Source organism: Nitratireductor pacificus pht-3B (assembly GCF_000300335.1).
In the GTDB taxonomy this organism is placed as follows: domain Bacteria; phylum Pseudomonadota; class Alphaproteobacteria; order Rhizobiales; family Rhizobiaceae; genus Nitratireductor; species Nitratireductor pacificus.
Genome location: NZ_AMRM01000014.1, coordinates 1 through 56,841, shown reverse-complemented (window position 1 = coordinate 56,841; position 56,841 = coordinate 1). Strand labels below are relative to the sequence as shown.

General features: G+C 64.3%; 53 protein-coding genes and 1 tRNA gene (1 of these 54 only partly in view). 13 read left to right on the top strand and 41 right to left on the bottom strand.

From position 1 onward, the window contains the following. On the bottom strand, window positions 1-142 hold the 5' portion of the coding sequence (locus NA2_RS13275; RefSeq protein ID WP_008597481.1) for a heavy-metal-associated domain-containing protein. It extends 53 nt beyond the left edge of the window; only the first 142 of its 195 coding nucleotides appear in the window; its start codon is at window positions 140-142; the stop codon falls past the left edge of the window. 163 nt (window positions 143-305) lie between these two features. On the opposite strand from NA2_RS13275, the gene NA2_RS13270 reads away from it, so the two are divergent. From NA2_RS13270 to NA2_RS13260, 3 genes are all read left to right on the top strand, one after another. Next, complete coding sequence (locus NA2_RS13270; RefSeq protein WP_040677873.1) at window positions 306-2,813, top strand: heavy metal translocating P-type ATPase; 2,508 nt, start codon at window positions 306-308, stop codon at window positions 2,811-2,813. A gap of 60 nt (window positions 2,814-2,873) precedes the next feature. Beyond that, window positions 2,874-3,329 carry a Cu(I)-responsive transcriptional regulator gene (gene cueR / locus NA2_RS13265; RefSeq protein WP_040677870.1) on the top strand — a complete coding sequence of 152 codons (456 nt, stop codon included), beginning with the start codon at window positions 2,874-2,876 and terminating at the stop codon, window positions 3,327-3,329. 144 nt (window positions 3,330-3,473) lie between these two features. Then, complete coding sequence (locus NA2_RS13260) at window positions 3,474-3,941, top strand: VOC family protein (protein ID WP_008597478.1); 468 nt, start codon at window positions 3,474-3,476, stop codon at window positions 3,939-3,941. Window positions 3,942-4,162: 221 nt separating this feature from the next. Here the strand turns inward: NA2_RS13260 and NA2_RS13255 are convergent, their stop codons facing one another. The 8 genes from NA2_RS13255 to NA2_RS13220 form a co-directional block, all read right to left on the bottom strand. Continuing rightward, window positions 4,163-4,633, bottom strand: coding sequence for a YbaK/EbsC family protein (locus NA2_RS13255; RefSeq protein ID WP_008597477.1), 471 nt, complete (start codon window positions 4,631-4,633; stop codon window positions 4,163-4,165). Between the two features lie 74 nt (window positions 4,634-4,707). Next, on the bottom strand, window positions 4,708-5,517 hold the full coding sequence (locus tag NA2_RS13250) for an MBL fold metallo-hydrolase (RefSeq protein ID WP_040677822.1): 810 nt from the start codon (window positions 5,515-5,517) through the stop codon (window positions 4,708-4,710). After that, the gene (locus NA2_RS13245; protein ID WP_008597475.1) at window positions 5,514-6,302 is read right to left on the bottom strand and encodes a TatD family hydrolase; all 789 of its coding nucleotides are present in this window, start codon (window positions 6,300-6,302) and stop codon (window positions 5,514-5,516) included. The genes NA2_RS13250 and NA2_RS13245 overlap by 4 nt, the downstream gene beginning before the upstream one ends. Window positions 6,303-6,307: 5 nt before the next feature. After that, the gene (gene metG / locus NA2_RS13240; RefSeq protein WP_008597474.1) at window positions 6,308-7,867 is read right to left on the bottom strand and encodes a methionine--tRNA ligase; all 1,560 of its coding nucleotides are present in this window, start codon (window positions 7,865-7,867) and stop codon (window positions 6,308-6,310) included. A 90-nt stretch (window positions 7,868-7,957) separates the two neighbouring features. Next, window positions 7,958-9,028, bottom strand: a complete 1,071-nt coding sequence (locus tag NA2_RS13235; protein ID WP_008597473.1) for a DNA polymerase III subunit delta' — start codon at window positions 9,026-9,028, stop codon at window positions 7,958-7,960. Next, on the bottom strand, window positions 9,028-9,699 hold the full coding sequence (tmk, locus tag NA2_RS13230; RefSeq protein ID WP_008597472.1) for a dTMP kinase: 672 nt from the start codon (window positions 9,697-9,699) through the stop codon (window positions 9,028-9,030). Before tmk ends, NA2_RS13235 begins: the two co-directional genes overlap by 1 nt. Window positions 9,700-9,827: 128 nt before the next feature. Next, window positions 9,828-11,006: a D-alanyl-D-alanine carboxypeptidase family protein gene (locus tag NA2_RS13225; protein WP_008597471.1), complete on the bottom strand. Its 1,179-nt coding sequence runs from the start codon at window positions 11,004-11,006 to the stop codon at window positions 9,828-9,830. Window positions 11,007-11,120: 114 nt separating this feature from the next. Next, the gene (locus NA2_RS13220) at window positions 11,121-12,362 is read right to left on the bottom strand and encodes a septal ring lytic transglycosylase RlpA family protein (protein ID WP_051011644.1); all 1,242 of its coding nucleotides are present in this window, start codon (window positions 12,360-12,362) and stop codon (window positions 11,121-11,123) included. A gap of 285 nt (window positions 12,363-12,647) precedes the next feature. On the opposite strand from NA2_RS13220, the gene NA2_RS13215 reads away from it, so the two are divergent. Next, window positions 12,648-12,737 (top strand) — tRNA-Ser (locus NA2_RS13215). A gap of 277 nt (window positions 12,738-13,014) precedes the next feature. Continuing rightward, a complete protein-coding gene (locus NA2_RS13210) occupies window positions 13,015-13,416 on the top strand; it encodes a hypothetical protein (protein ID WP_008597469.1) in 402 nt (133 codons plus the stop codon). Window positions 13,417-13,876: 460 nt separating this feature from the next. Here NA2_RS13210 and NA2_RS13205 read toward each other — a convergent pair whose 3' ends face one another. From NA2_RS13205 to NA2_RS13095, 23 genes are all read right to left on the bottom strand, one after another. Next, window positions 13,877-14,881, bottom strand: a complete 1,005-nt coding sequence (locus tag NA2_RS13205; RefSeq protein WP_008597468.1) for an NAD(P)H-quinone oxidoreductase — start codon at window positions 14,879-14,881, stop codon at window positions 13,877-13,879. A 93-nt stretch (window positions 14,882-14,974) separates the two neighbouring features. After that, the gene (locus tag NA2_RS13200; protein ID WP_008597467.1) at window positions 14,975-17,296 is read right to left on the bottom strand and encodes a molybdopterin-dependent oxidoreductase; all 2,322 of its coding nucleotides are present in this window, start codon (window positions 17,294-17,296) and stop codon (window positions 14,975-14,977) included. A 4-nt stretch (window positions 17,297-17,300) separates the two neighbouring features. Beyond that, window positions 17,301-18,824, bottom strand: coding sequence for a tripartite tricarboxylate transporter permease (locus NA2_RS13195; protein ID WP_008597466.1), 1,524 nt, complete (start codon window positions 18,822-18,824; stop codon window positions 17,301-17,303). Between the two features lie 4 nt (window positions 18,825-18,828). Then, a complete protein-coding gene (locus NA2_RS13190) occupies window positions 18,829-19,287 on the bottom strand; it encodes a tripartite tricarboxylate transporter TctB family protein (protein ID WP_008597465.1) in 459 nt (152 codons plus the stop codon). Between the two features lie 96 nt (window positions 19,288-19,383). Beyond that, complete coding sequence (locus NA2_RS13185) at window positions 19,384-20,166, bottom strand: maleate cis-trans isomerase family protein (RefSeq protein ID WP_040677813.1); 783 nt, start codon at window positions 20,164-20,166, stop codon at window positions 19,384-19,386. Between the two features lie 168 nt (window positions 20,167-20,334). After that, complete coding sequence (locus tag NA2_RS13180) at window positions 20,335-21,270, bottom strand: Bug family tripartite tricarboxylate transporter substrate binding protein (protein WP_244423648.1); 936 nt, start codon at window positions 21,268-21,270, stop codon at window positions 20,335-20,337. A 112-nt stretch (window positions 21,271-21,382) separates the two neighbouring features. Next, a complete protein-coding gene (locus NA2_RS13175) occupies window positions 21,383-22,420 on the bottom strand; it encodes a M14 family metallopeptidase (protein ID WP_008597462.1) in 1,038 nt (345 codons plus the stop codon). A 16-nt stretch (window positions 22,421-22,436) separates the two neighbouring features. Further along, window positions 22,437-23,594 carry a cystathionine beta-lyase gene (gene metC / locus NA2_RS13170; protein WP_008597461.1) on the bottom strand — a complete coding sequence of 386 codons (1,158 nt, stop codon included), beginning with the start codon at window positions 23,592-23,594 and terminating at the stop codon, window positions 22,437-22,439. 4 nt (window positions 23,595-23,598) lie between these two features. After that, entirely contained in the window at window positions 23,599-25,230 is a 1,632-nt protein-coding gene (locus NA2_RS13165; RefSeq protein WP_051011643.1) for a rhodanese-like domain-containing protein, read from the bottom strand. A 21-nt stretch (window positions 25,231-25,251) separates the two neighbouring features. Then, window positions 25,252-25,824, bottom strand: coding sequence for a cysteine dioxygenase family protein (locus NA2_RS13160; RefSeq protein ID WP_008597459.1), 573 nt, complete (start codon window positions 25,822-25,824; stop codon window positions 25,252-25,254). A 162-nt stretch (window positions 25,825-25,986) separates the two neighbouring features. Then, window positions 25,987-26,805 (bottom strand): LysR substrate-binding domain-containing protein, encoded by an 819-nt coding sequence (locus tag NA2_RS13155; protein ID WP_244423646.1) that lies wholly within the window; start codon window positions 26,803-26,805, stop codon window positions 25,987-25,989. A gap of 237 nt (window positions 26,806-27,042) precedes the next feature. Next, window positions 27,043-27,789 (bottom strand): siderophore-interacting protein, encoded by a 747-nt coding sequence (locus tag NA2_RS13150; protein ID WP_008597457.1) that lies wholly within the window; start codon window positions 27,787-27,789, stop codon window positions 27,043-27,045. A gap of 21 nt (window positions 27,790-27,810) precedes the next feature. Further along, on the bottom strand, window positions 27,811-28,473 hold the full coding sequence (locus NA2_RS13145) for an O-methyltransferase (protein ID WP_008597456.1): 663 nt from the start codon (window positions 28,471-28,473) through the stop codon (window positions 27,811-27,813). A gap of 16 nt (window positions 28,474-28,489) precedes the next feature. After that, a complete protein-coding gene (locus NA2_RS13140; protein WP_008597455.1) occupies window positions 28,490-29,242 on the bottom strand; it encodes a heme ABC transporter ATP-binding protein in 753 nt (250 codons plus the stop codon). Continuing rightward, window positions 29,239-30,306, bottom strand: a complete 1,068-nt coding sequence (locus NA2_RS13135) for a FecCD family ABC transporter permease (protein ID WP_008597454.1) — start codon at window positions 30,304-30,306, stop codon at window positions 29,239-29,241. Before NA2_RS13135 ends, NA2_RS13140 begins: the two co-directional genes overlap by 4 nt. Continuing rightward, window positions 30,303-31,208, bottom strand: coding sequence for an ABC transporter substrate-binding protein (locus NA2_RS13130; RefSeq protein ID WP_008597453.1), 906 nt, complete (start codon window positions 31,206-31,208; stop codon window positions 30,303-30,305). Before NA2_RS13130 ends, NA2_RS13135 begins: the two co-directional genes overlap by 4 nt. Before the next feature lie 95 nt (window positions 31,209-31,303). Continuing rightward, window positions 31,304-33,550: a TonB-dependent receptor gene (locus NA2_RS13125; RefSeq protein ID WP_008597452.1), complete on the bottom strand. Its 2,247-nt coding sequence runs from the start codon at window positions 33,548-33,550 to the stop codon at window positions 31,304-31,306. Between the two features lie 152 nt (window positions 33,551-33,702). Then, entirely contained in the window at window positions 33,703-34,695 is a 993-nt protein-coding gene (locus tag NA2_RS13120) for a FecR family protein (RefSeq protein WP_008597451.1), read from the bottom strand. Window positions 34,696-34,798: 103 nt separating this feature from the next. Then, window positions 34,799-35,314 carry an RNA polymerase sigma factor gene (locus NA2_RS13115; protein WP_008597450.1) on the bottom strand — a complete coding sequence of 172 codons (516 nt, stop codon included), beginning with the start codon at window positions 35,312-35,314 and terminating at the stop codon, window positions 34,799-34,801. Between the two features lie 316 nt (window positions 35,315-35,630). Continuing rightward, window positions 35,631-36,512, bottom strand: a complete 882-nt coding sequence (locus NA2_RS13110) for an energy transducer TonB (protein WP_008597449.1) — start codon at window positions 36,510-36,512, stop codon at window positions 35,631-35,633. Beyond that, window positions 36,509-37,015, bottom strand: coding sequence for a TonB system transport protein ExbD (gene exbD, locus NA2_RS13105; protein ID WP_008597448.1), 507 nt, complete (start codon window positions 37,013-37,015; stop codon window positions 36,509-36,511). Before exbD ends, NA2_RS13110 begins: the two co-directional genes overlap by 4 nt. A 5-nt stretch (window positions 37,016-37,020) precedes the next feature. Further along, complete coding sequence (exbB, locus tag NA2_RS13100; protein ID WP_008597447.1) at window positions 37,021-37,965, bottom strand: tonB-system energizer ExbB; 945 nt, start codon at window positions 37,963-37,965, stop codon at window positions 37,021-37,023. A 710-nt stretch (window positions 37,966-38,675) separates the two neighbouring features. Continuing rightward, window positions 38,676-40,046, bottom strand: a complete 1,371-nt coding sequence (locus tag NA2_RS13095) for an aminotransferase (RefSeq protein WP_040677807.1) — start codon at window positions 40,044-40,046, stop codon at window positions 38,676-38,678. Between the two features lie 162 nt (window positions 40,047-40,208). Between NA2_RS13095 and NA2_RS13090 the strand changes: the two genes are divergently transcribed. Continuing rightward, entirely contained in the window at window positions 40,209-40,955 is a 747-nt protein-coding gene (locus NA2_RS13090) for an HpcH/HpaI aldolase family protein (RefSeq protein WP_008597445.1), read from the top strand. Here NA2_RS13090 and NA2_RS13085 read toward each other — a convergent pair. The 8 genes from NA2_RS13085 to NA2_RS13050 are packed head-to-tail and all read right to left on the bottom strand — an operon-like array spanning window position 40,924 to window position 49,744. Continuing rightward, entirely contained in the window at window positions 40,924-41,841 is a 918-nt protein-coding gene (locus tag NA2_RS13085; protein WP_008597444.1) for a GntR family transcriptional regulator, read from the bottom strand. The genes NA2_RS13090 and NA2_RS13085 overlap by 32 nt on opposite strands. A gap of 20 nt (window positions 41,842-41,861) precedes the next feature. Next, window positions 41,862-42,680, bottom strand: coding sequence for a carbon-nitrogen hydrolase family protein (locus NA2_RS13080; protein WP_008597443.1), 819 nt, complete (start codon window positions 42,678-42,680; stop codon window positions 41,862-41,864). Between the two features lie 6 nt (window positions 42,681-42,686). Then, window positions 42,687-44,438, bottom strand: coding sequence for a dipeptide ABC transporter ATP-binding protein (locus NA2_RS13075; RefSeq protein ID WP_040677849.1), 1,752 nt, complete (start codon window positions 44,436-44,438; stop codon window positions 42,687-42,689). Window positions 44,439-44,449: 11 nt separating this feature from the next. Continuing rightward, window positions 44,450-45,283: an ABC transporter permease gene (locus NA2_RS13070; RefSeq protein WP_008597441.1), complete on the bottom strand. Its 834-nt coding sequence runs from the start codon at window positions 45,281-45,283 to the stop codon at window positions 44,450-44,452. Beyond that, window positions 45,280-46,221: an ABC transporter permease gene (locus tag NA2_RS13065; protein WP_008597440.1), complete on the bottom strand. Its 942-nt coding sequence runs from the start codon at window positions 46,219-46,221 to the stop codon at window positions 45,280-45,282. The genes NA2_RS13070 and NA2_RS13065 overlap by 4 nt, the downstream gene beginning before the upstream one ends. 33 nt (window positions 46,222-46,254) lie before the next feature. Next, window positions 46,255-47,805 (bottom strand): ABC transporter substrate-binding protein, encoded by a 1,551-nt coding sequence (locus NA2_RS13060; RefSeq protein WP_008597439.1) that lies wholly within the window; start codon window positions 47,803-47,805, stop codon window positions 46,255-46,257. A gap of 32 nt (window positions 47,806-47,837) precedes the next feature. After that, on the bottom strand, window positions 47,838-48,938 hold the full coding sequence (locus tag NA2_RS13055; protein ID WP_008597438.1) for a C45 family autoproteolytic acyltransferase/hydrolase: 1,101 nt from the start codon (window positions 48,936-48,938) through the stop codon (window positions 47,838-47,840). Further along, window positions 48,935-49,744, bottom strand: coding sequence for an alpha/beta hydrolase family protein (locus tag NA2_RS13050; RefSeq protein WP_040677803.1), 810 nt, complete (start codon window positions 49,742-49,744; stop codon window positions 48,935-48,937). Before NA2_RS13050 ends, NA2_RS13055 begins: the two co-directional genes overlap by 4 nt. Window positions 49,745-49,899: 155 nt before the next feature. Here NA2_RS13050 and NA2_RS22395 point away from each other — a divergent pair, with 155 nt between their 5' ends. After that, window positions 49,900-50,025, top strand: a complete 126-nt coding sequence (locus tag NA2_RS22395) for a hypothetical protein (protein WP_274531971.1) — start codon at window positions 49,900-49,902, stop codon at window positions 50,023-50,025. A 206-nt stretch (window positions 50,026-50,231) separates the two neighbouring features. Here NA2_RS22395 and NA2_RS13045 read toward each other — a convergent pair whose 3' ends face one another. Then, on the bottom strand, window positions 50,232-51,428 hold the full coding sequence (locus tag NA2_RS13045; protein ID WP_008597436.1) for an ROK family transcriptional regulator: 1,197 nt from the start codon (window positions 51,426-51,428) through the stop codon (window positions 50,232-50,234). Between the two features lie 206 nt (window positions 51,429-51,634). Here NA2_RS13045 and NA2_RS13040 point away from each other — a divergent pair, with 206 nt between their 5' ends. The 6 genes from NA2_RS13040 to NA2_RS13015 all read left to right on the top strand — a co-directional run. Further along, window positions 51,635-52,837: an extracellular solute-binding protein gene (locus tag NA2_RS13040; RefSeq protein ID WP_420798704.1), complete on the top strand. Its 1,203-nt coding sequence runs from the start codon at window positions 51,635-51,637 to the stop codon at window positions 52,835-52,837. Between the two features lie 82 nt (window positions 52,838-52,919). Further along, window positions 52,920-53,804, top strand: a complete 885-nt coding sequence (locus tag NA2_RS13035) for a carbohydrate ABC transporter permease (protein ID WP_008597434.1) — start codon at window positions 52,920-52,922, stop codon at window positions 53,802-53,804. Next, window positions 53,804-54,649 (top strand): carbohydrate ABC transporter permease, encoded by an 846-nt coding sequence (locus NA2_RS13030; RefSeq protein ID WP_008597433.1) that lies wholly within the window; start codon window positions 53,804-53,806, stop codon window positions 54,647-54,649. The genes NA2_RS13035 and NA2_RS13030 overlap by 1 nt, the downstream gene beginning before the upstream one ends. Window positions 54,650-54,702: 53 nt before the next feature. After that, window positions 54,703-55,674: an SIS domain-containing protein gene (locus NA2_RS13025; RefSeq protein ID WP_051011639.1), complete on the top strand. Its 972-nt coding sequence runs from the start codon at window positions 54,703-54,705 to the stop codon at window positions 55,672-55,674. Continuing rightward, the gene (locus NA2_RS13020) at window positions 55,674-56,600 is read left to right on the top strand and encodes a carbohydrate kinase family protein (RefSeq protein WP_008597431.1); all 927 of its coding nucleotides are present in this window, start codon (window positions 55,674-55,676) and stop codon (window positions 56,598-56,600) included. The genes NA2_RS13025 and NA2_RS13020 overlap by 1 nt, the downstream gene beginning before the upstream one ends. After that, a partial coding sequence (locus NA2_RS13015) for an ATP-binding cassette domain-containing protein (RefSeq protein ID WP_008597429.1) occupies window positions 56,597-56,841 on the top strand: 245 nt, incomplete at its 3' end. The genes NA2_RS13020 and NA2_RS13015, both read left to right, overlap by 4 nt.

The window sequence follows — 56,841 nt, the reverse complement described above, 5'->3', positions numbered from 1 at the left end:
CCGCGGACGCCTCGGTCTCGACCTTGACGATCCGGGCGGCCGGATCGGCCTCGACCTTCGCATTGGGGTCGACGGACTGGATCGCCTTGGTGACGGAGCGCGCGCAGCCGCCGCAGGTCATATTCTCGATCTTGAGCTCCATGGTGTTTCTCCTTGCTGTGAGTCTCATCCGGTGCAAGATGGAGCTTCCAGCGATGGGAAGGTCAAGCGATGAAAAAAGCAGAAAAATTGCGCTTGACCTTCCCATCGCTGGAAGCTCCATCTCTGGTCCGAACATGAATTCCGGACTGATGAAGGAGGTGGCGATGAATGCCCCTGTTCGAAACACCGACACGACGAGGCAGGCGCTCTCACTGCCTATCGAGGGCATGACCTGCGCGTCCTGCGTGGGTCGCGTCGAAAGAGCCTTGAAGGCGGTGCCCGGCGTCGCCGACGCGGTGGTCAATCTGGCGACCGAGAAGGCCAGCATCACCTTCAGCGCGCCGGTCGATCCCGCCGCGCTGGTCAGGGAAGTGGAGGCTGTCGGCTATGAGGTTCCGGCCAGCTTCTCCGCTCCGCAGACGGCGACGCTCGAGGTGGCGATCGAGGGCATGACCTGCGCGTCCTGCGTCGGCCGTGTCGAAAAGGCCCTGAAGGCGGTGCCCGGCGTCACGGGCGCGGCGGTCAATCTCGCAACGGAAAAGGCAACCGTCCACGGAACCGTGGAGCCAGCCGCCGTGGTGGCGGCGATCGAGAACGCCGGCTACGACGCCCGGGTCCTCGCGGCCGCAAGCACCGGCGCCGAGACCGAAGCCGACGACCGTGCGCAGAAGAAGGAAGCGGAGCGGCGTGAGCTGACTCGCGACTTCATCATCGCTGCCGTGCTCACCGCTCCCGTCTTCCTGCTAGAGATGGGATCGCACCTCATTCCGGGCGTCCACGCGCTGATCGACAGCACCATCGGCATGACCAACAGCTGGTATCTCCAGTTCGCGCTGACGACGCTGGTGCTGTTCGTTCCGGGGATCCGCTTCTACGACAAGGGGCTCCCGGCGCTGTGGCGGCTTGCGCCCGACATGAACTCGCTTGTCGCCGTCGGATCGCTGGCAGCCTATGGCTACTCGCTGGTGGCGACCTTCGCGCCCGGATTCCTGCCTGCCGGGACGGTCAACGTCTATTTCGAGGCGGCAGCCGTCATCGTGACGCTGATCCTGCTCGGCCGGCTGCTCGAGGCCCGCGCCAAGGGTCGCACCTCCGAAGCGATCAAGCGCCTGGTCGGCCTGCAGGCCAAGACAGCGCGCGTGCGCCGCGACGGCGGGACGATCGACCTGCCGATCGGCTCGGTCGCCTCCGGCGATGTCGTCGAGGTTCGCCCTGGCGAGCGAATCCCCGTGGACGGCGAGGTGATCGAGGGCGACAGCTATGTCGACGAGTCGATGATCACCGGCGAACCGATCCCGGTTTCCAAGTCGCCGGGCAGCCCGGTGGTCGGCGGCACCGTCAACCAGAAGGGCGCCTTCGCCATCCGCGCGACGGCCGTCGGCGGCGACACGGTGCTTTCGCAGATCATCCGCATGGTCGAGGAAGCGCAGGGTTCGAAGCTGCCGATCCAGGCACTGGTCGACAAGGTTACGATGTGGTTCGTGCCGGCTGTCTTCGCCGTGGCGGCGCTGACCTTCGCAGCCTGGTTCTATTTCGGTCCGTCGCCGGCGCTCACTTTCGCGCTGGTCAACGCCGTCGCCGTCCTGATCATCGCCTGCCCATGCGCCATGGGGCTGGCGACGCCGACCTCGATCATGGTCGGCACCGGCCGCGGGGCGGAACTGGGCGTGCTCTTCCGCAAGGGTGAAGCACTGCAATTGCTGAAGGATGCAAAGGTCGTCGCCGTCGACAAGACCGGCACGCTGACCGAAGGCCGGCCGGCGCTGACCGATCTGGAACTGGCCCCGGGTTTCGACCGCGAGACGGTTTTGGGCCTCGTCGCGGCGGTCGAGGCGAAGTCGGAACACCCGATCGCCCGCGCGATCGTCGATGCGGCGGCAGGCGAGGGCATCGCACTGGCCTCCGTGTCGGACTTCGAATCCGTGACGGGCTTTGGGGTGAAGGCCAGCGCGGACGGCAAGCGCGTCGAGATCGGCGCCGACCGCTACATGGCCGCGCTCGGTCTGGACGTCACCGGTTTCGCCAGCGTTGCCGAACGCCTCGCAAACGAAGGCAAGTCCCCGCTCTATGCGGCGATCGACGGAAAGCTGGCGGCCATCATCGCGGTGGCGGACCCCATCAAGGAGACGACCCCGCTGGCGATCAGGGCGATGCATGATCTAGGGCTGAAGGTCGCGATGATCACCGGCGACAATGCCGGCACCGCCAGGGCCATTGCAGCACAGCTGGGCATCGACAGCGTCGTGGCGGAAGTGCTGCCGGACGGGAAGGTGGACGCCGTCCGCCGCCTCAGGGCGGAGCATGGCAAGGTGGCGTTCGTCGGCGACGGCATCAACGATGCTCCCGCGCTCGCGGAAGCGGACGTCGGCCTCGCCATCGGCACGGGAACGGACATCGCCATCGAGGCGGCGGACGTGGTGCTGATGTCCGGCAGCCTGCAGGGCGTGCCGAATGCGATCGCCCTGTCCAAGGCGACGATCGGCAACATCCGGCAGAACCTGTTCTGGGCCTTCGCCTACAATACGGCGCTGATCCCGGTTGCCGCCGGCATGCTCTATCCGGCCTATGGCATCCTCCTGTCGCCCGTCTTCGCGGCCGGCGCCATGGCGCTCTCCAGCGTCTTCGTGCTCGGCAACGCGCTGCGGCTCAAGACCTTCAGGGTGTCGAACTGACAACGCCCGGCAGCCGCCCTATATAGGGCCGGTTGCCGGAGCTTTTTCGGGAGTGTGATGATGAACATCGGACGCGCATCGAGCGCATCGGGCGTTTCGTCCAAGATGATCCGTTACTATGAGCAGAACGGGTTGATCCCCAGGGCGGATCGTACGGAGTCCGGCTATCGCGACTATTCCGACACCGATGTCCATATGCTTCGCTTCATCCGCCGCGCGCGCGACCTCGGCTTCTCGGTGGCCGAGATCGGCAATCTGCTGGGGCTCTGGCGCGACGATGCCCGGCAGAGTTCGGAGGTCAAGCGTCTGGCGGAAGGGCATGTCCGGGAATTGGAGAGAAAGATCGCCGGTCTCCAGGACATGGTTCAGACGCTGACCGTGCTGATCCGGTCCTGCCGGGGCGATCACCGCCCGCACTGCCCGATCCTGCACCAGCTCGAGACCGGCCAGGACAATGAGGATCGCTCGGTCAAACCCCGCGCCGGCGCTGTCGAGAGTGCATCGAGGAGGACTTAGAAACCGCTTGGCGAGGGGCAGGGGTGGCATTTGCAGATCTCCATGCCAAACTCTTTCGGCGTTTCATCGCAGCGCGATAAAGATTTCAAATGAAAGCCGCATCGCGGCATTTCACAGGTGTATATCATTGCTGGATGAAGCGGCATGAACGACCCTTTTAGACGCTCCACGCTCGGCGCCGGTGTTTTTTATCGTGACCCGGTCGCGGCGCTGGACTGGCTCGAGCACGCTTTCGGATTCGAGCGCCACATTGAGGTGCGGGATCGCGACGGCGTGCTTGTCCACTCCGAAATGCGCATGGAGGACGCCTATATCGTCGTGGATTCGGAGTGGGCGTCCTATATTGCGAGCCCGGCATCAGTCGGCGCGAAGAACACGCAGGTCCTCTATATCAAGCTGCGCTACGGCCTCGATCAGCATTGCGACACAGCGCGGCGGGCGGGTGCCGAAATCCTGCAGGAGCCTGAGGATCAGGTCTATGGTGACCGCATCTATCGCGCGCGTGATCCGGAAGGGCACGTCTGGACGTTCATTCAGCCTGTTCGCTCGGTCTCCCGGGACGAAGCCGAGAGTCTGACTGGATGGAGCATCGAAGGCTGGCATCAGGAGTAGGCGCTCAGCCGTGCGAGGCACACGCGGAGAGATGAAGGCACACGGGCGCTGGCATATCGGAAAGTTGCATAAGATAGATTATGGAACAATACGGTGCGACGCGCACTGCCAGAAACTGCGTTTGCGGTCCTGACGCTGCATCTGGCATCATGCCCCGCGTCCCGCGCGTCTGTCGGTGATGCATCTTGCGCCCAACGGACTCCGACGCCTGCGCATGCACCTCAGGCCGTCAGGTCGGCTTCCGACACGCCGGCCGCGCGGAACAGAGCGCCCGGTTCGGCGGCGAACACGGCGTCATGCGCGCCCGCCGCCGCCCAGACCACGTCGAAACCAAGCAGCGTCCTGTCGCCGAACCTGCGTACGCCGTCCGGCTGGCCGAGCGGCGAAACGCCGCCGATGGCAAAACCCGTTTCGTCGCGGATGCGGCGCGGATCGGCGCGCTTCAGTGCTTCGCCGGCGATCCCGGCAGCCTTGTCGAGGTCGAGCTGATGCGCGCCCGACACCAGAAACAGATAAAGGCTTGCGCTGTCTTCGCCCTGGAAGATCAGCGACTTGACGATCTGCGCGACGCTGCAGCCGCACTGGCTGGCGGCTTCCTCGGCGGTGCGGGTCGATTCACCCATGCGTCTGATGTCGATCGCAAGGCCGGCCCGGTCGGCGGCGGATTGGACGCGGCTGATGCTCTTGCTCATGGATTCCTCTTGTTTTTCAGTCGGATATCGAGCTGTTTGGACATTTCTCATGATGTCAGCATAACATGCTGATTTTAAATGGAAACTTCCAATATCATGCCGTCATAGGCCGGTTCGACATGGTCCGGAGTTTCGCGCAGCACGGTCGCGTAGTCGAGCGGGATATGCATGTGGGTCAGCACGGCGCGGCGCGGCGCAAGCCGGGCGATCCAGCCGAGCGCCTGGTCCAGCGAGAAATGGCTGGGATGCGTCTGATATTGCAGGGCGTCGATCACCAGAATCTCGGCATCGGCGATCAGCGGGGCCGTCTCGCCGGGAAAATCGCTGACATCGGGGCAATAGGCGATGCCGCCGATGCGGAAGCCGAGCGACAGGATGTCGCCGTGGATCTGCGGCAGCGGCGTGAAGGTCAGCGGACCGCCCTCTCCCGTGATCGTGAAATCATCCTCGTGGCCGATGGCATGCGCCTTGAGGATCGGCGGATAGCTGCTGCCGGGCGGCGTTTCGAAACAGTAGCCGAAGGCGTCGCGCAGGCGCGCGAGCGTCGGTTGGTCCGCATAGATGTCCATCAGGCGGCGCTGGTTCAGGACGAAGCCGCGCAGATCGTCGATGCCGTGGATGTGGTCGGCGTGCGGATGGGTGTAGACCACGGCGTCGAGCCTGGTGACGCGGGCATCGATCATCTGTTCGCGGAAATCCGGCCCCGTGTCGATCGCGACACGGGTGACGCCGCCATCCGCCGCGATGCGCTCGATCATGGCGGCACAGCGCCGCCGCCGGTTCCTCGGGTTCTCCGGATCACAGGCGCCCCACTCACCGGTGATGCGCGGCGTACCCGGCGACGAGCCGCAGCCGAGGATCGTCAGACGCAGGCGGTCGCTCACGGAAAGAGGCTCCGCGGCACCTTGGAGAACAGGCGGAAGAAATTGTCGGTAGTGGTTGCGGCAAGCGCCGCCGGATCGAGGCCGACCGTCTCGGCGAGCACCTGGGCGGTATGGGCGACGAAGGCCGGTTCGTTGCGCTTGCCGCGCTTCGGCACCGGCGCCAGATAGGGCGCATCCGTTTCGACCAGCAGGCGGTCATGCGGCACGGTCGCCGCGATGTCGCGCAGTTCCTGCGAATTCCTGAAGGTCAGGATGCCCGAGAAGGACACGTAGCCGCCCAGCCGCACGCCGGCGACAGCCAGTGCCGCGCCGGATGAGAAGCAGTGCAGGATAAAGGGGAAAGCCCCCTTCCCCGTCTCCTCCTCGAGGATGGCGATCATGTCGTCGTCGGCGGCGCGCGCGTGGATCACCAGCGGCAGGCCGCTCTGGCGCGCCGCCGCGATATGGGTACGCAGCCCCTCGGCCTGCGCGGCGCGGGGCGCCTTGTCGTAGTGATAGTCGAGACCTGCCTCGCCGATGGCGACGACCTTCGGGTGCTCGGCAAGCCTGATGAGGTCCTCGGCCGTGACGTCGAGCTCCTCGTCGGCATTGTGCGGATGGGTGCCGACCGAGCAGAACACGTTTTCATGGGCGTCCGCGATGGCCCGCACCCGCTCGAACTGGCGGACCCGCGTCGAGATCGTCACCATCAGCCCGACGCCGGCCGCGCGGGCGCGTTCCAGGATGGCGGGGCGCTCGTCGTCGAAGTCGGCGAAATCGAGATGGCAGTGGCTGTCGACCAGCATCCGGCTCAGGCCCCCTCGCCTTCCTTCTTTTCCTCGACATAGCGCGGAAACACCGGTTGCGGCGCCGGAAGCTCCTGTCCGGAAACGAGGGCGGCCGCATCCGCAACTTCCTGGAAGCTGCGCTTATCAACGGGGACTGCGAGCAGGTCGAGCAGCTTGGCGGCCGATCCCGGAATGAAGGGCTGGCAGAGGATCGCGACACGGCGGACGACTTCCGCCGTGGTGTAGAGCACGGTCTCCATGCGCGCGGGGTCCGTCTTCTTCAGCGACCAGGGCTCCTGGCCGGCGAAGTAACGGTTCGCCTCGGCGACGACGGCAAAGATGGCGGCGAGCGCGGTGTGGATCGCCTGGTTGCCCATGGCCTTGCGCGCTGCGCCGAGCGCCGCATCGGCGGCGGCCAGAATGGCGAGATCCACGTCTTCCAGCGTCCCCTTCTCGGGCACCTTGCCGCCGCAGTTCTTGGCGATCATCGACAGCGAGCGCTGCGCGAGATTGCCGAGATCGTTGGCGAGGTCCGCGTTCGACCGGTTGACGATGGCGTCGTGGCTGTAGCTGCCATCCTGTCCGAAGGGCACTTCGCGCAGGAAGAAATAGCGCACCTGGTCGAGCCCATAATGCTCGATGAGCGCGAAGGGATCGACGACGTTGCCGACGGATTTCGACATCTTCTCGCCGCGGTTGAACAGGAAGCCGTGCGCATAGACCCGCTTCGGCAGCGGAATCCCGGCCGACATCAGGAAGGCCGGCCAGTAGACGGCGTGGAAGCGGACGATGTCCTTGCCGATGACGTGCACGTCGGCCGGCCAGCAGGACCAACTCGCGGCATCGGTGTCGGGATAGCCGGCGGCGGTGATGTAGTTGGTGAGCGCGTCGACCCAGACATACATGACGTGCTTCTCGTCGCCCGGCACCGGGATGCCCCAGTTGAAGGTGGAGCGCGAGATCGACAGGTCGCGCAGGCCCGAGCGGACGAAGCTCATCACCTCGTTGCGGCGCTCGACCGGACCGATGAAATCGGGATTGGCCTCGTAATGCGCCAGAAGGCGCTCCTGATAGGCCGAGAGGCGGAAGAAATAGGTTTCCTCCTCGTTCCACTCGACCGGCGAGCCGAGCGGCTCGCGGCGCACGCCGTCCTCGCCGATCGTGGTCTCGCTCTCGTCGAAATAGGCCTCCTGGCGCACCGAGTACCAGCCGGAATAGCGGTCGAGATAGATGTCGCCATTGTCGGCCATCTTCTGCCAGATGGCCTGGCTGGCGCGCCTGTGACGCTCCTCGGTGGTGCGGATGAACTGGTCGTTGGAGCCGCCGACGGCTTCGACCATGCTGCGGAACACGGCGGCATTACGGTCGGCGAGCGCCAGCGGCGCGACGCCCTCCTTGTCGGCCGTCTGCTGCATCTTCAGCCCGTGCTCGTCGGTGCCGGTGAGAAAGAACACATCCTTGTTGTCCAGGCGCTGGAACCGCGCCATCGCGTCGGTGGCGATCACGGTGTAGGCATGGCCGATATGCGGCTTGCCGTTGGGATAGAAGATCGGTGTGGTGATGTAGAACTTTTCGCGGGCCATGCGGGGGAGTTTCCAGGCTTAGTGATGCTCGGTCGGACTGTTCGGACCGTCGTTGGACGAAATTCAACAGCGCAATACCGCATCGCGCCCTCACATGCCAGTGCGGCGTGGGTCTCCGGTCCGGAAAGCGGCGTGCAGCCTGGCGGCCAGCCCGGCCACGTGCTGCTTGCGGTCGAGATTGTAGGTTTCGGCGTCGCGGATCGCCGCGTTGGTCTCTTCCCACAGATCGGCCGCGCCGGCGGCGGCTTCTGCATCGCCGGCGGCGGCAAAGGCCGAAGCGCGCTCCGCGATCATGTCCAGCACGGCGCGGTTGAAGATGGCGAACTGTACGTCGCGTTCACGGCCGCTGACCGCGTCGCCCAGGCGCAGCGCCTCGGTACTGTCGAACGCGCCGCGCGCCTCGACCAGGCGTTGCAGGACGCTCGTGATCTCCGCGCCGCCGAACTGGGAAAGCAGGATGGCATTGCGGACGCTGCCGCCTGCATGCGCGGCAACGGCCTGACCGTCGCCGCCATCGGCTGCGCCGAGTGCGCCGAGCAGGCCGCCAAGCGCGTCGTCGCCGAGCGGCTGTAGTCGGATGACCTGGCAGCGCGAGCGAATGGTCGGCAGGAGACGGCCCGGCGAATGGGCGATGAGGATGAAGACCGTGCGCGGTGGCGGCTCTTCCAGGCTCTTCAGCAGGGCGTTGGCGGCGCTGACATTCATGTCGTCGGCGGGATCGACGATCACCACGCGATAGCCGCCATCGTGCGGCGTCAGCGAGAGGAAGCGCTGGATCCGGCGGATTTCGTCGACCGTGATGACGGTCTTGAATTTCTTGTCACGCTCGACATAGGGCCGGGTCAGGTGCAGCAGCGAGGGGTGTACGTCCTGGGCGATCAGGCGGAACGCCTGCCCCGCCGCATCGGGCGCCGTCAGGTGTCCGGGCGCGTTGGACGGGTCGGGATGCGTGAAAAGATGATGCGCCAGGTGAAAGGCCAGCGTCGCCTTGCCGATGCCGGGCGGCCCGGCAAACAGCAGTCCGTGATGGAGCTTGCCTGCCCGGTAGGCCCCGGCGAGCATGGTTGCAGCCTCGGAATGCCCGACGAGAAGCGGATTCTCGGCCGGCTCGGGAATGTCCGGCAGCGTGTCGAAGCGTTCCGGCGCGATCCGCTCGAACATCAGGCGTTGCTCCGTCGGCCGGCGGCGGCCGTTTCGCCGGCGATGGCGCCGCGCGCCGCCTTCAGCACGCTCGTCGCCACCCTGTCGGGCTCGAGCGATGCATCCACCACCACACAGCGACCCGGCTCTGCCTTGGCGATCTCGAGAAAGGCTTTTCGCCGGCGGCGATGGATGGCCAGCGTCTCCTTCTCGAAACGGTCGGGCGCTTCCTCGGCGCTGCGCCGCGCGCCGGCGCGCCGCAGCCCCTCCTCAGGATCGATGTCCAGGATGACCGTCAGATCCGGCAGCATGCCGTTGATGGCGACGCGTTCAAGATTGCGCATGAAGGCGGGATCGAGATCGCCGGTGACGCCCTGATAGACGCGCGAGGAATCGAGGAACCGGTCGCACAGCACATCGGCACCGCGCTCGATCGCCGGCCGGATCACCTGCTCGACATGGTCGGAGCGGGCGGCGGCGAACAGGATCGCCTCCATCGACTGGCCGAAGGGTTCGGCAGCGCCCGACAGGAGCACGTGGCGCACGGCCTCGGCGCCGGGCGATCCGCCGGGCTCGCGGGTCACGATCACCTCGCGTCCATCGGCGCGCAGGCTTTCCGCCAGCCGGCCGATCTGCGTCGACTTGCCAGCCCCCTCGCCCCCCTCGAATGTGATGAAGAAACCGCGCGGCAAGGTAAGCTCCCCGTTCGTCGGCGGCCGTCCATGCGCGCCGGCAGCCCTCGCCTCCTACTTAGGCCGTCGGGGAACAAAGGTCCACGCCGCGCCCCGGCTTCTCAACACGCGATTGCCCGCCGGATGCATCAGGAACGATACTTGCGCAGCCAGCCGACCAGCAATTCGCCGACCGCGTCCATCGCCCTGTCCGACAGCGTGCCGACGGCAACGTCCTCGGCGGCGTAGAGGGGTGTTTCCTGGCTGAGCGTGTCGCCGATCCAGACTTTTAGCGTGCCGATCCGCGTTCCCGCCGCGACGGGCGCCGGGACCGGTCCCTGGTAGACGATACGGGCGACCAGTCGGTCGGCCTCGGTGATCGGCTTGAAGATCGCGATCGGGCCTTCCGCCCGCAGGGCCAGATCCGGTTGCTCGCCGCCGAACACGGAAACGCGGCCGATGGTCTCGCCGGCGGCAAAGATCTCCGTCCGCTCGAAGGCGCGGATGCCCCAGTCGAGCATCTTGCGGGCTTCCTCGGCGCGCTCGCTTTCGCTCGACAGCCCACTCATCGCGACGAACAGACGCCGGTCGCCGCGATGCACGGCGCCGACGATCGCGTAGCCCGTCTCCTCGGTGAAGCCGGTCTTCATGCCCTCAGCGCCGATGTCCATGCGCAACAGCGGATTGCGGTTGCGCTGCAGGATCTTGTTCCAGGTGAAGGCTTCCTGGGCGTAGTATTTGTAGAATTCCGGATACTCGCGCCAGATATGCGCGCTGAGCCGGACGAGGTCGCGCATCGTCACATGCTGACCCTCCGCCGGCAGGCCGGTCGCGTTGACGAAAACCGAATCCGTCAGGCCGATAGTGCGGGCGCGTTCGGTCATCAGCCGGGCAAAGTTTTCCTCGGAACCAGCCATGCCCTCGGCGATGATGATGCAGCCGTCATTCGCCGACTGCACGATGACCGCTTGGATCAGCGCTTCCAGCGGCACGGAGGACTTGATCTCGGCGAACATGGTCGACGTGCCTGATATGGCTCCGCCGGTGCGCCAGGCATGCTCGCTGACATAGAAGGCGTCGTTGAGGGTCAGCCGGCCACTCTTGATCGCATTGAAGACGACCTCCATCGTCATCAGCTTGGCGAGCGAGGCCGGTGGGATCCGCGCGTCGGCTTCCTTGGAGAACAGAACGGTGCCGGTTTCGGCATCGATCATGAAGGCCTGTTTGGCGCGCGTCTCGAAGAGCTGCGCCGATGCCGACTGCGCGCCGAACAGCAGCACGACAAGCGCCGCGGCAAGCAACCCGTTGAAATTCCACCTGTACACCATACGCCCCGGGGTCCTATCCACCCGCCGATGGTACAGGTTTCGGCGCGCGGCGATCAACAGTTCCGCACGAAATAAAGCGACAAAGTTTAACGGTCCGCGGCTTTTGACTGTGCGCTACTGCCGCACCACGAAGGCATCCTGTGCGCCCGCCGCCCATGCTGTTTCCAGCATGCGGTCCAGATCCATCCGGCCGTCGGGCATGACGCTGACGGTGAAATAGGTCTGGCCGCCGGGCTCCACGGCGCTCTGCAGGGCAACCCTGCCGACACCTTTCAGGCGCTCGGCCTGCGCTTCGGCTTCGGTGCGCGAGGTCCAGCTTCCGGCGTTCAGATAGGCCTGCCCGGCCTCCTCTCCCGCCATAGCGCGGCCGTTCCACCATTCCGCCACGGCGTTCGCCGTCAGTTCCGGCTGCAACACGGCGTCGAACGGCGTCGAAGCGTTCCAGATGCGCCGGTCCGCATAGGACAGAAGTGCCACATCGGTCGCGTCGCTCTCTGCCGGCGAGACGGTCCGTGGGCGATCCGGAACGATGGGGCCGAGCGCGGGAAGCACCGCCTGCTCCCCACCGGCAGCGACCGGCAGGGGCGCGGGCGGCGCCAGGCCCGGCTGGCTGGCGAAGGCATCGGCCGCCCTGACGCCGGGAAGCGTGGCGGTCGGGGTCGTGCCGTTTATGGCGATCATGACACCGGTCGGAAGGCCGTCGGACGGGTCCGGAGCAGCGCCGCCCGGGCGATAGGACGCCAGGAGATACTGGTCGTCCTGGCCCTCGAGCGGCGCGCGGCCCACATATTCCACCTGCACCTCGGCGATGCCCGAATGGGTGTAGTCGAGCATTTCCGCAGCGCGTTTCGACAGGTCGATGACGCGGTTGTGCGCAAAGGGTCCGCGATCGTTGACGCGGACGAGGACCGAACTGCCGTTCTTCATGTTGGTGACGCGCGCATAGCTGGGCAGAGGCATCGTCGGATGCGCGGCGGTCAGATGCGTCATGTCATAGACTTCGCCGTTTGCCGTCAGCCGCCCGTGGAAGGCATCGCCGTACCAGGATGCCATGCCGACCTTCTTGTAGTCGGGATCTTCGGCGGGATGATACCAGCGCCCCTTGATCTGATAAGGCTTGCCGACCTGATAGCGCCCGCCGCCGCGCGGCAGGTTGGAACGGACGGAGGTGACGCGCGGACTGGCTTTGACGCCGTATTCCGATTCGGCGAAATATTCCTTGGTGGGTTTCTTGCTGACTGCGACTTTCGGCGTCGTGGATGAACAGGCCGAGACGAGAGCCGCGCAGGCGGCGGCCATGACCGTCACCGATAAGCGGCGCGCGCCGGCGGGGCTCGAAGATATCCGCAGGCTCATGCGCCCGAATCCAGTCGAGACGTCGAACAATCATTCATCGGCGCAGGAAATCCCCATCCAGGCGAAAAATATCCGGTAACCCGGTCTTCAGATGCAAATACGACGGGACGCCCTCCGCATCCCGGTCGCATACTGGTACATAATCTCTTATTACCGTGTAAATCATTTGTGGCGGGAAGTAGGCGGGCGCGCCACAAAATGCGCAAGATCCCGCGCCCCAGCCCGCGTCCTTCCCCGCGTTTTGCCTTGAAAAGGCGCAGGGCTTGAAGCATACAGCCGTCAGCCGGAGGGATGGCCGAGCGGTTTAAGGCACCGGTCTTGAAAACCGGCGTGGGCGCGAGTCCACCGTGGGTTCGAATCCCACTCCCTCCGCCATTGGTCAGTTCACGGCAGTTTCACTTCGTTCAACGCCTCCGCGGGGCCGCCTGTCGGTCAGTCGCGCAGTCGCGCTCTTGCCGTATACTTCGAACTTCGTCCCGAACTCGACGCCATTTGCCACCAGTCGATACGGTCCGGCGTTCCTGTGAATTCACACCAGAAGCAGCCTCCGATCCTGCCAATCAGAGCAGCCAGACCGGGGGCCACCGCAAATTCTGGGTAGATCGACCGCCGTTGCGGCGCTAGCTTCCGAACATCGGGAGCACTGAAACGCATGGACATGATCAGACCGTACTACAGCCGCCTTTTCCCCGCAGCGATCATAACGGCAGGTTTTGCCGCGTTCGCTCATGCGGCGCTGGTGGCGGTGGCCGCCCGCTCCATCGGGCTGGAACTGGTTGCGATCGCCAGCCTGACTTTCGCGGTGGCGATTGTCGTCGCTCTGGCGGGAGGGGCAGTGCTGCTCGCGGTTGTCGGGGCGTTGAAACTGAAGCCCCTGCCCTCGCTGTTTCTTTTCTTTGTCGCCGTGCAATGCGTTGCGATCTGGCTGGAAATGTTCCTCTTCGATTTCGAGAGCGGCTGGGCGGACATATCATGGCAATACGGGCTGATCTCGGTGCCAGCCTCGCTGATAGCCTGGCATCAATCGGTTTTTCACGTCCAGAAGCGGGGGTGAAACCCCACGCGCGTCGCGGGTCCGTCCGTATTCTCGCAAAGATGAAATAGAGGGCGCCGGTCACATCAACGACGGCATTGCGCACCACCCGAAGCAGGGGCGCCGACACGCCGAACATAGCTATCGTGACAGGAAGGGCGATCCGCGCGAGAGACGTGTCGCCGCTCAGGGAACCGAATGTTCGACGACAATGAGACGAATGAAGAGGATCGCTTTCACCCCGCCTGAGCAACGATCCCCTCCAGCGAAAGAGAGTTCCTGAGGATCTGCTGTACGCTGGCGATGTCAGCTGATCCGCGACCGGACGCCTTGCCGTTGCTGTCAGGGTGCTCGGGCGTTGCAGGGCCCGGTTTCAGCGCAGAGCATTCGGAAAGGTAGCCGAGACATCATCTCCCCTCACACCCTTTGACGGTCGGGATGATCAGTCGTTTCCGGATGCCTCTCCGTCTTGCTTCGGCGGTCAGATACGCAACACTATCTTGCCGGCGTGTCGACCGGACTCCAGGGCCGCATGGGCATCGGCGACCGAAGCCATGGGAAACTCTGCCCCAATCACCGGTTTGAAACTCCCCTGGGAGATCAGCGGCCAAACACGCTCCTTGATGATGCTGCGCAGTCGTCCCTTTTCCTTCGGTGTGCGGTGGCGGAGTGTTGTGCCGGTAATCACCGCGCGCTTGAGCATAATCTGACGGATGTTGAACACAGCCTCCGGAGCTTCGTCGCCGGCGATGAAGCAGATGCGCCCGTGCAGGGCAAGGCTCTCGAGGTTGCGCTGGGAATAGCTTCCACCGACCATGTCGAGAACCACATCAACGCCGTGTCCGGCTGTAAACTCCAGAACCCTTTCCACAAAATCGTCCTGACGATAGTTGATCGCCAGAACGGCACCGATATCCTTGCACAGTGCCACCTTCTCGGCCGTTCCTGCGGTGGCGAGGGGTTTTGCTCCGAACGCGGCCGCAAGCTGGATGGCCGTCGTCCCGATTCCGCTTGCACCTCCGTGGATCAACACGGTCTCACCAGGCTGAAGTCCCGCCTGCTCGAACAAGGCTGCCCATGTGGTAAAAACTGTCTCGGGCAAGCCGGCTGCTTCGACGAAACTCAGACTTTCGGGGATGGGCAGGCACTGCACGGCAGGAGCGACCACATATTCGGCGTAGCCGCCACCTATGAGAAGCGCGCAGACCCTGTCACCGACATCGAACTCATCAACCTCCGCCCCTGTCGCCAGAACAGTTCCGGCAACTTCCAGACCGGGCACCGTAGGTGCGTCCGATGGCATCGGATAGTCGCCGGCCCGCTGCTTGAGATCGGCGCGATTGACACCGGCAGCCTCCACCTTGATGAGGACATCTCCGCGCTGAGCGGAAGGCACCGGTCTCGAGACCAGGGTAAGTGCCTCCGGTCCGCCCGGTACCGGAACATCAATAACGCGCATCTTGCCCTGATGTGTCATGCGAACCATCGTCCTTGTCTCGTTTCTCCAGGCGCGATCTTCTCGCGCCCGCACGTTCATTTCCCCAATGAACAATCCGACAGCACCGGTCGGGGGCAGATTTCACCGTTCGTGAAATGGGGCGGAGTGTGGCCAGACCTGCGGGGCTGCGCCCTGCAGTTTCTCCAGCGACACGAGGCACAATTGGCCTGCGCAACCTTGGCTCAAGGCGGAGGCTCCGGCATCTGACGTCACCGCGTTGGGATTGCCGTTGACACAGGTGAGCCCTGTTCCCGGCAGTTCCTCCGGGGCATACCAGGCACCGGTCGAGAGCTGCACCACGCCAGGCAAGACCGCGTCAGAGGGACGTGCCGCTGCCAGAACCGAGCCGCGTTCGTTGTGGAGCCGGATCACATCTCCCTCACAAATTCCGAGCCGCGCGGCATCGTCCCCGTTGAGCCTCGCAACCTCGCGTCCTTTCATCTTTGCAGCCATGCTGGTGCTTCCGAAATCGAGCTGGCTGTGGAGGCGGGTGGCCGGCTGGTTGGAGACGAGTTGAAACGGATGGCGTTCGGCCATCGGCGCACCCAGCCATTCGGCCGGTGCGAGCCATGCCGCATGCCCTGGCAGGCCAGCGCCCGCAACGGTTTCCGAAAACAGCTCAATCTTGCCGCTTGGCGTATCGAGCGGGGCACCCGACGGGTCCCGATGAAAGCGCACCATCGTGCCGGGGGCGTCGCGCACAGGCAGTTCAATCCGCCCGTTTTGCATGAAGTCCTCGAAGGACGGGGCATCGTGTCCGAGCTTTTCGAGAGCTGCGCGCGTCGGCTCATACATGGCTTTCAACCAGCCGTCCGTGTCGCGACCCTCTGTGAAGATCTCGCTGCACCCGAGCCTGCCGGCCAGATCCGCGAAGATTGAGTAATCATCGCGCACTTCGCCGAAAGGTTCCGCAAACCTCTGCATCGCAAAGAGATACGGGTCGTTGCCGCCCGCGCCGATATCGCTCCGTTCGGCCGTGATGGTTGCGGGAAACACAATGTCGGCGTGGCGCGCCGATGCGGTAAAGACGCTGTCGTGCAGGATGATCGTCTCCGGCCGGGAGAATGCCTCCTTCAAACGCGAGAGATCCTGGTGGTGATGAAAGGGATTGCCGCCCGCCCAGTAGACGAGCCGGATATTGGCATAGCGGCGCACTTCGCCCTTGTAGGTGTAGGGCTCGCCCGGTTTCAACAGAAGATCCGAGATGCCGGCCACGGGAATGAAATCGTCAACCCGGTTATGCCCCTGTGGCATGGTGGGCAACGGCACGGCCAGCGCTTCCTTGCCGATATTGCCAATGGAGCCCAGTCCGTAGCAGAAACCCGCACCGGGCAAACCGCCCTGCCCCAGCATGCAGGCAAGCGTCAGCGCCATCCAGACGGGCTGTTCGCCGTTCTCCGCGCGCTGCAACGAATACGTGACGTTGATCAGCGTCCGGCTCTTCGCGGCCCGCTCGGCCAGAGCGGCGATCTCGGAGGACGGGACGCCGCAGATGCTCTCGGCCCATTCTGGCGTTTTAGCGACACCATCCGATTTGCCCGTCAGATAGGCCTCGAACGCGGGATAACCCGTCGTGTAGCGCTCCAGATAGGCGCGATCGACCAGGCCCGTCTCATGCAGCCTGTAGGCCATGCCAAGCATCAATGCGGTGTCGGTGGCCGGGCGCGGAGCAATGCGCGTGAGGCCCGGCAGATCGCTGAAATCGTCGGCGATGGGGCTGACCGAGACGAAGTTGCAGCCGCGAGCAGCGGCCTTGTGCAGAACACTCTTGCCCAAGTGCCTGGAACTGCCGCCCGCGCTCACCGCCAGATTGCGCAGCGGAAGACCGCCGAAGCAGATCAGAAGTTCCGTATCCTGTGCAAGCTCGCGCAGATAGGGATGATCGCGGTTCAACTTGATCGCATTGCCTAGAACCAGCGACAGGATCACGCTGCCTGCACCGGACGAATAGGTGTCTACGGAGGCAACGTAGCCGCCGAAAACACTGTTCAGAAAGCGGTGCACCTGGCTTTGCGCATGATGGAAGCGGCCGGCCGAGGACCAGCCGTAGGACCCCCCGAACACACGCGCGCCAGGCAGGGGACCGTCGTCCGACAGGGAGGGCGAAGCACCCAGGCGTCGCAACTCCTGTGCCGTCCTTTGCAGGGCTTCTTCCCACTCGACCTCGACGAATGCATCGGAGCCGCGACGTCCGTCCGGGCCCGGGCCATCTTCCAGCCAGCCGCGGCGGATCAGCGGCTTTCGGATGCGGGCGGGGTGATCGAGCGACGCCGGAATGTTGGCAAGCAAAGGCGACGGGTCGGGATCGGCCTCGAAGGGGCGGATGTCCAGCCTTCCGCCATTCATCCGCGCGCTGAACGCGCCCCAATGACTGCTGTGCTGCTTGTAGGTGGTGTCATCCATCGTTCTACTCGATGTCCACCCGGTGGGTCTGGCGCGCGCGCAGTTTCTGCACGATGGGACCCAGCGGCAGCGAACGCAGAATAAGCACCAGGCAGATCGCCAGAAAGATCGCGCTGATCGGATGATAGAGGAACGTCATCGGGTCCCCTCTCCCCAGAAGCAAGGCGCGGCGCAGATGCTGCTCCATCAGCGGTCCCAGCACGAAGCCGAGCAGGAGGGGCGGCGCTGGATACCGAAACAGCGCCAGCACATAACCCACGACGCCGAAGACGAGCATTATGTAGACATCGAAGATGCTGTTGCGGATGCTGTAGACGCCGATGCAGACAAAAACGAGCATGATCGGGTAGAGGATGCGTGGCGGAATGGCCAGCATGCGGACCCAGATGCCGATCAGGGGAATGTTGAGCACGAGAAGCAGAACGTTGCCGATCCAGAAGCTGGCTGCCAGCCCCCAGAAGATGTCGCCGTGGGAGCTGATGAAATCCGGACCCGGCGTGATGCCGTGGATCATCAGCGCACCGATCAAGACCGCCATGACCACGTCGCCCGGCACGCCGAGCGTGAGCGTGGGAATGAAGGCCGTCTGCACGGAGGCGTTGTTGGCGGCCTCCGGTGCGGCAATGCCCTCGATGGCGCCCTTGCCGAACTTTTCCGGATTCTTCGAAACCTGCGTCTCGGCCACATAGGCAAGATAGGAAGCCAGGGCCGGCCCTGCGCCCGGCATCGCGCCGATGACAGAACCGATGCCCATGCCCCGAAATGTGGGCAGGATCGCCTGTTTGAGCTGCGTCCTGGTCGGCAGCATGTCGCGCAGGCGCACCGAACTCGCGTTGAGAAGCACAGGGCCTTTGCCCGCGAAACTCGACAGGATTTCCGCGACGCCGAACAGGCCGATCGAAAGCGCCACGAGACTGACGCCCTCCGCCAGATCGAGGATGCCGCCGGTGAAGCGGAATTCGCCCGTGTACTTGTCCGTGCCGATCATGGAGAGGGCAAGCCCCGCGACCACCATCGTCATGCCCTTGATGGGCGAGCCGATAGACAGGGTGGAAGCCGCCACGAGACCGAGCAGCATGACGGAGAAATATTCTGCCGACGAGAAATTCATCGCGAAGGCGGAGATGACCGGCGCAAGCCCCATGACGAGCACGATGGCCATGGTGCCGCCGGCAAAGGAGGTCAGCGTGGTGATCATCAGCGCCACGCCTGCCTGCCCCTTCTGGGTCAGCGGGTAACCGTCGAGGCAGGTGACGGCAGCGCTGGCCGTGCCTGGTATGTTGAGCAGGATCGAGGCGGTGGAACTGCCATATTGCGCGCCATAGAAGATGCCCGCCAGCATGATCATGGCGGTCGTGGGGTCGAGGTAGAAGGTGATCGGCAAACACAGCGCGATTGCCGCCAGCGGCCCGAGACCCGGCAGAACGCCGACGAATGTGCCGATCGTGACGCCGATGAAGCAGAACAGGATGTTGTGGGGTGTGGTCGCCGTGGCGAAACCGCCGAGGATCTGGTTGAAAAGGTCCATGGTCTCAGCCCCCGAAAATCGTGAAAGGAAGGCGGAAGCCGTAGATGAAGAGCGCCACGCATCCCACGCACATGGCCGCAATCACGATGCTCGTTGAAATCCAGCGTATCGGTCCATAGGCGAATGTCCCGATCAGCATCAGGACAATGGTGGCCGGGACAAGCCCGAACGGTTCGACCAGCAGTGCCCACGCCACGACGGCGATGAGCACCAAGGCAACCGGAAATGGCGGCGAGACATCGACCTCGATCCGGTTTCGCAGCGCGCCGACAAGACAGATGAGGCTGCAAAGGCAAAGCGCGCAGCCGATCAGGAACGGCATAGCGCCGGCGCCGATGCGTCGCACGGAGCCGAGGCCATGATCATAGGCGACGATCGTGAAGCCGACACCGACCGCCAGAAGAACGAGGGCGATTGCAATGTCGGCGTATTGCGCGCCCCTGATTTGCTTTCCATTTCTCATTTTTATCCCCATTGAACTCCAGGGCATTTTGCTGTTTCGAAACCTTAGGCCATCGCCCGACCTCTGATGCGGACTTTCCGTTTAGCCGGCAACACCCTAGGCACCACGAACCCGGGCCGAGGGATCGACACCGGCCAGATCGAGGCGGAACAGGCGGCCGGCGCCGATATCGCGCGGCGTGAGGCCCGCCCCGCGCATGGCGCGCCAGAGCGAGGCCGAATTGGACGAGAAGACAGGCCGCGCAAGATCTGCCTCCAGCGCCGCGATGCGGTCCATGGAACGCAGGTTCGTGCAGCTCAGGAAAACGGCGTCACATTCCCTGATCGCAGCACGATGGCCGAGCGCAAGCGCTTCCACGTCACGCGAATTGATACCGCGGATCATCTCGGAGCTCGCGCAGCCGAAAGTGGCGTTGCCGGGCACCGGATGCCCCGCCTTTTCAAGGAATGCGATCTCGGCGGCATGAATGTCGTCGGGATACGGGCTGATCAGGAACACCGTCCTGGCTTGAAGCGCCGCCAGCGCATCGAGCACGGCCCGTGTGGTTGTGACTGCGGGAACGCCCGAAGCGGCGCCGATCCTGTCCGCAATGGTGTCGAGAGCATCGTCGGCGCCCAGGAAACTCCCGGATGTGCACGCATAGAGGATGATGCGGGCGTCGATGCCGCCCAGAAGGCGCGACTGATGCTCGACGCTGTCCATCATGCGAATGAGCGATTCCTGCGTGAGCGCTGCCCCTTCTCGTGGAAGGCGCGAGAAATGGGCCGTCACGCCATCGGGCAGGAACTGCGGGAACTCGGTCTCGCAGGCGACGTTCCTCTCGGGAATGACGAAGCCTAGCCGAACCGGCGTTGCAGGCAGTGGCTTGAAGGGTTCCATGTCGCTTTGTCCTTTTCGGAAGATCCCGCGCATTCCGGAGCCTTTCCGGTCCCGCCGCAGTCGGGTGCTTTCAAACCCGCCGGGATGGACCGTCCGCCGCGCTTCCAGCGGGCGGGGCATGCGGAGGCCGGCCAGACTGCGACCGGCTTCCGCGACAGCATCGAGACATCACTTGGGCGCGCTGGCGCCGGCAAGCTTGACCATGTAGGCCCAGTTCTCGATCTCGGAAGCGACGAAGGCCTTGAATTCCTCCGGCGTCGAGCCGACCGGCACCGAGCCGAGCTCCTTGTTGCGCTGAACGACGTTCTCATCCTTCAGGGCTGCGGCGGTCGCCTCGTAGAGCTTCTGGACGATGGCATCGGGCGTGCCCGCAGGCGCAAAGATGCCCTGCCAGGAAATGGCAACGATCTTGTCGCCTCCCGACTCGACGAATGTCGGCACATCCGGCAGGAGCGGGTTGCGCTCGGCAGCCGTCACCGCGACCGGCTTGGCGATCCCGGCCTGAATCGCCTTGATGGCTTCCGGCAGGTTGTTGATGGCAATCTGGACGTCGCCCGCATTCAAGGCATTGTTCACTTCCGCGCCGCTGTCATAGGGCACGTTCTCCATGTCGACGTCGTAATTGTCCTTGATCAGCTCGAAAGTGAGGTAGGGTGAGTTGCCCACGCCCGGCGTCGCATAGAGTTCACCAGGGTTTTCCTTGGCAAAAGCCATCAGGTCCTTCACGTTGTCGAACTCGAAATCCTTGGAAACCAGAAGAACGCTCGGCTGCTGGATGAGCTGGGTGACCGGGGCGAAATCCTCAAGCACCTTGTAAGGAATGGTGTCTGCATAAAAGGCCGGCGCAATGGCTTCGCTGGCCACATTGCCCATCAGGATGGTGTAGCCATCCGGATCGGCCTTGGCGACCACGGCGGAACCCACGGTGCCGCCGGCCCCGGGCCGGTTCTCGATGACGACAGGCTGACCGAGCGCTTTGCCCATCGGTTCTGCCACGAGCCGCGCGATGATGTCGGCGGCCCCCCCCGGTGCCCACGGCACAATCATGGTAACCGGACGATCCGGATAGTTCTGGGCCTCGGCCGCCGTGCCAAACATGGCCATGGAAATCACGCCAAAGGCGGCTGTCAGGACTTTGATCTTTCTCATCGTTTTTCCCCTGAGGTTCGATTTGTCATGTCGCCGTTTTCCGGTTCTTGTGGTTGCCGCATTGCGGTCAGACGGACACGTCCGTCCATTCAAGCGCCACGAAGGCGATACGGTCCCCAGTGTGAACCACCGGATCCTTGCGAATGCCGATGATCAGCACATCCTGGGCCATGGCCGGCTCGGCCATGGGACGTCCGGTGATGCTGCAGATGGTGCCGAGAGGCCTGTTGGCCTCCACCTTCATGGCTGGACGATTGGCGGTGCGGAACAAGCCGCCCTCGCGCGTCATCACATGGGTGCGTCGGGCGACCCGGCGGAGCTTTTCGGCAGGCTTGCGCTGCGGCGCGGCGATCATGCCCATTTCTGCAGCCACGCCATGCAATCCCGCCACGCCGAGCGCGACGCAGCCTTCGTCCGTTTCGCTGCCGGACCCCAGCTCGATCATGAAGGCCGGCTTGCCGCGGGCCAGCATCTGGTAATCGAGCGCTCCGGGGATGTTGCCGGGAAGTTCGCCCGCGCCGGGCGCAACATTCATGCGACAAGCGACTACCGGGTGAAAATGACGGATCATCGAGAACAGTTTCGCTTCGTCGATGCCGCTGTCGGGATGCAGCTTGTAGACCGCATAGGGGTCCGAATAGAACAGGTTGTTCATGGTATGCATCGAGATCAGCACATCCGCGCAATCGGCTGCAGCCGCAAAAAGCGCCGCCGACATCTGGTCACTGACAAGCCCGTTCGCATTGCCCGGAAAGGTCTGGTCGAGATCCTGTTCATCCTGCGGCGCGGTCTTGCGACGGGCGTCGAGGGCCAGCGGATTGGCCGTCGAGCTGAGAACCACCGAGCCCGAAAGTTCAGCTGGATCAAGACCTTCCATGAAGTCGAGCGCTGCCCAGATGCCGTTGATCTCGTTGCCGTGAACCTGTCCGGAAATCCACAGGCAGGGGCCGGGCTTCGCCCCTTTCAGGATGAGGAAAGGAAGGACGATTTCGGCACCGGAGGCGAAACTTCCAACACGGATGCGCCCCTCGGTCAGGCTTCCCGGTGCCGCAGTGGCAAAGGCTTCGGCAAAACCTGCCTCGGTCGAAATGCGCTCTTTGCTCATGGTTCTCTCCCCCCTTCTAGCTGAACTGGGCGGTCAGGCCCGCCGCCAGATCCGCGATCAAGTCATCGGGATCCTCGAGCCCCACATGCAGGCGCACCAGAACTCCATCATCGGCGGAGACTTCATGGTTGCGTGTGGGATGCGGGATCGTGATCAGGCTTTCGAAGCCTCCCCAGCTCGACCCGATACCGAAATAGTCGAGCCCGTCGGCAAAGCGGCGCGCGGCCTCGTTATCCTTCGACTTCAGCCTGAAGGCGAAGAGGCCCGAAGCGCCCGTGAAGTCGCGCTTCCAAAGCGCGTTGTCGGGATGGCTTTCCAGTGCTGGATAATGAACCGCAGCCACTTCCGGACGCCCCTCGAGCCATCGGGCGATCTTCAGCGCGTTCTGCTGGTGCCGCTCTAGTCGCAGGCCCATGGTGCGCAATCCGCGCAAGGCCAGATAGCAATCGTCGGGTGCGGTCGAATAGCCGAGAAGGCCGACCATGTTGCGCACCGGGCCCCAGGTCGCCTCGGAGCAGACGATCAGGCCAAGCATCGCATCGGAATGGCCGACGATGTATTTGGTGGCCGCGTGGACGGAAACATCAACGCCCTTCTCGAAGGATGGGAACAGCAAGGGCGTGGCCCAGGTGTTGTCGTTCATGACCGGAATGCCGCGCGGTGCGGCCACGGATGCGATGGCCGGGATATCCTGCAGCTCGAACGTTCCGGAGCCTGGGCTCTCGCAGTAGATCGCCACTGTTTCAGGGCGGATCAGATCGGCAATTGCCGCACCGACGCGCGGCGCGAAATACTCGACGTCGACCCCCATGGTGCGCAGATAGGATTCGCACAGGTTGCGGGTCGGGCCGTAGACGTTGTCCGTCATCAGAAGATGCGAGCCCGGCCGGGCATAGGTGAGGAGTGCGGCCGAAACGGCGGCGAGCCCGGATGGCATGACGATCGCGCGATAACCGCCTTCCAGCTCAGCCACCGCATCCGCGAGGGCGAAGGCCGTCTGGGTGCCATGACGGCCATAGCGCAGCGTTGTGTATTTCTCCTTGCCCGCCGCATCGTAGCTGTCCATGTCAGGGAACAGGATGGTCGATGCGCGAACGATCTCCGGGTTCACGGCAACCGGTCGATCCTTTGCATGGGGCCGTCCCAGCCTTGCGATCTTTGTGTCCTTCTTCATGGGGCTACCTCACCTTCTGCAAGGTTCTTGCGGGCGCAATGGCTGCAGCGCCGTGTTCGACCACAGGCGCGGGACCCCGCGTGAACACGCCTTTTTCCTGCGCATCCATCTGGTCTATCAGCCCCGTTTCCCATGCGAGGTAGCGGCGCGCAGCCTCCAGACTTCCATCATGCCTGTCATGAACGAAAAACAGGAAATCAATCATGTCGGCATCGGAAGGCACATCCGGCGTCGCCTCGATGGCAAGCCCCGCGTCGCGCCATTGCGCCGGGTTGCCGGGAAGGACGTGCAGATCCGCATGTCCCATGTCGGTCAGATCGCCGGCCGCAAGGTGAAGTGTGGACGGTTCCTGGCCTGCAACGATCAGCGGACGGGCCGGATCGAGCGCGAGCGCGGCGAGCCGTGGGCGTATGGCCCAGACGGCGCCCTTGATGTGGCCTTCACGGTAGGCCTTGCCGGAAGAAACGTCGATCAATTGCGCTCCCTCCGACAGCCCCGTCGCGGCCTCGCGCGGAGACATCGTGGCAAGCCCCGCCATCCAGTCGCGCTCGGCCGGAGCGGACACGGCGTACCCGCGTGTATCGACATCGAGAATGACGGCGTCATGTCCCATGCGGCGGAGCCAGAAAGCGGTGGTTGCCGCGCGAATGTCGCGATTGTCGGCCAGCACGATCCGGGCGCCGCGCACGCCGATCCACTGATCGGTCGCCTGGACGAGCTGACCGCCCGGCGCATGGGCGGCGCCGGCAATCGTGCCGTCCGCAAACTCTTCCGCACTGCGGACGTCGAGAAGAAATGTGGTGCGCGTGTCGTCCGCAAGCCAGGTCTGAAGTGTGTTATGACTCAGAAGCGGCAGGCCGTTGAGATCGATGAATGCGGCGCGACGGGCGGCGACATCGGCGAGCGTTTCGTCCGCCGGCGCGGGAAGCGGCAAAGGCTGCGAACCGTATTGCAGGGTCAGGCCAGCGAGCTGCCAGCCCTGTGAGCCATTCCGCAAGGCATGGATCGGGTTGGTGAAGCCGAGGTTCCGCAATGTCTGGGCGCCGATGATGGACCGCGTGCGGCCGGCGCAGTTGATGACGATGCGCGTCTGCGGCTTCTTCACCAGTTCGCCGATGCGCAGCCCCAGTTCGGCATTCGGGCATGAGCGTGCGGTGGGAATGTTCATCTTGGCGAATTCGGCCGGGCTGCGGCCGTCGAGGATGACCATGTCCTCGCCCGCGCCGATCATGGCGTTCAACTCCTCGGCAGAGAGCGAGGGGGTGCCCATATCGTGCTCCACCATCTCGCCATAAGCCTTCGAGGGGACATTAACACCCTTGAATACGCCAAAGCCGGCGGCTTCCCATGCGGGAGCGCCGCCCTGAAGGACAAAGACAGACGTATAACCAAGGGCTTCGAGTTCATGCGCCGCGCGCTCGGCAACCCCGTCGCCATCGTCCAGCAGAACCGTGCGCACGTGCCGGTTGGGAACGAGACGGGGTGCCTCGGCCTCCAGAATGCTGAAAGGGCAGTTGACCACGAAAAGGGGATGCCCTTCGCCATATTGGCCGTGCTCGCGCACGTCGAGGAAGGCGATCTCGGCTGCGTCCGAAAGGGCGGCCTTCACCTCTTGAGGCGACATTGCTGACGTCATTGCTTCTGGACTGCCTCTGCTTCAGCGCCGCGTCTTCACGCCGACGGACATGATCTTGGTCGTGCCGGCTTCCGGGTCGAAAACAAGGCGTTCGGTCAGGGTTTCGAGGGGGCGTCCGTACATATGAAGGTGGCGAATGGGCTGTTCGCCCTGAATCTCCACGTGATGCACGTCGTCCGGCATCATCGCGACCCCCGCGCCCGGCTCAACGGACACGACACGGTCGACGCGGATTTCGGCGCGGCCCGGAACGCTGCCGTTGTCGAGCCGCTCGTACAGCGTGTTGTGTTCCACACCTTCCACCGCCGCGATGCAGGCCCATGTAGTGTGATTGTGCGGCGGGATCTTCTTTCCCGGCAACATGACATTGAGATAGAGGGTCAGTCCCTGGGGATCGTCCTGCGCGATAAGATAGCGGGCCTGGCGTTCGCCCTCGTCCGGGCGCGGGTATTCGGCCTCGCTCCACAGATCGCGCTTGGCGGCCAGCCCGATCAATGCGTTCTTGGCGTCCTCCAGCGCTGCACGGTTCGGCCCGCCGGTCATGGCCACGCGCACCTTTGCCAGAACAGCTTCCACTTCTTCTTCGCGGGTCATCGTCTTCCAGCCTCGTCGTTCATCACTGCCCTCCCTCAGGGCTTACGAAGCAGGCTAGCAGCGTGTTTGAAGGCAGCACCAATTCAAACTCTCGCGAAAATCATTAGTGATCCTAATGTTTGCGAGCAAAATGCAATCTAAAACGGATAAAATACTTATCTATCAGCCGGCGCAAATCTGCTCGAAAAGCGCATTCGCCGCCTGTGAAGGCGTCACATTGCTGCGGTAGATGTAGAAATTGACGTCCGGCAGCGGCGGAAGCCCATCCCTTTCACCGAGCACTTTGAGATCGGGCTTCAGCATCTCCGGCGTGCGCGCCGTTACGCCGAGCCCGGCGTTGAGGGCCACGTGGATGCCCGAAAGACTGGGGCAGGTATAGCGCTCGATATATGGTACGCCCCGCTGGTCGAGCGCGTTCAGCGCCATGCGGCGAAAGATCGACGGCTCGTCCGCCAGGACGAGAGGCACGGGCTGCCGCCGGTCGAGCTCGAAGGACGCCGCGGCGATCCAGACAGTGGGCGAAGTACGCAGGAGGCGGCCCTGAAAACGTTCGGAATGGCGGGTCGTCAACGTCATGTCGAGCCGGCCATCTTCCAGCAGCGGCATCAGGTTCGGGCTGCGATCGACCGTCAGCATCACGTGAACGCGCGGATTGGAGCGGGCGAAGGTGGAGAGAAAACGCGGGAGGATGGAATCGGCGATATCATGCGGAGCGCCGATGCGTACCTCGCCGCTCTGCTGGGAGGAATTGACGGTCATCACCGCCTGATCGTTCAGTGCAACAATCTGGCGCGCGTAGGTGAGCAGGTTCTGTCCTGCCTCGTTGAGCCTGCGCTGACGGCCAACCTTCTCGAAGAGTTGCTGGCCGAGTGCTTCCTCCAAACGCTTCATCTGCTGGCTGACGGCGGACTGGGTACGAAAGACCCGGCGGGCAGCGGCCGAAAACCCCCCCTCCTCCGCGATCGCGACAAAGGTTCGCAACAGATCGTTTTCCAGATTGACCGGCATTGAACTCTCAAAGACGCAAACGTGTCGTGACGGCGGGTAGATTGGATCCCGAGATTGTACTTATTCGCACGCTCCAGGAGTGCGTGGAAGTCCCACCTGCCGCTTGATACTATGTTCCCAGGCTTGTCGCGGCAACTTCACATGGACGGAGGGCTGAACGATCCTGCCGCCGCCGGCCCCGGCCGAACGAATGCCACGCAGGCAGTGTGCTCAGTCATCGACGTGGTCGTGTCCTCCGATACGCCCCGGGCGCCAGTAACCCTCCGATGAGATCTGTTCCTTCGAAAGACCGCGTGCCACCAGGTGATGGCGCTGCGCCCGCACATTGCCCGTTTCGCCGATCAGATAGGCGTGGCCGCGTCCTTCCGGCAAGGTGAAGGCCGTCAACCTCTCGAGAAGCAGGCTGCTCGGCCCGGACTGCTGTCCGTCCCTGTGGACCCATGTGACGGAGGATGCAAAGGCGGGCGGAACCGGCTGATGGTCTTCAGGCCCCTCGACCTCGATGAAGGCATGGATCTTCGTTCCGGAGTCGACGGTCTCCAGGATGTGGAGGATGGCCGGAAGGCAGGTCTCGTCGCCGCAGAAGAGGTGCCAGTCCGCTTCCGGGTTGAAGACGGTGCGGCCGCGCGGCCCCCGCGCCAGGAGCGTGTCTCCCGCTTTCGCGCGCCGGGCCCAGCTTGGCGCCGGCGTTTCCCCGTGCAGCACGAAGTCGATGGAAAGACGTCCCAAGGACCTGTCCAGTTCGCGGATCGTGTAGTCACGCCGCCCCGTTCCGCCTTCGGGCAGTGGCATGGCCAGCACCAGGGCCTGGCCGGGCCTGTAGGCCATGGCGCCCAGCTCGCCCTCGAACACCACCCTGCGCATGCGCGGCGTAACGTCGAACGCCTCGACCACGGAGAGTTCCCAGACCGGCATGTCCGGTCGTTTGCTGCCCATCGTCCTGGCGGCTTCGCTCATCGCATCACTCCTTGTCGCGGTTCATGAAAGCACGAGGCTCTGGCTCACCAGGCCCTTGTGGAAACCGATCAGCGTGGTCACGTAGCGATCGCTGTCATCCCCGACATGGTGCAGGAAGCCCTCGTTCTCCGGCAGATGGTCGGCATTGTCCGCGATGACCAGCGCGCCCGGCCGTAGCCTGTCCTCGAGCATCTTCAGGACCTCCAGATAGAGGTCTTTCGCGCCGTCGAGGAACAGAAGATCGATCGGCCCTTCGACGGTGCTCAGCGTTTCCATCGCATCGCCGATGCGGATGTCCGCCTGCGCGGACAGTCCGGCATCGGCCAGGTTGGCGCGCGCTTTCTCGGCCTTGCTCGGGTGGAACTCGGACCCGCTCACCCTGCCGCCGGTATCCGCGGCCGCCGCTGCCAGATACAGGGTGGATATGCCGAAGGATGTTCCGAACTCCACGATGGTGCGTGCGCCGATGGCGCGGGCGCTGTTGTAGAGGAACCGGCCCATGCGCGGTCCGATCGACAGATATTGCGTGCGGTGCAGTTCCGAGGTGCGGAAATCCAGTGTCTGGGGAGGCGGTGCGTTCTCGTCGCGGGGCTGCTGCATACGGGCCTCGCGCATGGCGCGCGCGGCGGCATGCTCGCGCTTCAGGGTTTCGGCGACATCCTGGCGAGATAGCGTGCTCTTCACGGCTTCATCCTTGTGACTAGGTTGTTAGAATAACGGGGCAACCACGCACGGGATGCTCCAGGACGCGGACCTCCTGCCGGTAGACGCGCTCGATCAGTTCCTGCGTCAGCACCTCCCACGGCTCGCCATCGGCCGCAACCCTGCCGTCGTCGAGCAGCACCACCTTGTCGGCATAGGCCGCCGCGAGGTTGAGGTCGTGGAGCACCGCCACGACGGTCGCGCCCGCCCGCGCAAGCGCCCGCGCCCGGGTGAGAACGCGCTCCTGATGGCGCAGGTCGAGCGCGGCGGTCGGCTCGTCGAGCAGCACGACCGGCGTCGCCTGGACGACCACGCGGGCGAAGGTGGTGCGGGCCTGCTCCCCGCCCGAAAGCGTCTGGGCATTGCGGAAGGCCATGTGCTCGACCTCGGTGGAGATCATCGCATCGAGCACCGCGTCGCCGTCGCCGTCGGGCGGCAGGTCGCGGAAGGCGCGTCCCATCGTGACCACCTCCTCCACCGTGTATCCGAAGCGGATCATCGACCCTTGCGGAAACACCGAGCGTATCTGTGCGAGTTCACGCACCGAGTACCGCGACACCTCCTTGTCGAGAAGCCGCACTGTGCCGCGGTCGCACTGCCGGTCGCCGGCGACGACGGCGAGCAGCGTCGACTTGCCCGCACCGTTCGGTCCGACCAGCGCCGTCAGCGATCCCTGTTCGCAGGTGGTCGAGACGTCGTGGAGCAGGTTCCGCTCGCCCACGGTCACCGTCACATTGCGGATCTCGATCATGTCGGTGTGATCCCGAACCTGCGGCTGCGGTAGATCATCCAGAGGAAGAAAGGACCGCCGAGCGAGCCCATGATGACGCCGATGGGGATCTCCGACGGCGGGTCGAGCGTCCGCGCCGCAAGATCCGCCAGCATGACCAGCAGCGCCCCGCCCGCCGCCGAGAAGGGAATCAGAAGCCGGTGTGCCGGCCCGATCATCAGGCGGAAAAGATGCGGCACCACCAGCCCGACGAAGCCGATCGTCCCGTTGAAGGACACGGCGGCGGCGACCAGAAGGGCGGTGACCAGAATGAGCTTGCGCCGCAGGATCTTGACATCGACGCCGAGATGCCGGGCCTGTCGCTCGCCGAGCGCCAGCAGGTCGAGCGGCCTGGCCCAGTGATAGAGGAGGCCGATGCCGACGATGGTCAGCGGGGCGGAGATCCCGACGGTGATCCATTTGGCGCTCGCCAGCGACCCCATCGACCAGAATGTGAGGCTCTGCAACTGCTCGGCGGTCGCCAGGTATGTCAGGAAGCCGGCGAACGCCCCGCCTATGGCGTTGACCGCGATGCCGACGAGGAGCAGCCTGGAATTGTCGCTGCCCTCCTGTCCCGGCCGCGCCAGCGCATAGATGATGAAGGTCGTCCCCGTGCCGGCCAGGAACGCGCCGACCGGCAGCGTCCACATGCCGAAAGTCGATATCTGGAGCACCACCACCATGATCGCGCCGAGCGATGCGCCGCTCGACACGCCCACGATGCCGGGATCCGCGAGGGGATTGCCGAACAGGCCCTGCATGGCCGCGCCGCAGGTGGCGAGGCTCGCGCCGACGATGACCGCGGTCAGCACGCGCGCGAGGCGCAGGTCCCAGACCACCGCCTCGTTGAGCGCCTCGGCCGGCGCCTGCGGGGCCGACGAGAACCGCGCGGCAAGCGCGTTCATCACGTCGCCGAGCGAAAGGGAAACCGCGCCGATCGCCACCGAGGCGAAGAACGCGGCAAGGAAGCAGGCCGCGAGCCCCATGGCGACCCAGGACGTGCGGTCCACTGGCCTTTCGAGGCGGCGCAGGCTCGCGACGGTCATTCGAACATCTCGTGCAGCGCTCCCGACAGCGCCTTTGCGGCGATGCCGCTCGACGCCGCGTCGGCACGCACGTGCAGATCGCGCATGACGATGATGTTGCCGGCGCGGCCGGCCGGGGTGAGGCCGATGCCGGGATAGTTTTCCCAGAACCCGTCGATGTCGCCGAAGGAAGGAAGCTCGCTTTCGGCGATCAGGACCACGTCCGGCGCCATCAGGATCATCCCTTCCGGCGTTACGGGCCGGTAGCGGTCCCTGCCGATCTCGGCGGTGGCGTTCAGGGCGCCGACGCGCAGGATGAGATTGTGCACCGCCGTCTCGGCTCCGCCGGCCGTGAAACTGGTCCCGGCTCCCTGTTTCGAGGCGTGCACGATGCGCAGCGGCCGCCCTTCCACGGTCACCGGGCGAACCGCCTCGTAGTCGGCCTCGATGGCCGCGATCAGCGCGGCGCCGCGATCCTCCAGTCCGAGCAGCGCCGCAAGCCGGCTGACCTTCTCGGTCGCCGGCAGGGTGCGGTCGATCAGGTCGGTTTGAATGCCGACGGTCTTGAGACCGTCGAGCAGCCGCTGGGTGATCACGCTGGAGCCGATGACCAGCTTCGGCCTCAGCGACAGAATGCCCTCGACACCGGCCCATTCGCGCACCTTGTGCGGGGTTTTTTCAATTCCAGGAAGCTCGATGTCGGCGGGCCGTGCGAGAATGTGCTCGGCCGCGCCCAGCGCCACCGCGATCTCGACGAGATCGGCGCCGAGAAGAACGACGCCCGGGCCTTCCGCCGGCGTGCCGGCGTCGTCCGGCCGGTAGAGGGGCGGATACGGCTCGGAGCCTGAAATGTCGAGGAGATCCGCCGAGGCGGGTCCGGCGAACGCCGCGCAAAGCAGAAGGGCAAGGGACAGGATGCGCATTTCTGATGATCTCTACCGGTTACCTGTTGGGTTGGGTTCGCTGAACCGGGCCACGTGAGGGATCTCCCGCGGCCCGGTAAAGGGTGCCGCCGGGATCAGAACCGGCTGGTCATGCCGAGATAGAAGCGGCGGCCGTCCAGGTAGTCGTTGTCGAAAGTCTTATCCGCGACATTGTAGACGGCGAAGTTCGCCTGGAGATGCTCGTTGAAGTCGTACTGGCCGCCGAGGTCGAACAAGACATGCTCGGGAATGTGCCCCGTGCCGGCATCGTGCGTCGCACTGCGGTACTGGGCGCGTCCCCAGACGTTGAGCGCATCCGTCGCGCGCCAGTTGAGGCCCAGATTGGCGACATGCTCGGGCAGGTCGTTGAAGCGCTCGCCTGCGCCGGCGCCCTTGGTGATCTCGCTGTCGGCATAGGTGTAGTTGAGCGACACGTCCACATCGCCGACCGGGAAATCGAGCGTCACCTCGACGCCGTTCAGCTCCGCTGCGTCGCGGTTCACATATTGACGTATGGACGAGCGGCCCCGGCAGGTCAGGCCGACCGGGTCGAAGCAGATCTCCTGCCGGTCGATCTTGTTGCTGAACCGGGTGTGGTAGGCGGTCAGGCCGAGCTGGAAGCCGAGCGGGCTTGCCCAGACTGCGCCGACTTCGAAATTGGTACTCTCCTCCGGCTTGAGGTTCGTGTTGCCCTGGTCCCAGGCCGCGCCGCGGGCGGCCGGCTCGAAGATGCCGCCGTCGGCCTGCTTCAGCTGCGGAACCTTATAGCCTCCGCTCACCCCGCCCTTCAGGGTCAGGTCGGGAGAGACCTCCCACACACCATAGAGACGCGGCGTGAAATGCGACCCGTAGCGTTCGTTGTAGTCGTAGCGTGCGCCCAGCGTCGCGGTGAAACTGTCGAAGACGCGCCAGTTGTCCTCGCCGAACACGGCAAAGTTCCAGCGGGTCATGACCGGGTCGGATCCGGGGAAACGATCCGGTTCGTGCTGCGTCTCTTCGCTGCGATAGTCGAGGCCCGCCGTGATGTCATGCGACCCCAGGCTCAGGGACGTCTTCGAGTTCAGGTTCAATTGGGTGTAACCGGAGCCATAGTCCCCGTTGTTGAAATCGAGATCCTCATAGTTGAGATACGATACGGTTTCGTAGTCATTGCCCCAGTCGAGATTGTGCGTCAGGCTGTAGTTCATGCGCCTTGCGAGGACATCCCCCGCATTGCGGCCCGGGCCGACCGTCTCGATATCCGTCGCGTTCCTGGCGATCTCCAGCGCCAGCCTGTTGCTGTCGTTGACGTTCCAGGTCAGCCGCCCGCCGAGGCTGTCGCGGCCGATCGAGTTCAGGTTGCCGTCCACGAGGATGTGGTCGAGCCGTTCGTGAATCGAGCCGTACAGCGAGAGCCCGACAACGTCGGCGATGATCGGTCCGCTGACATGGAAGCGCCCCTCGTAGGATTTGCCGAACCTCTTGTCGTCGTAGATCGTCATGCCGCCGGTGACGGAACCCGTCCACGCATCGGCGACGGGCTTGGTGATGACGTTTATCACGCCGCCCAGGGCGGCCGTGCCATAGAGGGAGGACATGGGGCCGCGAACGACCTCGATCCGCTCTATCGCGGCGGGAGGCGGAAGATAGCCACCGTCGAGGCCCGACCCCCAGCCATTGTAGGTGGCTTCGCTCGAATTGCCGAGAGGTCTGCCGTCGACCATCATCAGGACGTAGGCCTGTCCCAGTCCGCGCATCGATATCCCCGCGTCGCCCGTCTTGGTGGAAGGGGCGCTGAGCACGATGCCGGGGACATCGCGCAGGACGTCGTTGACGCTCGAATAGGAACGGGAATTGATCGTTTCGCCGTCGATCAGCGTCACGGTTGCGGGCGCGCCGGCGACGGTCTGCGCGGAGCCGGCGGCGGTGACGGTGATGGCTTCGAGGACCGTCGAGCCGTCGGTGATCGGACCGTCGGCGCCAGCCGTCGAGGCCGGATCGAGGATGGTCACGGTGTTTGCACCGGTGAAGCTGTAGTGGAGGCCCGATCCCGACAGCAAGCGCGCGAGGCCGTCCTCGGCCGACATCGTGCCTGACACGGCCGGCGCGACCGCACCTGCGGCGACCGAGGTCTGGTAGGCGATCTGCACACCCGTCCGGTTGGCGAACGAGCGAAGCGCCGCATTCAGGGGCTGACTTGGGATGTTGAAACTGTGCCGGCCATCGGCCTGAGCTGCCGCATGGGTGACGGACAGAACAACCGGAACGGCACCGAGGCACAGCGCCGTGCTCATCGTAAGCGTCGTGAGCAGCCGGCGACGCGCCCGCCGGGAGACATCCTGTCCTGCACCATTGTTGTCCATCGAACCCCAATCCTCTCTCTGAGACGCGGCCCGCGAGGGCCCCCGATAGAAGGGTTGGGTAGTGCTTTGCCTGATCCCTTCGTTACATTGACGCGCGAAGAGGCAGTCTGCCTAAAGACGGATTCGCATTTTCCTCGAAAAGTTTGCGGCGGTCAGGCGATGAGGATGATCAGGCCCGGAATCCGGCGCGCCGCAAGCCCCTGCGTCTTCGCCAGGGCCTCTAAGGCGGCAAGCGCGTCGCTGGTGGAGAACATCGCGCTGATCGGCACGTCACGGTTCGCGCCCGGTCCGAGCACGACGCGTTCCGGCACGTAGCGCCCGAGCTCGGCGACGGCTGCCGAGAACGCAAGCCCCTCGAAGATCACCCGCCCGCTGCGCCAAGCGAAAATGATCTCCGCATCCACTGCCGACGCCGGTGACGGCCGCGTCCCGGCGGCATATCTGGTCTGTTCACTGGCAGCGAGTTCGACATTGCCCTCCCCGCCTTCGCCGGACCCCGTCGGCGTGACGGCGCCCGCGACGCGCACACGGCCTTCGCGCACCGTGATCGTCGCCATGTTGTCGACCGCCTTCACGGAAAAAATCGTGCCCAGGGCATCGCTGTTGCCGCCGAGCGCCGCGACCCGGAACAGGGAAGAGACATCCGGGCGGACCTGAAATTCCGCCTCCCCCCTCAGCATCTTCACGAGGCGCAGCCCGGGAGTGAAGTCCACCGCGATCGCGCTGTCGGTGTTGAGCGTCACGACCGAGCCGTCCGGCAGCGGGATCTCCCTCTGCTCGCCCACGGCCGTCAGGTGGTCCGCGCCCGACATCACGTTCAGGCGCGGCAACGCCACCGTCGCCGCGATCCCGGCGGCGGCCGCCATGCCCCCACCGATGACGAACCCGCGACGGCTGAGCCGAGGTGACCTCGGCGCGCGGAAAGGTGGCGTGCCGTCCGATCTGCCATCGAGGATCTGCAACTGCTGCCAGAAGACCCGCTCGCGCTCGAAGGCGCGGCCGTGCTCGGGCGAGAGATCCCGCCAGGCCCTGAAACGCTGGAGCTCGGCGTCGCTGATGTTGCCGGAAGCGAGCCGAACGATCCAGTCACGCGCATCCAGCGCGATCCGGCGGTCGATTTCAGGGCGTTTGTCAGGCTCGGCCATTCACTCGTCGGAAGAAGGTTCCAAGGGGCAGAAGCGTTCAGAATCGAATGTTTCTACCATATAGACGCGCGAGGAAGTCCTTTGCCTAAAGAGACGACAGAAATTAGTCGGAGAGTTCGTCGCGAAGGCTGGCAAGCCGCTCCAGTGCCCGGCGAACGTGGTAGTAGACGGCTTCGTCAGTGATGCCCAGCATCTCGGCGATCCGACGGTGCGGAATATGCTCGATCCGGTTCATCAGGAAGATGCGCCGGGTCTTCGGCGGCAATTCGTCGAGGACACCGCACACCTGGCACAGCTTCTCTCGGCCGATCAGGGTCCGTTCGGGTGTCGTCTCGTCCACGCCGTCCCAAAGAAGCCCGCAGACTTCCGCGTCGATCTCCGCGCGGCGGCGTTCCTTGCGCAGATGTCCCGAAACCGTCGTCTTGGCGACCTGGGTGATGAAGCCGCCCGGATTCTCGATCTGGCCGTCCATGCTGGTGTTCTCCAGCTTGAGCCAGACGTCTTGGACCAGGTCCTCGGCGGTCATACCGCAACCGGTGCGCATATGCGCCATCGCTTCGAGACGCGGCCGGGACTTCACGAAGGTCCCGATCAGTTTCTTGAGTTTCAGCCTGTCCACGCCAACCACTACAGTCAGGGATTACAACGCGCCTCCGCTGCGCGAAGGCTTGATGGGGAGTGCCTAGAGGATGAGAAAAATCCCCGCAACCACAATGATTTAGAGCGATTGTAATCGGCGAGGTAAATCTTGTGCGAAATTATCATGTTTAATGATTGATTTCCTTGGGCGACGGGCGATGGCGGGAAAGACCGCGGCGGCGCGTGCCGTTCGAGGCCCGTCCGTCTTTTTGCGGCATGCGTGGCAATTCTGCCACGCATGCGATGCGGCTCCGGCCCCTTACCCACCCCGCTTCGCCATATCAGGATGAACGCGCTCACCTCACATTGAACCTGACGGGTGCGGTGATCGTCTTGTTGACGCCCGGGGGTGGTTTCGGGACGGGCGATGCGCGCCTGACGAGGGCGACCACCGCCTGGTCCAGCGCGGGATAGCCTGACGAGCGGGCGATCGAGGCGGAGCGGACATTGCCGTTGTCGTCGATGCGGAACTGCACATAGACGGTGCCCTGCTCGCGACGCCGGCGTGCATCGGCCGGATAGCGCTTGCGCCGCTCCAGATGCGCCATCAGACGCGACTGCCACCGCGCCTGCTGCGCCTTCGACACGCCAGACGACGTCTGGCGGGCGGCGTTCCGGTTCGACTGGCGGGTCTGCACCTGCGCCTTCCGCGCCGCCTGCGACGCCGCCTGCTGCCGCTGCGGGCGCGGTTTCTGCGCCTTCTCCACCGTCTTCTTCCGGGGTTCCGGCTTCTTCGCCAGTTCCCGCTTCGGCTCCGGTGGATTTGGGCGCGGCGTCGGCAACGGAACCGCGGCATCGGGCGGCAGCGCAACCGTCTCCGTCGGCTCGGGCTCTTCCACGGGCTCGGGCTCCGGTTCAGGCTCGGGTACAGGCAGGGGCTCCGGTTTCAGCTCGACCACTTCCTCGGGCGGGCTCTCCTCGGTGGGTGCGCTTTCCTCCGCCTCCTGCATCTGCTCGGAGATCTCCGTCTCCTCGGTCTCCACCGCCTCCGGCTCGGGCGCCAGATCGATCATGATCGCCGCCGGCGGCGCATCGTCCGCCGCGACGACCGGCTGTTCGCGCATCAGCCACGCTGCCACGCCCAGATGCACCGACAGGACGAGCGCAACCGCGCCCGTCCACAGCGCCGTCTCGGCGATCCGGACACCGCCGCCGCTATGCCACGCAGTTCCGCTCATTCGGAAGGATCCGCCGGAACCGGCGCGCCCTCTCCCGTGATCTTCCCGGCAGCCTCCCCCGCACCGCCCGCTGCCGCCGACGCCTGCGCCTTCTCCAGCCCGACCAGCGCGATCTTCAGATAGCCCGCGTCGCGCAGCAGGTTCATCACGTCCATCACGTCGCCATAATCGACGCCCCGGTCGGCGCGCAGGAAGATGCGCGTCTCCCGATCCCCCTCGCTCGACGCATCGAGGCTGGCCCGCAGGCTCTCGCGCGCCACCGCCGTCTCGCCCAGATGCAGCGTCAGATCGGGCTTCAGCGTCACGTAGAGCGGTTCCTCCGGGCGCGGCTGCGGCTGCGCCGTCGAGGCGGGAAGGTCGACATTCACGTCCACCGTCGCCAGCGGCGCCGCCACCATGAAGATGATCAGCAGCACCAACATGATGTCGATGAACGGGACGATGTTGATCTCGCTGTTCTCTTCGGGCAGCGATCCCGCGTTCCTGCGTATGCCTCCGGCCATGACGCCTACTCCGCCGCCGCCGCCGGAACGGATGCCGCCGCCGGGTCGCCCGGATCGTTGGCCGGGACCCGGCGCAGATCGAGTTCGAGGCTGACCAGCTGCTCGACCCCCGAGGCGGCGTCGGCGAGCAATTGTCCGTAGCCGGCGATGCTTCTGGCGAAAACGTTGTAGATGATCACCGCGGGGATGGCCGCGACGAGGCCGATCGCCGTCGCCAGCAGCGCCTCGGCGATGCCCGGCGCCACCACCGCCAGATTGGTCGTCTGCGCCTCCGAGATGCCGATGAAGGAGTTCATGATGCCCCACACCGTGCCGAACAGACCGACGAAGGGCGCCGTCGATCCCACCGTCGCCAGAAGGCCGGTGCCGCGCGAAAGCCGCCGCGTCGCCTGCGCCTCGATGCGGGCGAGCCGCGCGCCGAGCCGCTCCTTCACGCCCTCATTACCGGCATAATCGAGCGCCGGCGATGAGCGGCGCAGCTCGTCCTCTGCAGAGCGCACCATGAATGCAGCCGGCCCGCCCCGGCCCGCGAGCTTCTGCGAGGCATCCGCGAGCTTCGACGCCGAAGCGACGACGCCGACGGCGCGCCGCGCCCGCGCCTTGGCACAGGCGATCGCGATCGCCTTGGCCACCCAGATGGTCCACACGCCCAGCGAGGCGAGCGCCAGGCCGATCATCACCGCCTTCACCACCCAGTCGGCCGCCATGAACATGCCCCAGGGCGACAGATCGTGCGGCAGGCTGGGATCGCGTCCGTCCTGCGCCAGCATCTGCGAGAGCGCCCCCGCCGGGTCCTGCATGAAGGATGGTGCGGGGTCGGCGGCCGGAAGATCTTCCGCCACGGCCGGCTCGACGCCCTCGTCGCCGGAGGGCGCCGGCGTGGCCTGGGGATCGACCTCGTCACCGCTCCTCTCCGCGGCGGCTTCGCCTGACGGCGTCTGCTGGATCATCTCACCGGAACCCGGTGCGGGTGACGCCTGCTGTGACGCCGGGGCTTCAACGGGAGCAGATGCTTCCTGCGCTTCCGCGGAAAGCGGAGCAGCCACGACCATGGCAGCTGATAGAATCAGAGCCAGAAGACCGCCTGCGCAGGAGCCATGATTCCGGGAGGCGACAAACCGACAGAGTTTTAGCATTTTTCTTCTCGATACACTCTCTAGGACAACGCAAGACAGCCAGTTGAACTTCTTCGCTTTTTGGGGAACTCGCCGCTGGAAAGGTATCGCCAACGCGTGCGTCGAAGAGCTTTCCGTGACGAAAAAGAAAACTGGAGTTTTTTAATCTTAAATGACCCGGGACTGCATTAACAGAGAATTGTTGCCGGGAATCACAATCTGGACGCTTACGGCGGAAGGCCGGCCGAACAGGTGCCGACCGGGCGGGATGAGCAATCATCCGCGCGATCGTGTCCTCGGATGCGTCCCGGGGTGCGTCATGTGGGCGGGTTCTGTGTCTCTACCGGATTGCCTCGGGCGGCGTCTCCGGGAATCACGGGTGCCGGGAACTGTGCAACACAGAGTCCCTCAATCCCTTGAGAGACATGGCCGGAGATGCGGGGATCGAGTTCCGCCCCGCTGCATTTTCGGCCGGAGAGGTTCGGGAATTCCGCCGGCAGAGCCTGCATCCTGCCGGCCCCCTTGTGGCGCCGGCAGGATGGCGGTCAGAGGCCCACGTCGGAGAAGACCTCGGCCATGGTCTCCTGCAGGATGGCGAACATCTCGTCGATCTGCGCCTCGGTAATGATGAACGGAGGTCCCAGAACGATCGCCTGTCCCAGGGGACGGCAGATCAGGCCTTTCCCGAGAGCCTTATTGGCAATGCGCTCGGGAATCTGCAACCGACCGTCCAGCGGCGCCTTGCTGTTCTTGTCCGACACGAGCTCGACGGCGCCCATGAGGCCGACGCCCCGCGCCTCCCCGGCATAGCAGTGCTCGGCCAGGCCCTTCAGTCCCGCCAGAAACCGCGGGCTGACGCGGCGAACGTTGTCAAGCAGACCTTCGGTCTCGATGACCTCCAGCGCCTTCAGGGCCACGGCGCTCGCCAGCGGATTGCCGCCGGCGGTGAACCCGTGCGGGAATTCCTCGGCGGCTTCCGATACGCGCGTCAACGCCTCGCCAAGCGCTGGCCCGAGGATGATGGCCCCCATCGGGAAGTAACCGGCGGTGATGCATTTCGAGGCGACGATGGCGTCCGGCTGGAGATCGTATTTGACACTTCCCCACATTTCACCCGTCCGCCCGAAACCGGTAATGACCTCATCGGCAATCAGCGGGATCCCGTACTTGCGCAGGATCGGCCGAATTGCCTCAAAATACCCCTCGGACGGCGGGATGACGCCCCCCGCACCCTGGACCGGTTCACAGAACATTCCGGCGATCGTGTCGGGTCCCTCCTTGATGATCATCTCTTCCAGACTGCGGGCAAGACGCAGGGAGAATTCCTGTTCGCTCTCGCCCGGTCTGGCAAAGCGCCAGTAATGCGGGCAGTCCGCATGCAGAAAACCGGGGAGCGGAAGGCCGAACTCCGCATTGTAGGCCTTGCCGGTCATCGAGGCCGTTGCCACGGTAACGCCGTGATAGGCGTTCAAGCGGGTGATGATCTTGCGCCGCTGCGGCTGGCCGTTTCGGCGGTGCAGCATCCACAGCATCTTGACGACGGTGTCGTTCGCTTCCGAGCCGGAGTTCGTGTAGTAGACCCTGCCGCTTTCGAACGGGGAAAGCTGCAGGAGCTTTTCCGAAAGCGCGACCGTCGTGTCCGCAACGCGGCCAAAGAAGGCGTGGTATCCGGGAAAGCGCCTGGCCTGCTGACAGATCGCCTCGATCAGGCCTGGATGGTTGAAGCCGGCGACGTTGTTCCAGAGACCGGAATTGGCGTCCATGTATGCCTTGCCGTTCACGTCGAACACATGAATGCCCTCACCATGCGTCAGCACCACGGGTCCGTCCCGGTTCAGCGTTTCCAGATCGGTGAAACCGTGGAAAACGCTTTCCATGTCCCGCCGCGCCCAGGCGCTTCCAGCATGCGTATTCATCCTACCTCCAGAGATTCTTGAGCCCATAAAACCATGCGCATGCGCTTGTCGGCCGCCCAGGCAGGCGACAGCCATGCTCAGCAGGGTAATATATTAATATTCCAATTGACGCCGGTTTGATAGGCATATTATGGTATTTTTTATATTGAAAGGACCAATATAATGAACCAATCCGCCTTCTGGCTGTCGTCTCCCAATCTGTGGCTGACCGAGATGCTCGATCCGCTTCAGGTCCGGCATCTCATACTCGATATCGAACACGGCACCTTTGATCTCGGGGCGATCGACACATTCATCTGCCTGGCCAAGGCGCGGGGTTTCCAGGTTCATGCGAAGACCCTGGCGCCGGCGATGAGCCCGGTCCAGCAGATGCTCGACCTCGGCGCGGATTCCGTCATCATCCCGCATATCGAGAATTTTGATCATGCGCAGGAGATCTGCAGCTATGCGAAGTTCGCGCCGCTGGGACGGCGCAGCTATGCCGGCGGCAGGTCCGTGCGCTACGGTGCCCCCACGCCTGCGTATTTCATCGAACAGAACCGCAAAACGCGTTGCTATCCGATGATCGAGACCGCGGGTGCGCTTTGCGATGTGGAAGCCATCCTCGCTTTGGAAACTGTCGATGGTGTTTTCATCGGGCCGTCCGACCTTTCACTGTCCCGGGGACGGGGCCATTATGGTTTCACCGATGCCGACCGCGAAGATATCCAGAAGATCATCAACGCCGCCAAGGTCGCGGGAAAGCCATGGATCATGCCGGCATGGCGCAACGGGGAACGCGATCTCGCCCGCGATCAGGGAGCGGCGATCACCGCTGTCGCCGAGGAACAGGATGTCCTGCTGACCGGGCTGGCTGTCCTGCTGGAGCGCGCCGGCATCACCCCGGCCGGGCAAGGTTGCGCTGGATGACCCGGCGCACCGTCTGCAGATGCCTCTCCATCAGCGAAGAGGCCCATTGATAATCGCCCTCTTCCACCGCCTCGATGATCATCAGGTGTTCCCTGCAGGATTGCAGGACCCGGCGGGGGTCGGATGTGGTCGCATATTCGGAGATGCGCCGCAGCTTGTTCTGCTGCCGCATCGCCTGGATGATGAACTCATTGCCTGAGAAGTCCGCCAGCATGGCATGGAAATCGGCGTTGATCTCGAAAAGGTCATGGGGGTTCGCGGTCTTGTAACCGCCGGCGACGAGCGCTTCGTGCAGGCTGCGCTGGTGTCCGAGCCGGAGCGGTTCCGGCCGGAAGCCCGGCATCCGCATTCCCGCCGGTTCCAGGGCGATCCGAAACTCATAGGATTGCAATCGTCGCTCTTCACTGTCGAGGAGCGAAGCGAAATGCCAGCCATAGCCGCTGGAACGTTCGACAATGCCGTCGGAGGCCAGCGCCACGAGGGCGCGGCCCAGTTCGGTGCGGGTGACGTCGTACCGCTTCAAAAGCTCGGTTTCCGTGAAGCTGTCGGCCAGCACACCGGTGCGGCGATCTTCGCAGATGCGCATGCCCAGCCCACCTGCCTCGTCATTCGGAATTGTCGGCTGGCCGGGGTCGGGATCCGGCAGGGTGGCGAGAATCCATTTCTGATTCTCGTTGCGGGCCACCACGCCGTCGTCCAGGAGATGCTGGAGCGCCGCACGAATCGGGGTGCGCGAGACCGAGAGCTGCACTGCGAGCTTGCGCTCGCTCAGCTTGTCTCCCGGCGCCAGTCCGTCCTGATGAAAGAGGCGCAGGAGACGGCGGGCGAAATCCTCCGGCTCGATATGACTTCTACTGCGCGCAGGTTTTGCACTGGCCACGTTCATCAGCACCCTTTCGGTTTCGCTCAAGCTGCGGGAAGCCGCCGATGCGAGGCCAGCGGGATCAGCCGCCGGGCGCGCGCGATGGCATCCCGCTCCAGGCGGGCGCTCACCAGCCCCTCACCCAGAGGACGGCGTGCGATGACGCCGCCCCACGGATCGACAATAAGGCTGTGCCCATAGGTGTAAAGGGTCTCGCCATCCTCTTCGTAGCGCCCCTCCTGCCCCGGCGCGAGGACATAGCACTGCGTTTCGATCGCGCGGGCGCGCAGAAGCGGTTCCCAATGCTCCTTGCCCGTCTGCAGGGTGAAGGCGGCCGGGATGACGATCACTTCCGCGCCTTTCTCGATCAGGGCGCGAAACAGTTCGGGAAAACGCATATCGTAGCAGATCGCGCAGCCCACCAGGACGCCATCCATATCGTAGGTAACGACATCGTCGCCGGCGGTATAGACCCTGCCTTCGTCGTAGACGGTGCCGTCTGGAGCGGTGATCGAGAAGAGGTGCATCTTGCGGTAAGCCGCGACCTCGCGGCCCGCACGGTCGAAGACGAAGCTGGTGTTGTGGCGTCGGCCATCCTTCAGCTCGGTCAGTGACCCCCCGTGGATGAAGACGCCGTGCTGACGGGCCATGCCTGCCAGCATCTCGTAACCGGCGCCGCCGGGGCATGGCTCGGCGGCCGCCATCTGCGTTTCGGCCGTGCCTCCGAACGACGTGAAGCACTCCGGCAAGACGATCAGGTCCGGGCGTTCCTGGACAACGGCCTGCTCGATCAGGCGGTGGGCCGTTGCGATGTTCGCCGACGGGTCCGCTCCGGCATTCATCTGGATAAGGGTGGCTTTCATGACAGGTCAGTCCTTCGCGAGTGCAACGAAATGATCGGGTTCGGCTTCGGCGATGCGATAGGCCGACCCGTCTTGGTAGTAGGGCAGGTCTTCCAGACCCGCCGGGCGGTCCGGCACGCGCCGGGCTGCGACGTCGAAGCCGCCCTTGCCGTCCTCGGCCACGACGGCCGAAGCCGACAGGAGCCGGCGCGTGTAGGGATGCAGGGGCCGATCGAAGATGCGATCGCGCGAGGCGACCTCGATCACCCGGCCGTGGCGCATGACCATAACGCGGTTGGCGACCCTCTCGACCACCGCCAGATCATGCGAGACGAACAGGAACGAGAAGCCGAATTTCTCCTGCAGCTCCATCATCACTTTCAGAACCTGGGCCTGGACGGTGAGATCCAGCGCCGAGACGGGTTCATCCGCAAGAATGATGCGCGGCTTCATGATGATCGCGCGGGCTATCGCGACGCGCTGCTTTTGACCGCCGGACAGCTCATGGGGAAACTTGTCGATCTGGCTCTCTTCCAGTCCGACGTCGCGCATGCAGGCAAGCACGCGGGCCTTCGTCTCGCGCGGATCGCAGCGCTCGGAATGGCGAAGCCCCTCGCCGATCAGGGCGCCGATCCGAAAGCGCGGGTTCAATGATGAAGCCGGGTCCTGGAACACCACCTGCATGACCGAGCGCATCTGTTGCCATTGTCGCCGGTCCCTGGGATCGAAATGCACGCCATCCACCATGACCCGGCCGTCCGTATACGACTGCAGGCCCGTAATCGCCCGGCCCAGCGTGGTTTTGCCGGATCCGGATTCGCCGACGATGGCGAGGTTCTCGCCCTCCTGCAGTTCCAGGCTGACGGAATGCACGGCCTGAAACACACCTCTCGGGGACCAGGGCCATTTGCGCCTGCCCGCGAACGTCACAGACAGGTCGTGTACCGACAGCAGAGGCGCCAGGGCCGGCGCGGGCGTTTTCCGGTCTGCCCGCTTCGGGCTCGCGGCAAGCAGCAGCCGGGTATATTCTTGCTGCGGGCGCCGGAAGGTGTCCGCAATGCTCCCCTCCTCCACCACGCTGCCGTGACGCATCACCGTCACATCCTGCGCATACTCGCCGACCAGCCCGAGATCGTGGGTGATCAGCAGGACCGACGTACCGGACTCGCGCGTCATTTCAGCCATCAGGTCCAGAACCTCGCGCTGGATAATGGCATCGAGCGCCGTCGTCGGCTCATCGGCGATCAGCAGACGCGGTTTCAGAGCAAGGACCGAGGCCAGCATGATGCGTTGCCGCATCCCACCGGAATACTCGCTTGGATAGGCGTGAAAGGCGCCTTTCGGATTGCGGATCCCGACACGCGCCAGCATGGCAAGACAGGTCTCGTCGACCTCCGCGCGGCTCAGCCTGGTGTGCAGGCGCAACCCCTCGCGCATCTGGTTTCCCACCGTGATCGCAGGGTTCAGAGAGAGCATGGGCTCCTGAAAGACGAAACCGATACGGGGGCCGCGGATGTGGCGGAAATCCTTTTCCGAGAACCGATCGAGATGCTCGCCATCAAACGCAACGCTGCCCGCCACCCGGGCAATGCCCCGCGGCAGAAGCCCGACCAGCGAACGCGCCAGCATCGTCTTGCCGGACCCGGACTCGCCCACAACGGCGTGAACATGCCCCTGCTTGAGGTTCAGGTTCACATCCTGGATGATCTCGCGATAGAGACCGAAGCGGTTCTGCAAGGCGAGGGTCAGGCCCCTGACTTCCAGCAGGTTTTCGCTCATCGTGTCCATGATCACACCTGCTCCATTCGCGGATCGAAGAAATCGCGCAGCGCGTCACCCAGCAGGTTGACCGCCAGAAGCGTCATCGAGATCGCAAGGCCCGGTGCCAGAACCAGCCAGACCGCCGAGGTGGCAAACTGTTTCGTATCGGCCAGCATGCCTCCCCATGTCGGATTTGGCGGCGGCACGCCCAGGCCGAGGAAGGCCAGCGCGCTTTCCGACAGCAACGCTGTCGCAAAAAGCGAGGTGCCGATGACCGCGACGGGGGCAATGCAGTTGGGAAGGACATGGCGGATCAATGTGCTGGCGTGGGAATTGCCGAGCGCACGGGCGCTGTCAATGAAGTCCCTGCCGCGCAGGCTCATCACCGTGGCACGGACGATCCGTGCGACACCCGGCGCATAGGAGACACCGAGCGCCACGATGACACCGTATTTTCCCGGCCCCACGGCCGCCACGATCCCCAATGCCAGAAGCAGGCTGGGAAACGCGATCAACGCGTCCATCACCGTGCCGATGGCACGGTCGACCAGGCCTGCGAAATAGCCGGCAAGTGCGCCGATCACGGTTCCGGAGACGACGGCGACGGCAACCGACAGGCTCGAGATCGTCAGGCTTTCCCGTGCTCCGACCAGAATGCGTGAGAAGGTGTCCCTGCCATACTGGTCGGTGCCCAGCCAATAGTCCCCGCCCGGCGGTCGCAGCCGGTCGCCGAAGTTGACCAGGAGCGGATCGTGCGGTGTCCAGACACTGCCGAGTATCGCGGCCAGCAGGAAGACGGAAATCAGCATCAGTCCCAGGGAAGCGTTCAACCGGTTCGTCAGGAAGCGATTCAGGATGCTCATAGTTTCACCCTCGGATCGAAGACGGGATAAAGAAGGTCGATCACCGTGTTCAGGACGACGTAGATCACGACGATGAAGATCAGGACGCCCTGCACGATGGCGTAGTCGCGGGCGAAGATGGCGCCCACCATCAGGCGGCCGAGGCCCGGCAGACTGAACATCTGCTCGATCACCACCACACCGCCCAGCAGGTGGCCGAGGATCAACCCCAGCACGGTGAGGGTCGGGGCGAACGCATTGGGAAAGACGTGCCGCCACAGCACGCGCCGCTCCCCCATTCCCTTGGCCCGGGCATGGGTCACATATTCGAGCCCCATCACCTCGATGGTGCTCGCCCGTGACATGCGGGTCAGGACGGCAACTTCCGTCAGCACCAGCGCGATCACCGGCATGATCAGGTAGATTGCGCCGGCGCGCGCATCGTCAAAGACAGACACATAGCCGACCGTTGGCAGCAGCTTCCATTTCGCGCCCAGAAAGGTGAGCAGCAGCAGTGCTGTCCAGAATCCGGGGATCGAAAGGCACAAGGTCGCGATGCTGACGATCGTGGCGTCGGTCTTGCTGTTCTGCTTCCAACCCGCGACGATCCCTGCAGGGATGGCGACAAGCGCCGCGAGGGCCGTCGCGACCACAACGACGATGGCCGTTACCGGAAAGGCGGCGGCGATCTCGCCGGCGACGGGGCGGCCGGTCTGGACCGAAACACCCATGTCGCCGCGCAGCATGCCGCCCGCCCAGTTGAGATACTGCATGACAAGAGGCTGATCGAGGCCAAGCTCGCGCCGCTTGGCCTCAAGAACGGCGGGATCGTCGATCTCGCCGATGAACAGCATTGCCGGATCGCCGGGGATCAGGCGCATGAGACCGAAGACCATCACCGAGGCGAGTATCATCGTCGGGATCGCCGAGACGATCCGCTTCAAGGCATAGGCCCACATAGCATTCCTCTCTTGGCGGGAACCGGCGCAGGCTCAACCGCCTGCGCGCACACCCCACAGGCGGGGCGATTCGAGCGGCCATTCCTCATAGCCTTCGACGCGATCGTTGACGCCGACAGAGCGGGCCGGGTTGAACAGGCCGATGACCGACGCATCCTGAACCATCAGCTGGTGCGCCTTCTTGAACTCGAGCGCCCGTTCGGCCTCATCCCCGCTGACACCGGATTTCTTGACCGTCTCGATCAGTTCCGGATCATCGGCGATGGCGTTTGCCCGGTTTTCCTTGCTATCGACCACGACGTCGAACATCAGCGTCGGATCGGTGCGCGCGGAAAAGCCCATCACCATCATCTGGAACTTGCCTTCCTTGTAGGCGGCGTACTGGCTGGCCCAGTCCATCACCACCAGTTCAGTCGTGATGCCGACTTGTTGCAGCATGCTCTGGATCGCGATGGCGGAGATGTTGTCGAACGGATAGGTCCCGTTGGTGATCAGCTTGATGGCCCGGCCGTCATAGCCCGCCTCGCCCAGCAAAGCCTTGGCTTTCTCCGGATCGTATCCGAGGCCTTCCTGAAAGAACGGTCCGAAGAATGCGGAGGCACCCGCGATGGCCGACGGATTCGGTTGGCCGAGCCCGTTCGTCGCCCCTGCCGTCAGACCCTTGATATCGATGGCGTGACTGATCGCCTGACGGATGCGCCTGTCCTTCAGGAGCGGATCGGTGTTCTGGATCAGCGCAACCTGCCATTCGGGTGTGGCGACGGTCTTGACACCAAGCCCCTCGGCCGCCTCGATCTCGGCGATCGCGTTCGGGTCAAGCCGCGGCAGGATGTCGATGTCGCCCGCCAGCAGTGCGGTCTTGGCGGCCGCCGTGTCCGCTATGACCATGAAGCGGACGCTGTCGAGAAAGGTCTCGCGGCTCCCCGCGTAACCATCCTTCGGCGCATCGAGCGGAACATAGTCGGTAAAGCGGTTCAGCTCGACGAACTGCCCTGCTTCGTGCCGCCCCATGGTAAACGGACCAGTAGCGATCAATTGGGCCAGCTTGCCGTCCGGCCCGACGGAATCGGGATGAATGATACCGGTCAGGCAAACCTTGTGCGCCATGCGAACGAGAAACAGGCCGTTCGGTTCGGCAAGCGTGAAGCGAACGCGGCGCTCGTCCAGCGCTTCGATCGTCTGAATGTCGATGCCGAGAGAGCCGCCCTTGAACCACTTCTGGCAGAGAAAGCCTGTTTCATCGGCAAGAAGCCGTTCCCACGACCATTTGACATCGGCTGCCGTGACCGGCTGGCCGTTGTGAAAAACGGCGCCCTTGCGGACCGTGAAGGTGTAGCTGCGCCTGTCCTCGGACACGTCCCAGGATTCGGCGAGTTGCGGCCCGACGGAAAGATCATCGCGATAGGCAACCAGCGCCTCCACGACATGATGCAGCACATTGTCGGTATTGCCGTCGCGATTGACGCCGAAGTCGATGGAGCGGATATCCCCCGGCATGGCCAGGGTGACCTGCTGCGCGCCGGCCGGCGCGACGAGCATCGCCAGGCCGGCGGCCGTGGCAAGATATCTGAGCGTTTTCTTCATTGTGATCTCCTCCCTTGGATTGTCTGCCGCGTTCACGGCGCGATCTTGTATTCTTCGAAATGCGTTCCCTGATACGGGCGAAGCGCGAGCCATGCCCGGCCAAGCGCCGGCTCCATGATCAGCGAGTAGAGCGTGGCCGAAGTGAGCCCGCCCGGCCGGGCCGCCGGCGCGCGCATCAGGCTGCCGGGACAATGCGCCGTGTCCATCAACGCGGCCTGGATGGCCTCGCGGTCGATTGGCATGGGGCTGGTTGCGAGCAACTGCATCAGCCGCTGATCGCGAACCAGGCTGTCGGGGCATCGTGCCAGATTGATATCGACAAGCTTGGTCCGTGCGGGATCGCTCTTGAAATGGTTGGTATGCGTCAGCACGCCGTCCTTCGGCATCAGCCATTCCGTCAGGCCCGGCGCGGATTCCAGGATCACGGCGGCGCCATCGGCATCGCTGGCGGCGAGCGCGTGGGAGAATGACGGGTCCGAGCCGTAGACAAGGCCGATCGCCTCCCCCAGAGAGCCCGAATGGATCATCTGCCGGCGCAAGACCGGGCTGGGCAGGCCGAGCCGCCCGTAGTCGCGATCCGAATGCAGCCCCATGGCCGAGATCGCCAAACCCGCCGCATTCATGCCGTGTCGGGCAAGCTGGCCGGCTTCCACGAAGTGCAGCGCGTTGGGACCGTCGTGATCGAGAATGCGCAGCGCGACCGTGTGATCGGCGGCCTCGGGCATCCAGTCCCAGTTCTGCGCATGAAGCAGCGTGCCGTCGAGGCTTCGCTTCGGACAGACAATGACGCCGGAACATTCATCCGCGCCATCGGCGGGCAAGACCTCGGCCTTGCGCATTCTCCAGTAGAGGATCTCCGTGCGCGCATTGAGCAGGGTGATGGCGTCGGCACCCTGCCCGCTCCCCTTGCCGATCGCCTCGATCTCTTCGGCGGCGTCCGAAGATTGCGCCTCGATCACCGCGCGGAATTCGGCCGCCGTCAGCATCGCTTCGGCCCAGGTCACCCCCCGTCTCTTGAAGAAGCCGCGATAGGTATCGAGGGCAGAGGCGATCTGCCCTCTGGCTGCGACGCCATATGCCATTCCGCGTTCCGCCGCGCCGCCGCGCACGGTGATTTCGGGAAGCCGCGTCATCGGCGCGCCTCCTTGACCAGCACGTCAGCCAAGAAAGCTTGCACCGGCGCCAGCACGGCAAATCCGTCATGCGCAACCCCTTCCACCACGTCCAGCCTGGCCGAAACCCCATCGGCTGCAAGGCTGCGGCGCAGGCTTTCCATCAAAGTCGTGCGGTTGCGGCCGGCATCGTTGATACCGTCCATCCAATGCGGGGAACCAACCGCCGTCGCGACATCATCCTCCTTGTCGTCCAGATCGCCGATGACCATCTGGACAGGCAGTGCGCGAAGTGCATCGAGCCGGAGCGGCTGGCCTGCCAGCTCGGCCAGTCCACGCAGCCCTTTCCACCAGGGCAGCGTCTCATCCATCAAGGTCACCTTGCCCGGGGCGCCGATGCTCAGCGCGGCCAGCCTGTGCGCGTGGAGATAAGCGAAACGATGCACGAACTGGCCACCGCCGGAGTAACCGAAAAGTGCGAAGCGGCCCGTCGCGACGCGCCCGTCCAGCCGCTCGTTCAGCTCATCGATCATCGCCAGCAGGACGTGATCGAAACGGGTGTCGGATGTGACGCAGAATTTGTAGCTCTCGGTGTCTTCCGGCCCCTCGACGCCGCAAGGGAAAAGCGGCGCAAGAACCACGGCCCCCAGCTGCTCGGCCAAGGCCGCGAAGGCATCGCGATAGCCTTCTGCAACGCGATACGAGCCATGAACGGCCACGACAAGCGGAAGGTCGCCACGTCCCTCTGCTGAAGAAGGAACATAGCTGCAATAGGAAAACCGGCTGTCGAACCGACACAACCAGAATGGTGAGATACCCGATGTCATGGTAGGCCTTGCATGGTTTGTATGGGCCGATTATTAATTATAAAAACCAATATGTCAAATTTAATCGCCATGTTTTGGTATTTTAGAATTCAAATTGGCGTTTTGTGGAGAAGGGACACGCTCGTGGCTTGATTGCAGGCAGCTCCGGATCATGGATGAAAGCGCGCGATCTGATCGAGCTGCCGCGGGGCGATGGGCGGAGCATATGCCGCCACATGGGCTACCGCTGCGGCAAGCCTGTCTCGGCGCACGGAGGCGTCTACGCCTCGTTGAACGGCTGATTGCGCACAGTGCTCGAGCGGTTCATGTAGCCGACGGCGGGAAGTGGGTTTCGCATGCTCGCATTGGTTCGATGGCCGGGCAAAAGGGGGCAGGCGAGCGCCGGTTGGGAACCTGAAGCGCGCAGTGAAAATCAGTCACCTGTGTTGTGCGCCTTGTCCCGAGACCGGCGAAGAACGGCCTTCGCGGAGCCGGAGGTCGCCCTGCGTCATGTCTTCAAGAGAGCCGAATAGCGCGGATCGAAGGTGCGGCTGATCGGTTCGACCGCCGCACCCTGCGCGACGCTCCAGGGATCCGTGATGCCCATCTGAAGGCGCGGAACGGCTCGCCCGTGACGCTGCGCAATGGACGGAAGCAGCGGATGCATCCTGTCAACGATCTCGGAAACCAGCGCCTCGGGCGCGCCGCCGCACATGATGATCGTATCGGGATCGAAAAGATTCTCGATGATCTGGATGCTGCGGCGCAACACCGCCCCCGCGCGGTCCACCCACTGCAGGAGCCGTTCATCCTTCGCAAGGATCAGAGCTTCGATCTGCGCGTAAAGGTCCGGCATCGACGGATCCATGCCCAGATGGTTGTAGAGCGAGGCGAGCGAGGCGGCGTGTTCCAGGGTGGTCGTGCCGTCGCGGGACGACGGCGTCAGGATCATGCCGATTTCACCGGCATTGCCTCTCGCCCCGCGAAACACCTCGCCGTTGAGGATCAACCCCGTTCCGATGCCGTAGCCGAGGAACAGGCACACCACATTGTCCAGTCCGCCTGCCGCGCCGATCATCCGTTCCGCTATGGCCGCCGCGGAGGCGTCGTTCTGGATCTCGACCTCGAGGCCCGTCCTGTCGGTCAGCACCTGGCGCAGCGGATAACGCTGCCAGGCCGACATCACCCAGCGATCCTCATTCTCCTCCTGCCGCCCGAATGGGCCGGGCATGGCGACGCCAAGGCCGACAATGCGGTTTTTGGATGTGCCGTTGCGGCGTGCGAGGTCCGTGCGCAGATCGGCGATGAGGCGGGAGATGACCTCCACGCCGCCCTCCGGGTCTTCGCTCAGGACAGGCGCCTCGACCTGTGCAAGCGGCTTGCCGAGAAAGTCCACAAGAACGGCGCGCGCCAGAAAGCGGTCGATCTGAAGACCGATTGCAAAGGCACCGTTGGCGATCAGGCGATAGGGCGTGAAGGGCTGGCCCCTTCCCTGCTTCACTGCCGGCAGCGCCTCGATGAAACCCTCATTCGTCAAATGCTCGACGATGTTCGAGACAGTCTGCTTGGTGAGCGAGGTCGCGCGGGCGAGGTCCGCCCGGGAAACAGGGCCGTTCGAGCGGAGCGCATCGATTATCACCCGGCGGTTATGCGCGCTGGCGCCGTCCTGATTGGTTCCCGGCGTCGCTCGAATCTGTTGCTTCACGTCGAATCCGCTTCCCTGTTGACACGCGTCAAAATATCGTCTGATAATTAAGTCAACGCAAGTGACTTAATACGCATTTGGTCCACCGCTACCGGCCATCGTTGTGTGCCCCGTGGCGCAGACAGCCGAACAACCACTTGCGCTTCAAGCAAGAAAGGGGAACTGAAATGAAACTGTTTATCCGCAGCATCCTCGCCGCCGCAGCCATGGGGAGCACCATGCTCTCAGCCCCGGCTCTCGCGGAAACCAAGCTGAACGCGCTCTTCATGGCACAAGCGGCCTACAGCGAGAACGACGTTCGCGAAATGACGCAACGGTTCATGAAGGCCAATCCGGACATCGACGTGAACCTCGAATTCGTTCCCTATGAGGGACTGCATGACAAGACGGTGCTCGCGCAGGGTTCCGGCGGTGGTTACGACGTGGTGCTTTTCGACGTTATCTGGCCCGCCGGATATGCGGAGAACGGCGTTCTCGTCGATGTGTCCGACCGCATCACCGATGCCATGAAATCCGGCGTGCTTCCCGGTGCCTGGACCACCGTTCAGAACGACGGCAAGTTCTACGGTATGCCCTGGATCCTCGACACGAAATATCTCTTCTACAACAAGGAGATGTTGAAGCAGGCAGGCATCGATGCGCCGCCCGCCACCTGGGACGAGCTGAACGAGCAGGCGAAGATCCTCAAGGAGAAGGGTATCGTCGAGCACCCGATTGCCTGGAGCTGGGCGCAGGCCGAGGCCGCGATCTGCGACTACACAACCCTCGTCAGCGCCTATGACGGCTCGTTCCTCGATTCCGACGGCAAGCCCGCCTTTCAGGCCGGCGGCGGCCTCGAGGCGCTGCAGTACATGGCGAGCAGCTACAACAGCGGCCTGACCAATCCGAACTCCAAGGAGTTTCTGGAAGAGGATGTGCGCAATGTGTTCCAGAACGGCGAGGCCGCCTTCGCCCTGAACTGGACCTATATGTACAACCTTGCCAATGCCGGCGAGGACAGCAAGGTCGCGGGCAAGGTCGGCGTCGTTCCCGCCCCCGGCATCGAAGGCAAGAGCGAGGTCTCGGCGGTCAACGGCTCCATGGGTCTCGGCATCACGTCCACCAGCAAGAATGTCGATGCGGCGTGGAACTACATCGTCTTCATGACCTCCCAGGAAGTGCAGGACGGCTACGCCAAACTCAGCCTTCCGATCTGGGCCTCCTCGTATGAGAAGCCTGAGGTCACGAACGGACAGGAAGAGCTTATCGCCGCCGCCGAGAAGGGGCTCGCCGCGATGTATCCGCGCCCGACAACGCCGCGTTACCAGGAGCTCTCCGCGGCGCTTCAGGTCGCCATCCAGGAGACGCTGCTCGGCCAAACCTCTCCCGAGGACGCCCTGAACGCAGCGGCTGAGAACAGCGGCCTTTAAGGGCATACCGCCGGGCGAGGCTATCGGCCCCGCCCGGCTGGCTGTACCTTTCTTCCCCATAGCTCCTATCTGGAGGTGCAATGTGTCCGGCGACCGCCTGACCCTTCGGGCCTGGCTTATGATGACGCCGCTGCTTGTCGTGATGCTGGCCGTCGTCGGCTGGCCCCTGATCGACACCGTGCGGCTGTCTTTTACCGATACGCGTCTGATCGGCGCATCCGGAAACTGGGTGGGGCTGGAAAACTACGCGCGCATGCTCACCAGCAGCCGCTTTCTGGAAACCCTGAAGACGACGACCATCTTCGCCGTGGGCTCGGTGGGGCTGGAAATGGTGCTGGGCGTCCTGGCCGCCCTCCTCCTCAACCAGGCCTTTTACGGGCGCACCCTTCTGCGCGCCCTTCTCATTCTGCCCTGGGCCTTGCCGACGGTGGTGAACGCGACCTTGTGGCGGCTGATCTACAACCCGCAATACGGCGCGCTGAACGCGCTCGTCACCCAGTTCGGCCTGTCGGCCGAATATCAGTCTTGGCTTGGCGAGCCCGGGTCGGCGCTCATCGCCCTGATCATTGCCGACACCTGGAAGAATTTCTCGCTCGTCGCCCTGATTGCGCTGGCCGCCCTGCAGATGGTGCCGCGTGAAATCACCGCCGCCTCGCTGGTGGACGGCGCCGGCCCCCTGGCGCGCTTCCGGCACGTGATCCTGCCTTACCTGGCCGGACCGCTCATGGTCGCGCTCGTCCTGCGCACGATCGAAGCGTTCAAGGTGTTCGACATCGTCTGGGTGATGACCCGCGGCGGGCCGGCCAACAGCACGCGCACCTTGTCCATCCTTGTCTATCAGGAAGCCTTCTCGTTCCAGCGGGCCGGCTCGGGTGCATCGCTGGCCCTGATCGTGACCCTGCTGGTGACGCTTCTCGCCTGCGCTTACACGATCCTCATCCGCAAGGCGGCAGGGAGTGCGAACTGATGGAACATCGCAGCCTGCCCGCAACCCTTCTCGTCTATTTCTTCGCCCTCTTGCTCGCCGTGGTCATTCTAGCCCCCCTTGCGTGGCTGGTTCTGATGAGCGTGTTCCCGGCCGGTCAGCTCACGGAAAAGCCCCTGGAATGGTGGCCGCAGACCGTGGACTTCTCCCGCTATGTCTTCCTGCTGTCGCAGGCCGACAACAGCGCAGGCGCAGCCTTCGTGTCCGCGCTTCTCAACAGCCTGAAGGTCGCCACCATGGCCTCGGTCATGGCGCTTGTCGTCGCCATTCCCGCCGCCTGGGCGGTCTCACGCATGCCGCAGGTGGGCTGGTCGCTGTCGCTGGTGATCCTCACATACATGCTGCCTCCGGTGGCCTTGTCCGTGCCGCTTTTCATGGGGCTTGCGAAACTGGGTATGCTCAACAGCGTGTTCGGACTGGCGCTCGTCTATCTCTCGATACTGGCGCCCTTCACCACCTGGCTGCTCAAATCGGGTTTCGACGGCATCCCGAAGGAACTCGAAGCCGCCGCGACCATGGATGGCGCAAGCCTGCTTCAGACCTTGCGCATCATCACCCTGCCCCTGGCGATGCCCGTCATCGCAACGTCGGCGCTGTTCGCATTCCTGCTGGCATGGGACGAGTTCTTCTACGCGCTGCTGTTCACCTCCGACCAGCGCGCGAAAACCCTGACGGTTGCGATCGCCGACCTCGCCGGCGGGCGCGTGTCGGACTATGGCCTGATCGCCACCGCGGGCGTGCTCGCAGCCCTGCCCCCCGTCATCATCGGCGCGCTCCTGCAGCGCGCCCTCATCTCTGGCCTCACCAGCGGCGGCGTGAAAGGTTGACCCAGTTGAACGACATTCAGAGACCATCCGGCATCCGGGCCATCGACGCGGAAATGGCCCGCCAGCACGCCGACGCGCGCGCGACCCATCATGCCTGCCGTGAAAGGGCAGCTGGGATCGCCCAAGCCCTCAGGAGCACGAAGCGCCTCGTGATGCTGGGCATGGGAGCCTCTCACGCCGTCGCACGCGCCGTCGAGCCGCTCTACCGGAAGATGGGGATCGCGGCGGTTTCCCTGCCCCTTTCGGAGCAGCTCGGCCAACCCCTGTCCCTGGCCGGTCACACCGTCCTCGTCACGTCCCAGTCGGGAGAAAGCGGAGAGGTCGTCCGCTGGCTGGATGAGGCGGATCTTTCCGATGTCCAGCTGTTCGGCCTGACCCTCGATGCCGGCTCGACCCTTGCACGGCGTGCACCATGCCTGATCGGCTGCGGCGGGGCTGAAATCGCCTTTGCCGGAACACGCAGCCTCACCGTCACGCTGGCGATGCACATGGCCGTTCTGGAAGCGCTTGGCAGTGATGTTTCCGACGCCGCGCGGGTTCTGGAGACGCCGCCGACGGCCGATGTCCGCAAGCTGGTGGATGCCTTTGGGAATGTTGACGCCATCGTCACGTCCGGCCGCAGCCTTCAGGGCGTCGCCGAGGCGGTGGCCCTTGGCTTGATGGAACTCTCGCGCCTGCCCTGCTTCGCCCTCGAAGGGGGACAACTGCGTCACGGGCCGCTCGAGATGCTGGGGCCAAACGTGGGTGTCGTTCTGTTCAAGGCGGACGACCACACCGCCGCGCTGGTGGATGGCATGGCCGAAACCGCGGCAAGCGCCGGTTCGCCCGTGATCGTCTTCGATGCCTCTGCAACGCCCTTCAACCCTGACGGCGGCACCATTCTCGCCACCGGCGCCCGCAGCGGTCTCGCCGCCATCTTCGCCCTTCTGCCGCTCGCGCAGTCCTTCATGATGGAATACGCCCTCACCCGCGTTTCCGACGCCGGCACGCCCATCCGTTCCACGAAGATCACCCGGAGCGAGTGATGCAGCCTCTTGCGGTCATCGGCAACGTCAATGTCGACCTCATCATGGGCACCGTTCCGGCCTGGCCGAAAGCCGGCACGGAAGTCCTCCTCGACCACGACGAATTGCGGGCGGGCGGCTCCGCCGGAAACACCTCCCTTGCCTGGACGGGGCTCGGCATCCCGCATCAGATCGCCGCGACCGTCGGGACGGACGAGTTCGGCCATTGGCTTGCCGGGGTGTTCCGCGAACGCTCCATGCGCTGGCCCCGCATTTCCGGCAACACCACGACTTCGGTGGGGATCACCCACCCCGACGGCGAGCGGACGTTCTTCACGACACAGGGTCATCTGCCTCACATGTCCCTGAACGATGTCCTTGCCAGCCTGGACTGGGGAACATTGAAAGGGGGGACCGCACTGCTGTGCGGCTCCTTCCTCACGGGAAAGCTGACCGGCGATTATGATCGGTTCTTCCGGCTTGCCCGGTCCCACGATGTCGGGATTGCTCTGGACACCGGCTGGCCCGTGGACGGCTGGACGGAGGAAACCCGCGAACGCACTCTCCACTGGCTGGCGCAATGCGACTATGCGCTGCTCAGCGAAAACGAAGTGATCGGCCTGGCCAGGACCCCCGATGTCGAAGCCGCCGCACGGACCCTGCATCGAGCGATGAAGCCCGGGGGTACGCTTGTGACGAAGCTGGGGCCGCAGGGGGCCCTCGCGGTGCGCGGCACGGACCTCATCCGTGTCCCCGCGCCCGTCGTCGAGGTGGTTGATACCATCGGTGCGGGCGACGTCTTCAACGCCGGTTTTCTGACCGGCATAGCGCGCAGCGCGCCGGTGGAAGAATGCCTTTCAGCCGGCATATCGCTTGCCTCCAACGCGATCTCCACCCAGCCACGCAGCTATGCCTACGAGCTTGAGCAGAAAGAACCCGTCCCATGAGCGAACTCGAAATCGACGGCATCCGAAAGAGTTACGGCCGCCTGGAAACCCTCAAGGGCATCGACCTGAAACTCGAAAGCGGGGACTTTCTCGTTCTGCTGGGAGCATCGGGCTGTGGCAAATCCACCCTTCTCAATCTGATCGCCGGACTGGCGGACCCGACGGATGGCGACATCAGGATCGAGGGGCGCTCGGTCGTCGGTGTCGCGCCGAAGAACCGCGACATCGCCATGGTGTTCCA

Excerpts from the sequence above, each read along its gene's own strand:
- NA2_RS13270 (WP_040677873.1), top strand. The coding sequence starts at position 306 with ATGAATGCCCCTGTTCGAAACACCGACACGACGAGGCAGGCGCTCTCA.
- cueR (WP_040677870.1), top strand. The coding sequence starts at position 2,874 with ATGAACATCGGACGCGCATCGAGCGCATCGGGCGTTTCGTCCAAGATG.
- NA2_RS13260 (WP_008597478.1), top strand. The coding sequence starts at position 3,474 with ATGAACGACCCTTTTAGACGCTCCACGCTCGGCGCCGGTGTTTTTTAT.
- NA2_RS13255 (WP_008597477.1), bottom strand. The coding sequence starts at position 4,633 with ATGAGCAAGAGCATCAGCCGCGTCCAATCCGCCGCCGACCGGGCCGGC.
- NA2_RS13245 (WP_008597475.1), bottom strand. The coding sequence starts at position 6,302 with ATGCTGGTCGACAGCCACTGCCATCTCGATTTCGCCGACTTCGACGAC.
- metG (WP_008597474.1), bottom strand. The coding sequence starts at position 7,867 with ATGGCCCGCGAAAAGTTCTACATCACCACACCGATCTTCTATCCCAAC.
- NA2_RS13235 (WP_008597473.1), bottom strand. The coding sequence starts at position 9,028 with ATGTTCGAGCGGATCGCGCCGGAACGCTTCGACACGCTGCCGGACATT.
- NA2_RS13225 (WP_008597471.1), bottom strand. The coding sequence starts at position 11,006 with ATGGTGTACAGGTGGAATTTCAACGGGTTGCTTGCCGCGGCGCTTGTC.
- NA2_RS13220 (WP_051011644.1), bottom strand. The coding sequence starts at position 12,362 with ATGAGCCTGCGGATATCTTCGAGCCCCGCCGGCGCGCGCCGCTTATCG.
- NA2_RS13210 (WP_008597469.1), top strand. The coding sequence starts at position 13,015 with ATGGACATGATCAGACCGTACTACAGCCGCCTTTTCCCCGCAGCGATC.
- NA2_RS13205 (WP_008597468.1), bottom strand. The coding sequence starts at position 14,881 with ATGGTTCGCATGACACATCAGGGCAAGATGCGCGTTATTGATGTTCCG.
- NA2_RS13200 (WP_008597467.1), bottom strand. The coding sequence starts at position 17,296 with ATGGATGACACCACCTACAAGCAGCACAGCAGTCATTGGGGCGCGTTC.
- NA2_RS13195 (WP_008597466.1), bottom strand. The coding sequence starts at position 18,824 with ATGGACCTTTTCAACCAGATCCTCGGCGGTTTCGCCACGGCGACCACA.
- NA2_RS13190 (WP_008597465.1), bottom strand. The coding sequence starts at position 19,287 with ATGAGAAATGGAAAGCAAATCAGGGGCGCGCAATACGCCGACATTGCA.
- NA2_RS13185 (WP_040677813.1), bottom strand. The coding sequence starts at position 20,166 with ATGGAACCCTTCAAGCCACTGCCTGCAACGCCGGTTCGGCTAGGCTTC.
- NA2_RS13180 (WP_244423648.1), bottom strand. The coding sequence starts at position 21,270 with ATGGCCATGTTTGGCACGGCGGCCGAGGCCCAGAACTATCCGGATCGT.
- NA2_RS13175 (WP_008597462.1), bottom strand. The coding sequence starts at position 22,420 with ATGAGCAAAGAGCGCATTTCGACCGAGGCAGGTTTTGCCGAAGCCTTT.
- metC (WP_008597461.1), bottom strand. The coding sequence starts at position 23,594 with ATGAAGAAGGACACAAAGATCGCAAGGCTGGGACGGCCCCATGCAAAG.
- NA2_RS13165 (WP_051011643.1), bottom strand. The coding sequence starts at position 25,230 with ATGACGTCAGCAATGTCGCCTCAAGAGGTGAAGGCCGCCCTTTCGGAC.
- NA2_RS13160 (WP_008597459.1), bottom strand. The coding sequence starts at position 25,824 with ATGACCCGCGAAGAAGAAGTGGAAGCTGTTCTGGCAAAGGTGCGCGTG.
- NA2_RS13150 (WP_008597457.1), bottom strand. The coding sequence starts at position 27,789 with ATGAGCGAAGCCGCCAGGACGATGGGCAGCAAACGACCGGACATGCCG.
- NA2_RS13140 (WP_008597455.1), bottom strand. The coding sequence starts at position 29,242 with ATGATCGAGATCCGCAATGTGACGGTGACCGTGGGCGAGCGGAACCTG.
- NA2_RS13135 (WP_008597454.1), bottom strand. The coding sequence starts at position 30,306 with ATGACCGTCGCGAGCCTGCGCCGCCTCGAAAGGCCAGTGGACCGCACG.
- NA2_RS13130 (WP_008597453.1), bottom strand. The coding sequence starts at position 31,208 with ATGCGCATCCTGTCCCTTGCCCTTCTGCTTTGCGCGGCGTTCGCCGGA.
- NA2_RS13125 (WP_008597452.1), bottom strand. The coding sequence starts at position 33,550 with ATGGACAACAATGGTGCAGGACAGGATGTCTCCCGGCGGGCGCGTCGC.
- NA2_RS13120 (WP_008597451.1), bottom strand. The coding sequence starts at position 34,695 with ATGGCCGAGCCTGACAAACGCCCTGAAATCGACCGCCGGATCGCGCTG.
- NA2_RS13110 (WP_008597449.1), bottom strand. The coding sequence starts at position 36,512 with ATGAGCGGAACTGCGTGGCATAGCGGCGGCGGTGTCCGGATCGCCGAG.
- exbD (WP_008597448.1), bottom strand. The coding sequence starts at position 37,015 with ATGGCCGGAGGCATACGCAGGAACGCGGGATCGCTGCCCGAAGAGAAC.
- exbB (WP_008597447.1), bottom strand. The coding sequence starts at position 37,965 with ATGATCCAGCAGACGCCGTCAGGCGAAGCCGCCGCGGAGAGGAGCGGT.
- NA2_RS13095 (WP_040677807.1), bottom strand. The coding sequence starts at position 40,046 with ATGAATACGCATGCTGGAAGCGCCTGGGCGCGGCGGGACATGGAAAGC.
- NA2_RS13090 (WP_008597445.1), top strand. The coding sequence starts at position 40,209 with ATGAACCAATCCGCCTTCTGGCTGTCGTCTCCCAATCTGTGGCTGACC.
- NA2_RS13085 (WP_008597444.1), bottom strand. The coding sequence starts at position 41,841 with ATGAACGTGGCCAGTGCAAAACCTGCGCGCAGTAGAAGTCATATCGAG.
- NA2_RS13080 (WP_008597443.1), bottom strand. The coding sequence starts at position 42,680 with ATGAAAGCCACCCTTATCCAGATGAATGCCGGAGCGGACCCGTCGGCG.
- NA2_RS13075 (WP_040677849.1), bottom strand. The coding sequence starts at position 44,438 with ATGAGCGAAAACCTGCTGGAAGTCAGGGGCCTGACCCTCGCCTTGCAG.
- NA2_RS13070 (WP_008597441.1), bottom strand. The coding sequence starts at position 45,283 with ATGAGCATCCTGAATCGCTTCCTGACGAACCGGTTGAACGCTTCCCTG.
- NA2_RS13065 (WP_008597440.1), bottom strand. The coding sequence starts at position 46,221 with ATGTGGGCCTATGCCTTGAAGCGGATCGTCTCGGCGATCCCGACGATG.
- NA2_RS13060 (WP_008597439.1), bottom strand. The coding sequence starts at position 47,805 with ATGAAGAAAACGCTCAGATATCTTGCCACGGCCGCCGGCCTGGCGATG.
- NA2_RS13055 (WP_008597438.1), bottom strand. The coding sequence starts at position 48,938 with ATGACGCGGCTTCCCGAAATCACCGTGCGCGGCGGCGCGGCGGAACGC.
- NA2_RS13050 (WP_040677803.1), bottom strand. The coding sequence starts at position 49,744 with ATGACATCGGGTATCTCACCATTCTGGTTGTGTCGGTTCGACAGCCGG.
- NA2_RS22395 (WP_274531971.1), top strand. The coding sequence starts at position 49,900 with ATGAAAGCGCGCGATCTGATCGAGCTGCCGCGGGGCGATGGGCGGAGC.
- NA2_RS13040 (WP_420798704.1), top strand. The coding sequence starts at position 51,635 with ATGGGGAGCACCATGCTCTCAGCCCCGGCTCTCGCGGAAACCAAGCTG.
- NA2_RS13030 (WP_008597433.1), top strand. The coding sequence starts at position 53,804 with ATGGAACATCGCAGCCTGCCCGCAACCCTTCTCGTCTATTTCTTCGCC.
- NA2_RS13025 (WP_051011639.1), top strand. The coding sequence starts at position 54,703 with ATGGCCCGCCAGCACGCCGACGCGCGCGCGACCCATCATGCCTGCCGT.
- NA2_RS13020 (WP_008597431.1), top strand. The coding sequence starts at position 55,674 with ATGCAGCCTCTTGCGGTCATCGGCAACGTCAATGTCGACCTCATCATG.